Source organism: Aliiroseovarius conchicola (assembly GCF_041403445.1).
Lineage (GTDB): Bacteria > Pseudomonadota > Alphaproteobacteria > Rhodobacterales > Rhodobacteraceae > Aliiroseovarius > Aliiroseovarius conchicola.
The window spans coordinates 1-56,198 of record NZ_JBGEHL010000013.1 but is presented as its reverse complement, the minus strand read 5'-3'; the positions used below and the strand labels follow the sequence as shown (position 1 = coordinate 56,198).

Sequence of the window (56,198 nt, the reverse complement as noted above, 5' to 3'; positions counted from 1 at the left end):
CCATCATCTAATCAATGCGGAGGTCTTCGCCGCAATGCCAAGCCACGCGATCTTTGTGAACATAGCGCGTGGCGAGATTGTAGATGAAGCCGCGCTGATCAGAGCGTTGGACAACGGCCAGATCGCGGGGGCTGGATTGGATGTTTACGAGTTTGAACCCAAAGTGCCCGACGCTCTGGTCGCGCGTGAGAACGTGACATTGCTACCGCATCTTGGCACCGCGACGCTTGAGGTGCGCACAGCGATGGGGATGCTTGCAGTCGAGAATCTTGAAGCATTTGCAGCAGGTGAGACGCTCGTATCACCAGTCTGATCAGCGGTGGGTTAACGGTCTGCCGGGGTGTCGCCAACCGCCTCGCGCCAATGGCGGCGGCACAGCGACACATAGGTCTCATTCCCGCCGATCTGCACTTGATCGCCGGCAGTCAGCACATTTCCACTGTCGTCTTGGCGGACAACCATCGTGGCTTTCTTTCCGCAATGACAAATCGTGCGCACTTCCCGCATCTCGTCAGCCAGTGCCAAAAGCTCTGCCGATCCAGGGAAGAGTTTGCCTTGGAAATCCACGCGCAGCCCATAACACATAATCGGAACGCCCAGATCATCGACTGCGCGTGCAAGTTGCCACACCTGCTCTGGTTCAAGAAATTGGGCCTCATCTATAAACACACACGCACATGGGGCGGCGTCTAACCGGGCCTTAATCTTCGCAAAAAGATCTTCGCCCGCCTCAAACGTATCCGCTCGCTCACCAATGCCAATCCGACTGCCGATCCGGGCGTCTCCGGCGCGGTTGTCCAGTTTTGCAGTGATCAAGTAGCTCTGCATTCCCCGCTCGCCATAGTTATGGCTGGCTTGCAATAGCAAAGTCGACTTGCCCGCGTTCATCGTCGAATACTGAAAATAGAGCTTGGCCATACCTTCGATTACGCGGCAGACGCGACGGGTTCAAGAGGGGGTTAAAGCGAAATGAGTAGCGCGTCTGCGAAAAGGGGATCAGGAAGTGTAAAAATTACCGAGGTCTGCGGGTACGGGACCCTTGGGGATGGAACGGACCTCAAACTCGTCACTCAAACTTCCTGATCTTTGTTCGGACCACCTGTCCGAACTCCCACCGCAACACACGCGATGGGCCCTTTCCGCGCGCTGGCGCGAACTGCACCAGACACTCGTCAAACTCACCAACTCACCACACGTTAAATAAGCCATTCCCTTAGGCGCTGAATAATGGGAAAAGGAAGTTAGATTTCCCCGCAATGGCAGGCGGGCGTTAAGAGGTACCTGAATGGAAAAAACTGGCAGCTACTTGAAGAAACACACCGAAGCACTGGTCAAGGATGTCGGGCTTGAAGCCGCATGCGAGCTGACAGGCAAGTCAAAGGCAACTTTGGGACGGTATTATTCAGACAGTGAAGAACATTCGGATCGGTTCATGCCCGTCGACGCCGTCGCCGCTTTGGAAAAAGCTGCTCGCTACCCGCATGTTACCAGCGCCCTTGCCGAACTGCGCGGCATCACAATGTCTTATGATACCGAGCGCAAGAATGCGCCCGACGGCGGCATAAACAGCGATGTGATCGCTTTGTCGCAACGGTTTGCGATGCTAATGGCCGAGTACCAGCAATCTATCGAAGACGGTATCATCACCATCAACGAAGCCAAGCGGCTGCTGCGCGAGACATTGGCGCTTCAACACGTCTTGATCGATATGAAATTGCATTTGGAAGACGAAAGCACCAACTGAAGCGTTCCACCGCATTTGGAATCTCAAAACGGTCGATCGACCTGCATTAACCAAAGAGTATCGCAATCCAAGCAATACCGCCGGCTATGGCAGTTAACGCGACAAACGCGCTGCCTGTGTCTTTAGCCTGTTTCGCCAGCGGTTGAGTCTCCTTTGTCACAAGATCAACAGTGCGTTCGATTGCCGTATTTATGAGCTCTGACGCCACCACCAAAACGCTAAGTGCCAGCATAAGCGCGCGTTCGCCTCGGCTCAGGTCGAGTATGAGGGCAAGCGCACAAGACAACAGACAAACGATTGTCCACTGTCGCAGTGACTTCTCGGTTTTCCATGCTGTGCACCAACCTTCCCAAGACCAGCGACATGTATTCCACAACCGTTCAAGCTCGGCCCTTATCACGCGTCACCTCCGATCTTTGCATTTTCGAAGTAATGGGCAACACAATCCTGCACGCGCCGAAACCGATCCCCGCCCAGCTTGGTACCACCAAACCAGCGCGTGACGACCACGATATGACCGTTGACACCCTCGCGTTCTAACATACGCAGAATAACAAACCCTGCACCTGCCTCTCCGTCATCGCCTTTGACGGGGCCAATGTCGGGCAAGATTGCCGCCCAAGTGTTGTGCGAGGCTTTGGCGAATTTCTTGTCACGACCCAGTTTTTTCAAGAATGCCTTAACATCATCGCGCGTGGCGACCGATGCACCAGACACCGCGTATTTTGATCCTCGGTCGGTCAGGAAACCGGAAAATTGCTGCATCTCGCCCCCACTCATCCGAATTAGATTACCCTGATCGTCTGTATTGTCATAGGAGCCTCTGGCCATTCAGAGCTATTTGCGTACACTCAGGGCATGTTTACCATTGAGCACGAATTTGATGCCACCGTCGTCACCCTTGTGGATGAGGGGCATGAGCATCTGAACGAGGATGTTACCATCAACGCATTCGAAGATTGCGTCACGTTGGAACAATGGGATCCGCGCACCGATCTGGTGCACAGGATAACACTGTCGTTGGAACAACTCCGCGATCTAACCGCAGCCCTAAACCTGCCTGAAGGGATCTATCGATCCACTACTGCGACGGACGGGACAACGTCCGACTGACGGCATCTTTCCACGCCGCATAGCGACGGTTACGTGTGTCTTCAGCCATCTCGGCTTCAAACCGTCGATCAAGCGCCCAGCGCGTCGCGAACCCATCCTGATCGGGGTAAATTCCAGCCCGCATGCCTGCAAGCCAAGCGGCCCCCAAGGCCGTGGTTTCCAATACTGTTGGTCGATCCACTGCAGCGCCAGTGATGTCTGCCAGAAACTGCATGGTCCAGTCCGAGGCCGCCATACCTCCGTCAACCCGCAACACCGTATCAGCCTTGACGCCCATGTCATCTTGCATGGCGTCCAACAGATCGCAGGTCTGATAACCCACACTTTCCAGAGCGGCGCGGGCAAATTCCTTCGGTCCCGATCCACGCGTCAGACCGTACACAGCACCCCGGCACCCTGCATCCCAGTAGGGCGCGCCAAGGCCCGTAAATGCTGGAACAAGAATAACCTCTTGTTGGTCATCTGCAGCCTTTGCCATTTCTCCGGTTTGGGCCGCGTCGTCAATGATCCCCAACCCATCGCGCAACCATTGAACCGCAGCCCCTGCAATGAAAATCGATCCTTCCAACGCATAGGTGGGCTTTCCATCCAATTGATAGGCAATGGTTGTCAGCATCCGGTTGCTTGATGTGATGGGTGTGTCGCCCGTGTTCAAAAGGGCAAAACATCCTGTGCCATAGGTCGACTTCATCATTCCTGGCTGAAAACACGCCTGCCCCACCGTTGCGGCTTGCTGGTCGCCAGCAACACCAAGAATGGGCAGCTCGCGCCCCAACAGGTCCGTGGTGCCAAAATCAGCGGCACAATCCAAAACCTCTGGCAACATCCCCATCGGAATATTCAACAACGCACAAATATCAGCATCCCACGTTCCAGCCTTGATGTCGTAAAGCATCGTACGTGCTGCGTTGGTAGCGTCGGTTACATGGCGCTTACCACCGGTCAGTCGCCAGATCAGGAACGTGTCCACTGTACCGAACACAAGCTCTCCTGCCTCCGCGCGCGCATGTGCACCGTCTACATTTTCCAAGATCCAAGCCAGCTTTGTGGCCGAGAAATAAGGATCCAACAAAAGCCCCGTGCGCTCTGTCACTAAGATCTCATGTCCCGCAGCCTTCAAATCCGCGCTAGTTTCGGCCGTCCGCCGATCCTGCCAAACAATCGCATTGTGAATGGGCTTACCAGTGGTGCGATCCCAGACCAACGTCGTCTCACGTTGATTGGTGATCCCGATGGCCGCAATGTCAGCGCCCTCCGCAACCTCTTGGCACGTTTCAAGAACCGTTTGCCAAATCTCTTCTGGATCATGCTCAACCCAACCCGATGCCGGAAAATGTTGAGTGAATTCTTGCTGCGCCGAGCGCGTTGGCCTCATGTCTTGATCAAACAAAATGGCCCGTGACGAGGTTGTTCCCTGATCAATAGCAAGTATGTGGGTCATGGTGTCTCCGGTCATCTTCAGAACAATAGGTTGGCCTGAAGATATCGCTAACACTCCTCCACAAATCTGTCACGCCTCATCAACTGAAACGTCCAAAATCACCACAGCGCTAAAGTCTACGAAACTGCAATGCCGACTTGGATACATGATTGACGCGAAAGAAATGTGCCTCCGGCGGGGATACTTGAAACAAGAAAAAAGAGAGGGGGGCGCCCTCTCTTTTCAAAGCAACTGCTTTTTCCTTGTGCGGTCATCGGCGTCCCCGCCTGTACCGCTCCCTCAATCTAGGCTTGATTGGTTAACAATAGGTTGCCTTTTTCTTGTTCCAAGTATCCCGGGGTGAGCCCGGCACGGGCGAGGGGCAGCGCCCCTCCTAAGCGCAAATCAGTAGCTATACTCCGCGTAGATCCGTTTAAGGTCTCCGCCCCACTCGTCTTCGTATTTCGCCAAAAGCTCGCAGGCTGGCGAGCGGCCCTCTTCCACGCTTTCTTGCAACGCGTTCAGGAAATGGGTTTCATCGGGGACAAGACCCGCATTCCCCGCCCGCGCCCGGGATTTCAGACCGGATTCGGCGATACCCACAGCTTCTCGCGCAAGGTCGAGCAGCTTCACACCACCGGCCTCTCCTTGCAATCCATCAACCGAGGCGGCCACACGAAGGCCCTCGCGGGTTTCTGCATCCAGCGATTTAGCAAGGTCCCATGCCGCATCAAGACTGGACTGATCATACATCAGCCCCACCCAGAAAGCAGGCAGAGCGCAAAGTCGGCGCCATGGTCCACCATCGGCACCACGCATTTCCATATATTGCTTGATCCGCGCTTCGGGGAAGATCGTAGTCAGGTGGTCGGCCCAATCGCTCAGCGTCGGCGTTTCGCCCGGGAGTGCGGGTAGCTTACCTTGCATAAAGTCGCGGAAAGACTGGCCCAGCGCGTCGATATATTCGCCATCGCGATAGACGAAGTACATCGGCACATCGAGCGCGTATTGCACATAGCGCTCGAACCCCATGCCATCTTCAAAAACGAAGGGCAGCATGCCGGTGCGCGAGGCATCGAGATCGCGCCAGATGCGCGAGCGCCAAGACTTGTGGCCGTTCGGTTTCCCCTCAAAAAACGGCGAGTTGGCGAAAAGCGCGGTGGCCACGGGCTGCAGTGCAAGCGCCACACGGAACTTCTGCACCATGTCGGCTTCGCTTGCGAAATCGAGGTTCACCTGCACGGTGCAGGTCCGATACATCATCTGTTTGCCGTGGGTCCCGACCTTATCCATATAGTCGGTCATCAGCTTGTAGCGCCCCTTGGGCATCACTGGCATTTGCTCGTGCGTCCATTCGGGTGCTGCCCCCAGCCCAATGAACCGCGCACCAATTCCATCGGCGATGTCCTGAACCTCGCGCAGGTGTTCGTTCACCTCGTCACATGTTTGGTGGATGTTGTCCAAGGGGGCGCCGGAAAGCTCAAACTGCCCGCCCGGTTCCAGGCTGATGTTGGCTCCATCTCGCTCCAAACCAATTAGATTGCCGGACTCTCGGACTTCCGCCCAGCCGTGGCGGTCGCGCAGCCCCTCTAACATAGCAAGGATCGAGCGCGGTCCGTCATAGGGCAGCGGCTTCAGTGTATCTTTGCAATATCCGAATTTCTCGTGCTCGGTGCCAATTTTCCACGTCTCGCGCGGCTTGCAACCGTCTTCCAAAAACTGGGCCAATTGGTCGGGATGGGTGATCGGTCCGCCGCCGGACTGAGGGATAGACATGGGCGTCTCCTGGACTGTTCGCGCCTAACTGGGGTTCCAGTGGTGGGCCAATGGGGCCGGACTGTCAATGCAGCTTTACGATGCTCCGTTGCCAGATCACGATCACGTCATCGGGGGGCTGGTTGGTCGCGCGGATGGCAGCGTCAATGTCAGCCCCTGAGAGCGCGGTCAGCGCGTCAAAGAGGGCTTCAGCCCCTTCCGCATGCGCGGGTATGAATAGGATGTTGTTGCCGGTACGAAATCGCCAAACCGAAAACCCCGCGCGATCTTTGGTGATATCGATCCTCTGCACTTCGTCCAGCGACGCAAACCCACCGCCGATCGGGGCCAGATATGTCACCTGGCGCTCATCGACCTGCACGACGCCAACGCCCCCGTGCCCGGCTTGGATGCGCGCATGTCTGAGACCCGACCAAAGCACTGCACCGCCAAGCGCAGCGACCGCGATACCAATCCATTTGATCAGACCGAGCGAACCAACGGCCCACCAAAGGCCGAGGACCACGATCAGACCGCCGACCAGCGCCTCGCGATATCGGCGCAGCGTTTCACCAGCCTCGAGTCGAATGAAGTTCATGCCCCTGTCCCAATCCTGTGCTGGGTTTCCAAAATTGACAATTTATAGGTGCCGATGCGTTCAAACCCAATTGCCTCATAGGCCCGACATGCTGGTCGGCCAGAAGCGAACAGGATCGCAGAGTTCACACCTCTCGATCGCGCTTCTTGAAGGTGCAAGGCAACGGCACGCCGGGCATGTCCGCGTGCGCGCAATGCGGGTGGTGTATATACGCCCCCAATTTGGACAAGATCCGGCAGCGAAGCATTGAACGCCGTCTTGGCAACCGGTAGGCCATCTAGCTCTAAAATGTGGTGCGCGTCCGAACCGATATGGGCTTGTGCAGTAATGCGGGCACGTGCGCGCAGCTCGTCCGTGAGGGCAAGGCCAAGTGCGGTCGTGTCATAGTCAATCACCCAATCGGTCAGTATGTCCAGATCATCAGGGGTCGCGGGCCTAAGCACTTCGTCACCGCGGGGTGTGATTAAATCATTGAGCGAGAGGCGGTACAGTGGCTCGTCCCGGTCCAATGAGTAACGCGCTGATTGCACACCCATTGCGCGTTTGGCGGCCTCAACCTGCTCTGTTGCGCCTGTCATACCAATCAGATTTCGCCCGGTAGTTTCCGATGTGAAGATATCCCAGAGGCGTGGGGCAGCAGCCGGGGCTTGGCTCATTACAAAACCACCATTGGATATGCCGAATACAGCCGCGATCCGGGTTCCTTCGTCGGCCAGCCAATAGGTCGTTGCACGAGGATCGTCAGCACCAGACAGCCCAAATTGTCGCAGATTCGACCGCAAGAACATGCTCGTCTCAGCATGTGCAGCCAGAAACGCCTCCATCGGCGCTTCATCGCCAGTTTCGGCACGCCGGATCACACCCAATCCCCCAACACCTGCTGCCACATGGTCATGGCCGCCACTGCGGCGGTATCTGCGCGCAGGATACGTGGGCCGAGGCTAACAGGATGCGCATTCTCCATCCTTTGCAACCGCGCCCGTTCGCGATCAGAAAAGCCGCCCTCGGGACCAATAAATATTGCCCAGCGGTGGCCGCTGGCTGTAGACAATGTCTCTGCGGCGCCCACAAGGCTTTCATCGCAAAACATGATCTGGCGGTCGTCTGGCCACGCGTCCAGTAGCTTGTCCATCCTCATCAAATCCACGACCTCAGGCACGTAGGTTCCGCCGCATTGTTCGGCGGCCTCAACGGCGTGGGCTTGTAGCCGGTCGCGACGGATGCGTTCCGAGTTGGTGAACTCGGTTTGCATGGGTTGGATCAGCGCCGCGCCCATTTCGGCGGCTTTCTCGACTATGAAATCAGTGCGCGCCTTCTTGATCGGCGCAAAGCACAACCACAGATCCGGCGGCATGTGCAGGGGTTTTGATTGCGCCTCGCATTCCAACACGCCTTTACGTTTGCCGGCTTCAATCACCCGGGATTGAAACTCGCCTTCTCGCCCATTGAACAGGGCGACAAGATCGCCCTCTCCCATCCGCATGACTCCGAAAAGATAATGCGCCTGATCGCGATCCAGCGAAACGGTTTGCCCCTTGGACAAAGGGTGATCTACATAGAGCCGAACTTTTGCCTGTTTCATGAGGGAAATCTATGACCCAGAACGCCGATACGCCAGAGCCAAAAACAGAGCGGGCTGATGGGCAGGTCGCAGATGCCTATGTTGACAACTGGGTGGACCTGTACGCCCCCCGTTGGTCACGGCCCTATCTTAGACTTAGCCGCGCGGATCGTCCCATTGGGACATGGCTTTTGCTGTTGCCCTGTTGGTGGGGGTTGCTTTTGGCCTCGGCCAGCACCGGCAGTTTCGGGTGGGGCGATGCATGGATCATGCTGGGCTGCGCGCTCGGGGCGTTTTTGATGCGCGGTGCCGGATGCACATGGAATGACATCACCGATCGCGACTTCGATGCACAGGTCGAACGGACCCGCAGCCGCCCGATCCCATCCGGGCAGGTCACGCCGATGCAGGCAGCCGTCTGGATGGGACTGCAAGCCCTGGTCGCGCTGGTAATCCTGCTGACGTTCAATGCGCCGACCATCCTTTTGGGCATCCTGTCTTTGGCGCCCGTCGCTATCTATCCCTTCGCCAAGCGTTTCACGTGGTGGCCGCAGGTCTTTCTGGGGCTTGCGTTCAACTGGGGCGCACTCGTGGGATGGACCGCGCATACTGGGTCGCTGGGCTGGCCAGCGGTGACGCTTTATGTCGCAGGCATCGCGTGGACGCTGTTTTACGACACCATTTATGCCCATCAGGACACAGAAGATGACGCGCTGATTGGCATCAAATCAACCGCGCGTTTGTTCGGTGACAACAGCCGCAAATGGCTCTTGGGATTTCAAGTGGCAACCGTAGTTTTGCTATCCCTAGCGGTCATACAGGCACTGATTCCCACAGGGAACGCACTGGTTTTGACCGTGGGCCTTGGGGGCATCTGGTTTTTTGGCTGGCATTTGATGTGGCAACTAAGACAGCTGAAAACAGACGATCCCGAAGCGTGCATGCGCCTGTTCAGATCGAACCGCGGCGCTGGACTGATTCCCGTGCTGTTTCTTGCCATCGCCTTACTGCTGTGATTGCACCGGGGCGCACCACCCCTTATGAAGCTTAAGATTATCAAGATAACGGACGCTTTATCGCATGCGCCTTTCGCAAGTTTTTCTGGTTCCCATATCGTTCTTTGTGGCAGCGGTTATTGCTCTTATTGCAGCAAACCTTGCAGTGACGGGTATCGAGACGACGTCGCGCGATTCGGTCGAGACCGAGTTGTTTTTGCAAGGTCATGAATGGGCCAGCGCTGAAGCGGACGGGCTGCAAGTTGTCCTGTCAGGGACCGCCCCCAGTGAAACCGCGCGCTTTCGGGCGCTGGCTGCTGCCGGCAACGTGGTCGATTCGGCGCGTGTCATCGACAATGTGACTATTCAAGCCGCCAAGGCCGTCACCCCGCCCCGTTTCTCGATCGAAATTTTGCGCAATGACGCCGGTATCTCGATGATCGGTTTGATACCGGCCGACACGGACCGCGAAAGCCTGAACGAGGACGTAAAGAGTATTGCCCGCGGCGACAACGTGACCGATCTTCTTGAAACCGCCGATTATCCGGTGCCCGCCAATTGGGACGAGGCGCTGGCCTTTGTTGTCTATGCGCTGGAAACCTTGCCGCGATCCAAGATCTCGATGGATGCCGGCAAGGTGTCAATCACTGCGCTGGCCGATAGCGAAGAACAGAAGGCTGATTGGGCTCGCGACTTGAAACGCGCCGCCCCAAGATCGGCGCTGCTGGCCATCGACATCTCGGCCCCCCGTCCAGTTATCACACCCTTTACCCTGCGTTTCCTTATTGATGAGGGCGGCGCGCGCTTCGACGCCTGCTCTGCCCACACGACCGTTGGCCGTGCGCGCATAATTTCAGCTGCAACCGAAGCCGGGCTGGAGGGCATCACCAACTGCACCATCGGCCTTGGTGTACCCTCGCCAGACTGGCCGGACGCTGTTGAAAAGGGTATCCGCGCCGTTCGCGAACTTGGCGGTGGGTCAATCACCTTTTCGGATGCCGATGTGACATTGGTTGCACCGGACACAACGCCTCAGACCACATTTGACCGCATTGTCGGAGAGCTGGAAGGCGACTTGCCCGACCTTTACTCCCTTCACTCGGTCCTACCTGAAGCCGTCAAGATCGACGGCAGCGGCGAAGGCGGAGGTCCACCCGAGTTTGTTGCGACGCGCAGCCCCGAAGGGCTTGTCCAACTGCGTGGCCGCCTGAATGACGAGGTCTTGCGCGATGCGTCTGAAAGCTATGCACGGGCGCGTTTCGGATCGTCCAATGTTTACCCGGCCACCCGGCTGGATCAAGACTTGCCACCAGATTGGCCAACCCGCGTGCTTGCCGCGCTCGAGGCGCTCTCGTTTGTATCCAGCGGGGCCGTCGTGGTTCAACCCGACGTAGTCGATATTCGCGGTCTGACGGGCGACCCAGACGCCAGTGCACAAGTCTCGCGCGTGTTGAGCGAAAAACTGGGCGCATCTGAGAACTTTCAGGTCAATGTGACATATCAAGAAGAACTTGACCCGCGCCACAATCTGCCAAGCCCCGAGCAGTGCGCAGCGGACATCAACGCCATATTGGCCAAAGCAAAGATTACCTTTGCACCCGGCTCTGCGAATATCGAGGCTACCGCGCGCGACACAATCGACGCCATCGCCGAGATCATGAGAGAATGCTCGGACGTCAGAATGGAGATCGCAGGTTATACCGACAGCCAAGGGCGTGAAGAGATGAACCTTGCCCTGTCGCAAAACCGCGCGCAGGCCGTTCTGAACGCGCTTCTGACCCGACGCATCCTGACCACAAATCTAACGGCTCAGGGCTATGGTGAGGCTGATCCGATTGCCGATAACGGCAACGACGCCGGACGCGAAGCCAACCGCCGGATTGAGTTCCGCCTGCTGGACGCCCCGACAACAGATGTCGAAACAGAAACGGAAGCCGACACGGCAGTCGATGGTGGTGGCGGTGATGCTACCGATGCGTCGTCTGGCGGGGCTGAGACAGCGGCGGCAGCCTCAGAAGACCAAGCCGGCGCCGTGCCCACCAACGACGAGACGGCGGCCGTAGATGGTTCAGAAACCGAAGATCTTCCCTTCAGCGGCGTCGATGTCTTCACTCCGAAACCCGACGACGCCCGGCCGCAGCCGCGCCCAGAACGCTAGACCCAACCAAGGACCAAGCCGATGAACAGAACCGAGTTTATCATCGTCACCGCCATCATCCTGTTCGTGGCCTTCGCCCTCGGATGGTTTGCCCATTGGCTGATACACCGTTTCGTTCAGGTCTCTGGCGATGAAATGGGCGAATTGGACAAGATGGCCCAAGCGCTTCACGAAGCAGAAGAAACCCGCGATCAAGCGATGACATATCTGCGCGAACGCGAAGCAGAAATGTCCAACCAGCTGCAGCAAACCGAGGCCGAGTTAAGCGCCGCGATGGATGGTCTGCGCGACGCCCGGCAAGAAGCAGGCGAGCTGCGCGCCTATATCGAGCGGGTCACACAGGGTACCTAACCACCCCGCATCAGCACCTAGATGTCTTTCATCAAGCGCAAGGCATCATAGATCGCCGCATGGGTATTGCGTGCCGATACCGCATCCCCAATTCGGAACAATTGAAAGCGTCCATCCGGGTTGGTGCAAATCTTCTGGGTCTGCCCGGCGATCAGTGCATCCGTATCCACTTCGCCCCGATTGGTGGAATGCTCTTTCAGCTCGAAATACAGATCGTCCATCGGCAACGTTCCATAGTTCAGCACGACCTGATCATAGGTCTGAGTTCGGCTTAGGTCTGAGTAGTCGGTACCAATCTTGACCTTCAACCGATTCCCGTCACGCTCGATCCCCAGCAACCGCTCGGTCACCGTAAATCTCACATCTTTCGGCTGAAGGCTGCGCATATACGGCACCAGATTCATCGCCATGATATCGGGCGCAAAAACGCGGTCCGGTGTCATGACCTCGACATTCGCCCCCGCCTCGGCTACAAACTCGGCCGCTTGCAATGCAGGATGGTCGCCGCTTTCATCATAGATCAACACGTCGCCCACACATTTCACATCGCCCGCGATCACATCCCAAGCGCTGACTGCCAGATCCTGCTCCCCTCGCGTATCAAACAACTCCATATTGGGCATACCGCCTGTTGCGATGATCACCACGTCTGGGCTCAGCGCCATGACATCCGAGGTTTCCGCCCATGTGTTGAAGTGGAAGGTGACGTCACGCGCGGCACATTGCGCCATGCGCCAGTCGATAATGCCGATCATCTCTCGACGTCTTGGGGTCCGTGCCGTCAGGCGCACCTGTCCTCCGGGATCGGGTTGAGCTTCGAACACTGTCACATCGTGGCCTCGTTCTGCCGCGACGCGCGCAGCTTCCAGGCCCGCAGGTCCGGCGCCGACGATGACGACCTTTCTTTTCGTATCAGCGGGTTCAGCCACATGCGGCATGGTCAGCTCGCGTCCCGTGGCCGCATTGTGTATGCAAAGCGCATCACCCGCCTGATAGATACGGTCCAGACAATAGGTCGCGCCGACGCAGGGACGGATGTCATCTTCTCGTCCTTCAATGATTTTCTTCACAACATGTGGGTCAGCCATATGGGCCCTGGTCATGCCCACCATATCCAATTGACCCGAGGAAATTGCGTGGCGCGCAGTGGCGACATCAGGAATACGGGCGGCGTGAAAAGTCGGCATTCCAACTTCTGCGCGCACGCGCCCAGCGAAGTCCAAATGTGGAGAAGATGGTGCACCTTGAATCGGGATCATGTCCGTCATCGCCGGGTCCGTATGAATGCGCCCACGGTTGATATTCAGATACTGCACCTGTCCGCTATCGCGCAGCATCTTGGCAATTTCCATACCCATTTCCGGGTCAATGCCGCCGTCCTCAACCTCGTCCGGTGCAAAGCGCACACCCAGGATAAATTCATCTCCGACACGCTCTCGTACGGCATCAATAACATCCATCGTCAGCTTCATCCGCCCGGTTAGATCACCGCCATAGGATCCATCGAGATGATTGGTCAGAGGCGAGATAAACTGATCCAGCAAATGCCCATGGGTCATAATCTCGACCCCATCCATACCGCCCGCTTTCATCCGCTCTGCCGCGTCGGCAAAATCGGAAATGATCCGGGAAATATCCCAATCCTCTGCCAATTTCGGAAAGGCACGGTGGGCAGGCTCACGATGCGGCGTGGAGCAGACCGGCGGCAGCCAGTCGCCTTTGTTCCACCCGGTGCGGCGCCCCAAATGGGTCAACTGGATCATGCAAGCCGCACCATGTTCATGCACCGCGTCGGTGAGGTTCTTGATCCACGGCACGACCTCGTCCTTATAGGCGAGGATGTTGTTGAAGACAGGCGGACTGTTCTTTGACACAGCCGCAGACCCCGCGGTCATCGCCATTGCCACACCAGCCTTGGCGCGCTCGGCGTGATACGCCGCATATCGTTCTTTTGGCATCCCATCTTCAGGATAGGCCGGCTCATGGCTCGTGGTCATAATCCGGTTTCTCAGTGTCAGATGACCCAGCTGGTAGGGTTGCAAAAGGGGATCGTTCGACATCGTCTTCTCCGTCAGTACCACATGTCTTCCATCGAGGCCTTTTTGCCCGCTACAAACTCTCTCAAAGCCAAGTCCTTCGCGGGGTCGATCGCGGGCGCCTGATAGGCCGCCAGTTGGTCTTTCCAGCGCCGATTTGCACGGGTGGCCATATCAACCTCACCCTGCTCGTCCCACGTTTCCCACGGCTGGTTGTCGTCAAGCGCGCTGTCGTAATAGGCCGTTTTGTAATGGCGCAGTGTGTGCTGGGTCGAAAACAGATGCTCCCCCGGCCCTTGTTCGGCCAACGCGTCGAAACCTAACGTGTCTTCGTTCACTGTGACCCCGTCCATATAGGAATGCAGCGCCCCACACAGATCGAGATCAAGCATGAATTTCTCGTAAGACATGGACAAAAGCCCATCAAGAAAGCCCGCGGAATGCAGCAGGTAATTCGCCCCGCACTGAACCGCAGACATCATCGACATCATGCTTTGCTGCATCGCCTGCGCGTCCGGCAATTTCGAGGTCGAGAAGTTACCGGCACATCGCAGCGGCATGTTCAAACGTCGTGCGAGCTGTCCAAAGACCAAACTGCCCAGCGCAGGCTCGGCGGTTCCAAATGTTGGCGACCCCGAACGAAGCGACATTGAACTGATAAAGCTCGCCAGAACAGCAGGGGAACCCGGACGTTCCAACTGCGTGATTGCGCAGGATACCATGCTTTCGGCAAGGCATTGCGCGGCGGACCCGGCAAGGGTCAGGGGGGATACTGCGCCACCCAGCAGGAATGGAAGGTGGATGGACCCCTGCCCCGCCTTCGCATACTCGCGAATACCTTGCGATGTTACGCCGTCAATCACCAGGGGGCTGGTCGTGTTGAAATTTCCCATAATCACGCAGTTCTGATCGACAAAATCAGCGCCAAACAGGATGCGGCACATCTCGACGCTGTCGGCCGCCCGCTCGGGTGCGGTCACTGACCCCAAAAAGGCACGATCCGAATAGCGCATATGCGCATAGACCATATCAAGATGGCGTTTGTTCACCGCGACGTCGGTGGGTTCACACACCGTCCCGCCAGAATGGTGCAACCAAGGGCTCATTTGCCCCAGCTTCACGAAATTCTCGAAATCCTCAATCGTGCCATAGCGCCGACCTTTGTCCAGATCCATCACGAAGGGGCTGCCATAGGACGGCGCGAACACCACGTTGTCGCCACCGATTACCACATTATTGGCAGGGTTGCGGGCATGTTGCGTGAACTGGGCGGGCGCGGTCTGCAGGATCTCGCGGATCATGCCGTTCTTGAATTTCAACGTCCAGCGGGTGGGATCCTTTTGGGTGACCTCGGCCCCCGCCGCGCGAAACATCTCGACCGTGTCGGGGTCATCGCGAAACTCAATCCCAATCTCGGCCATGATCCGGTCGGCGGTGGCTTCGATTTGCGCTAGAGCCGCATCGCCGAGAATATCATAGGTGGGGATATTCCGTTTGATATAGGGACGTTCAAGATGCGGATTTTGCCCCGGCGCACCATCGCGCACCTCGCGCTTACCCCGACTACGGCGTTTTCTGGCTACTGTCTCGCTCATCGCATCCTCCCAGTTACGAGTCACTACTGACATAGCTGTCATCATATTTGACACTTGTGTCAAGAAGCATAGAATGACCCCATGAATGAATTGCTTCCCTTGCGCCCACGCGCGTCCGAGAAAATGTGGCTGGATGCAGCTTTAAATCTGCTAATCGACGCAGGTGTCGACGCCGTGAAAGTCATGCCGCTTGCTAAGACACTGGGCCTGACGCGCACCGGTTTCTATCATCACTTTCGAGACCGCGAAGCGCTATTGGACGCCATGATCGCCAGATGGGAGGCAAAAAACACCGGAAATTTGGTTGCACGGTGCGAGGCATATGCTGAAACCATCTGCGAGGCGATGTTTAACCTTCAGGATTGCTGGATCGACCGATCCCTTTTCGATGCCCCGTTGGACAATGCGGTGCGGCATTGGGCGCGCAATGATACAGCGTTGAAACACCGTCTGGATGAGGCCGATGCACGTCGAAAATCCGCGATTTCAGGGATGTTTCTGCGCCATGGATATTCCGAAGCGGACGCAGAGGTCCGCACGATGGCGATCCTCTATACACAGGTTGGCTATATCTCGATGGAAATCGAAGAGGACCCGGTGGGCCGAATAGACCGTGTTCCCGCTTATGTTGAACTGTTCACTGGACAGACGCCAACATTGGCTGAGATTGAGCGATTTCGGTCAAGAAATGGATATTGAATCCAATCTGGACTAGCGCCCTATCCCAACCCGTGCTCAACTGATTCCGTTGCGAACAGAACGAAATGCTGAAAGGGGTCGGATGAAGACGCCAAATATCCTATTCATCATGTATGATCAGCTCAGGTTTGATTACCTCAGCTGTGCCGGCCACCCGACCTTGGAGACGCCAAATTTCGACCGCGTTGCCGCGCGCGGCGTGCGATTTGATCGCGCCTACTGCCAGTCGCCTGTATGTGGGGCCAGCCGCATGAGCACTTATACGGGCCGCTACGTTTCCTCGCACGGCGCGTCTTTCAACAACTTCCCCCTGAAAGTCGGTGAGATCACAATGGGGGACCATTTGCGCAAGGCCGGTATGGATTGCTGGCTGATCGGCAAGACCCACATGAAGGCCGACGCAGAAGGCATGGCGCGACTGGGACTGTCACCCGACAGCACTATCGGCGCACGGATCGAGGAATGCGGCTTTGATGTCTGGCTCAGGGATGACGGATTGTGGGCCGAAGGACCGGACGGGTTTTATGATCAGAAACGCTCGCCCTATAACGAATATCTGAAAGCGCAGGGTTATTCTGCAGACAACCCATGGCACGACAACGCAAATGCTGGCGTCTCGGACGACGGTGATGTCGCGTCTGGTTTCCTGATGATGCATGCCGACAAACCCGCCAACATTCGCGAGGAAGACAGCGAAACGCCATGGCTAACCGGTCGCACCATCGACTTTATCGAAGCCCAAAAGGACCAAGCTCCGTGGTGCGCGCATGTCAGCTTTATCAAACCGCACTGGCCCTACATCGTGCCCGCGCCCTACCACAATATGTACGGTCACAATCACATCAAGCCCGTGGTTCGGTCCGAAGATGAACGCCGCGATCCCCACCCGGTTTACGGCGCTTATATGGAGGGTGGCATCGGCACCGCCTTTTCCCGCGACGAAGTACGAGAGACTGTGATCCCCGCCTATATGGGTTTGATCAAGCAATGTGACGACCAGCTGGGAAGGCTTCTGGACTACCTCGATGAAAGCGGTCAGACGGACAACACAGTGATCGTGCTGACATCGGATCATGGCGATTACATGGGAGATCACTGGATGGGTGAAAAGGACCTGTTTCACGACCCATCAGTGCGCGTACCGTTGATCGTCTCTGACCCACGCCCGTCTGCAAACGCGACCCGAGGGTCCGTCTGTGACAAACTGGTTGAACAAATTGACCTTGCCGCAACTTTTGTCGAGATGGCCGGCGGTGACATACCTCGCCACATCCTCGAAGGCCGGTCTCTGTTGCCCCTTTTAGAAGGGCGCGATGCCGAATGGCGCGACTTTGCCATCAGCGAGTACGACTACTCAACCTCAGGTGCCGCAAAGAAACTTGGGCTTGATCCGAAAGATTGCCGACTGTTCATGGTCGCGACAGATCGCTGGAAGATGATGCACGCTGAGGGCGGGTTCCGCCCCATGCTGTTTGACCTGCACAACGACCCTGACGAGTTGGAAGACCTTGGTGGGTCCGGGGATCATGCCGACATCATCACCGATCTCTATGGCAAGCTCTTTGAATGGGCGCGACGGCAGTCACAACGCACGACGATCTCCGACGCGCAAATCGAAGCGCGTCGCAAGGGCGGGTCAGGTCGCGTCGGCGTTCTGCTGGGTCTGTTCGGCGACGAAGACATCCCAGAGGAATTCCTGACCGCCTATTCTGGCAAATCAACCCCCGTGGACCCGAGCTGATATGCGCTTCTTTTCGACCAAGAACCGTCCAGTTCATCTGGGACCATATCCGCTGGAACGACTGAACAGGCTTTCAGGTCAAGCCGACCTGTCCGGCCTGCCAACACCAAGCACAGTATCATTCGACCGTTCGCACACGCCTGAAAGCATCGTAAACGCGATGGCACCTTATCAGGCCGCTTTGGATGCGATCCGCGACGGCGACGTGAACCCGACACGTTCCACCATTCCAGATGACCTTACAGAACGCAGCCAGCATCTAAAGGCGTTCGGCTATTTCTCGGACGCGTCGATGGTTGGCATTGGGGGTTTGACACCCCAAGACCTGTTGGCTGAACCGACACAGAATGGAGGGATAGAGGCTCTGGTGGCGTCTCTGGCCACCCGCGAGGTGCGTACCTTGGCCGCCGGGATCGACACGTTAATGGCCGAGCTGCGCGAAGGCCTTACAGCCGCGCCCCGTTCCCTCAACACCCACCGTCACGCCATAGTGTTCCTTTATGAACATCACCGCGATCCACGCCCCGATGAGCCGGGAGTAGACTGGATATTGGACGCACAGGACCAGCGCGCCTGCTTGCTCGGGGCTGAAACAGCCGTCGTCATCGCGAATTATCTTAGGTTGCTAGGTTTTGATGCGAAAGCACACACGGGGACCGCAAGTGACGTTGATCTGAATCGTCTGGCGGTGGCTGCGGGCCTTGCAACATCGGAGGGCGGAACCCTCGTGGCCCCGTGGATCGGGAGCCGTTTTGGACTGGCGGCCGTGACAACCGACATGGAGTTGCGGGCGGACCTACCGCTTGCGCCGATGTCTCAGCAACCTTGGCATAAAACTCATGGTCCCGCGTGGTGGCTGGGCACCCAAACCGTAAAATCTGCCCTGAACCGCGACCCATATGCCAAGCGCGATTATGCGATGGGGGCGCATCCGTTTGAGCGGCTCAAGCGGGTGGACACGCCTACTACGTATATCGATGAACCCAATGTGGCGCGCGTTCCCAAACGCGCCGATATGTTCGCCCGCGCGCAGTTCGGCGACATGGGTAAGCATTTGCAGGAACATTCCTCGGGCGGGGCGTATGTACGCAAAGCCGCCCCAAGCTATGCCCAGCGCCGAGCGCTCGGATTGTTGACCCCCTTGCAGGACGGCCCGGTTACACCCGTTTCAAACTTGCCAACTGACGCCGAGCGAAACGCCAAAGCGATCAAAGCCGCGAGCTATTTCCTTGGCATTGACGCTGTCGGCACCAGCCGTTGCCCTGAATGGACGTGGTACAGCCACGACGCCACAGGCGCAGAGATCACGCCACCACACGAGCAAGCCGTTTCGATGATCGTCGATCAGGGGTTTGAAACAATGGAGGGCGCTTCGGGCGACGACTGGATCGCCGTCAGTCAATCCATGCGCGCCTATCTGCGGTTCTCCCTTTTGGGCGGTGTGATGGCGCAGCAAATCCGCAATCTCGGTTACTCCGCCAAAGCCCATACCGTGATGGACGGCGCAGTGCTTCAACCGCCGCTGTTGCTGCTTGCCGGATTGGGCGAAGTCAGCCGTATTGGCGAGGTTATCCTGAACCCCTATCTCGGCCCCCGGCTGAAATCGGGCGTGGTGACCACCGATATGCCAATCTCCCATGACAAGCCGATCGATTTCGGGCTGCAACGGTTCTGCGAGTCTTGCAACAAATGTGCCCGTGAATGCCCATCGGGTGCGATCACGGCAGGTCCCAAGCTGATGTTCAACGGCTATGAAATCTGGAAATCCGACAGCCAGAAATGCACCACATACAGGGTGACACAACCCGGTGGGGCCATGTGTGGCCGCTGCATGAAAACCTGCCCTTGGAATCTTGAAGGGCTGTTCGCCCAATCTCCGTTCCGATGGGCCGCGTCAAATGTGCCCGGAGCGGCGCCGGTTCTGGCAAAGATGGATGACGCGGTCGGCAATGGAAGCCTAAACGACACCAAGAAATGGTGGTGGGACCTGAAATTGGGCGAGGACGGTGGGTATCATCCGACCGACGAGCCGACCAATCGCCGCGCCCTGAGCCCTGAACTGGATCTGAAATACGAAGATCAGACGCTCGCGGTCTATCCTGCCCCTCTAGCCCCGCCGCCCTACCCCTACCCGTTTCCGATGGATCGCGAAGCCGGGATCGCCGCCTACCAAGCCATGATCCCGGCTGCCGAGTATCGCGCGCGGCAGGCAGACGGCGACTTTTCCATGGTCCACCGTTATCAAGAGCCGACAGACGCCCCGGTTTTGCAGCTGCAAATCTCGAATGTCGACCAGATGGCCGACAGGGTTACGAAATATGAACTTACTTCGCTTGACGATGCACCGTTGCCCGAATGGACCGCAGGCGCACATCTGGATGTCCTCGTTTCCCCTGATTTCCTACGCCAGTATTCGCTGTCCGGCGATCCAGGCAATCGGATGAGTTATCAAATCGGTGTCTTGCGCGAAGAAAATGGGCGCGGGGGATCGGCGCTTTTGCACCGTATATTCACCGAGGGTCGTAAAGTCTTTGTGGCCAAGCCGATCAATCACTTTGAACTGGATGAGTCAGCCTCGAAAACCTTCCTGATGGGCGGCGGGATTGGCGTGACACCGATGATCGCGTTCGCACACAGGCTTCATTCCATCGGTGCGGATTTCGCGCTTCACTACTCGGCCAGCCGTCGGCAAGATGCCGGCTTTTTGAATGATCTGGCCAAGATGCCGTGGGCCGACCGGGTTCATCTGCATTTCTCGGATGAAGGGACACGGGCGGATTTTGATACGATCTTGTCACAAGCACCGGACGGTACTCATGTCTATTGTTGCGGGGCAGACCGCTACATGACAGCCGTCATGGATGCCGCTGAACGGCAAAACATCCCCGAGGAAGCCCGCCATTTGGAGTATTTCAACCCGCCAGAACAGCCGGAATACGAGAACCACCCCTTTACCATCTCGCTCAGAGACGGGCGTCAGATCGCGGTCCCTGCCGATCAAACCGCCGCAGACGCGCTGAACGCGGCGGGGATCCATGTGGATGTGAAATGTTCGGACGGGATTTGCGGGGTGTGCAAATGCGGCGTGACCGCTGGCAAGGTTGAACACCGCGATTTTGTCCTGTCAAATGCCCAGCGCGAAACAACGATGATCTTGTGTCAAAGCCGCGCCGCAGACCCAGATGGAGAGATTGAAATCGACCTGTAACCGCACCGTTTTTGCGTGTCGATCCCGATCAGTTATAGTGAACGCGTTACACCCTTAATGCTATCAGGTTTGGGTCTATGCAGGACGGATCAAAGAACATTCATGTTGGCGGCGCGTCCCTGTACGTCGTGTCGCAAGGTGCGGGCCAGCCAGTGATCTTCTTGCATGCGGGTGTCGCGGACAGCCGGATGTGGAAGGGTGAACTCGAACACCTGTCCGGCGCGTTTCACACCGTCGCCTACGACCGGCGCGAATTTGGGCGCACCGAGAGCCCGGACGAGGTGTTCAGTCATGTAGATGATCTGCGCTTAGTTCTGGACCACATCGGTGCTAAGCAGGCTGGTCTGGTTGGCTGCTCGCAAGGCGGGCGGATCGCAATAGATTTTGCGTTAACCTATCCTGATCGAGTGACATCACTGGTGCTCGTCGCCCCCGCCTTGTCCGGCGACAATGCGCCTGATCAATTCGAGCCGGGCATTCAAAGCGCGATTGACACGTTGGACCAAGCGGAAGAGGACGATGACATTGATGCCATCAACGATGCGGAGGCACATCTTTGGCTGGACGGGCCAACCAGCCCGGCCGGTCGGGTTGCTGGTGCGGCGCGCGAACTATTCCTCGATATGAACAAGCAGGCGTTGCTGCACCCTGATCTAGAGCGCGAACAGGAGCCACCGAGCGCCGTTGAGCGATTGTCCGACATCGCGGCACCGACCCTTGTAATCTACGGCGATCTGGACTTCCCGCATGTACAGAACCGCTGCGAAGAGATCGCCCAAGCCATTCCAAATGCCCTCATCGAACGCTTCACTGGCTGCGCGCATCTGGTGAACTTGGAGCAACCGAAACTGTTTCGCAGCGTTGTGGGTGGGTTTTTGGCGCGGGGCTGAGCGCAGTCACCGCCTTCTCACACCACTGGACGACATGACGATTTACACTTGGGGAACGCATACAGGCGCGGGCTATTTCTGCCCGACCTGCGGCATCCTACCATTTCGTCGTCCCAGCGCACCCACGAAGCAAGAGATACGGAATGGCATGGCCGCATTTGAAGGATGGGCGATAAACACGCGGTGTCTTGAAGGCTTTGATCCCAGCTTGGCGTCTGTAAAGATGGTCCACGGCAGCAGGATTTAAAGCGCCATATCTCATCACCTGATGCGCGAGGTGTTAGCCCTGTGCTCCGACTTCTTTCGGCAACGTGATCAGAAACGCGGTACCCTCTTCGTCCGTTCGCTCAAGCTCAAGTTTGCCACCGTGCCCCCGGACAAGCTCTGCGGCGATCGCCATGCCAAGTCCCGAACCGCCTTTGCGATTGGTGCCGGCAAATGGCTGAAACAGGTGTTCTTGCGCCATACGAGGCAAGCCGGGACCGGTATCAATCACGCGGATTTCCCAATCTGTTGCGTTTTCCACGGCTTGGACGGCCACTTCTCCGGGTTGCCCCGCGGCGACAATCGCCTGACGTGCGTTACGCACCAAGTTGGACAGCACGCGATAAAGCTGTTCAGGATCGGCCCGCAGCGTCATTCCCATAGGGATGTCTTCGGCGAATGAGATGTCGTGATCGCCGGATGCGACCCGTTCACTTTCAAAGACATCGCCCGCCAGGTCGGCCAAAGTGATCCAGCCAAGGGTTGGTGCGGGTTCCTCGGCCTTGCCGAATGTCAGTGTATTTTCACACAGGCTGACCGCCCGACTGATTGAATTCACAAGTTTCGGCCCAACGCGTTTAACCAAAGGGTCTTCACTGCTTTCCATCCGGTCGGCGAACAATTGTGCAGTGGTTAGGACATTGCGCAAATCATGGCTGATCCGCGCCACGGCACCGCCCAACTGCGCCAGCCGCTCTTTTTGTTTCAACGCACCGGTCAGATCAGTTTGCAGGCTTTTCAATGCAAGCTCGGCCTCGCGCAGTTCGGTCACGTTCATACCGGGCTGAATGATCCGCCGCGCATCTTCGGGATTGGCTGCATAGTCCTTCATATTCCCAACCACGCGCTTGATAGGACGCACCATCAAAGAGCGCACGGCCAGAAACAGCAAGCCTGCCGTGATGACCGAAATAACCGCCGACAACAGCGCCACGTTCTTTCCGTACTCGAACATCGCAGCCCGCAGTTTTCCGGTCATCATCGTGATCTCGATCACCAATCCAGCCTCACGCACAGGGTCCCCGATCACGCGGATCACCTCGGGTTCCGGTGTAAACAATCGCATCATGGCATCGCGGATCAGGCTAAAAGCGCCCGCATCGCGCAGGTCGTAGGTTTTTTCCACCGTTTGCGGCATTGGAGAGGACAACATCAGCTCGCGTACTTCGTCGCGGCTTAGGACGACATTATAGACCTCAGCGTTCTGCAAAAGCTCGGCCTCGAGTTCCGGCGCGATCATATCGTCGGCCAGAAGCACCAGAGATGCGATCTGAGCACGCTCCAGACGCCCCAACAGGTAATCTTCGCGAAAACGCGCGACTGACGGCACGAAGATCAATACCTCGGCCAGCATGACGAACAGCGTCGTCAGGATCAGCAAACGGCCTGAAAGGGTGTTAAACACGTTGCGCGCCTTCTTACATTCACCTCACGGAAGAACTTTCTGTACAAAGCCTACGATCCGCTTAACCCAAGGATTATCAAACAGTCGCGGCGAGAAATAGGCCCCAGCTGCACGTTTGCTGATTTCCCCCATCGTCGGGTATGGCGCGACCATGGCTGCGATTTGACCCATCTTCAAGCGGTTCGCCAACGCCAGTGCCCAAAGGTTGATCATTTCGCCCGCATTGGGACCAACGATCGAGACGCCCACAGGGCGACCTTTCACAATCATCACCTTAATCAGACCGTTGGTTTGCTGGGTGGCGATGGCGCGGTCGTTGCCCGCAAAGTCAAACCGCGCGACTTCCATCTTATCGCCATGCGCCTCATACGCTTGTGCTTCGGTCAACCCGATTTGTGCCATTTCAGGCGAAGTATATGTGGCCCATGGGATGTGGTCCGTACGTTGTTTTGAGGGCAGGCCGAACAACATCGAACGGATGATCACGCCAGCGTGGTAGCCGGCAACATGGGTAAACTGTAACCCACCCGCGACGTCTCCGATCGCATAGACTTTTTTGTTGGTCGTACGCAGGCTGTCATCCACCTGAATGCCCGCGCGGGTGGGTTCGATGCCAGCAGCCTTAAGGTTCAGCTTGTCGGTGTTCGGCTTGCGTCCTACGGCCATCAGCAGGTGCGTGCCTTTGAAAATGCGTCCGTCCTTGGCCTCGACCTCAATCGCCCCAGCTTTGCCACGGATTTCGGCCGCCAGCGCGTCCTCTTCAATAGCGATGCCTTCGTCGCGCAGAGCGTCCAACACTTGTGCTGCCATCTCAGGATCATCCCGGCCCAGCGCCTTCATGCCTTCAATCACAGTGACTTCACAACCAAGACGGCGGTGCGCTTGCGCCATTTCCATCCCGATTGGGCCACCGCCGACAACCAACAGGTGCTCGGGCTGCTCTTTCAGATCAAAGATCGTCTCGTTTGTTTCATATGGCACGTTTTCGATCCCCGGAATCGGTGGGACGAAAGGCGAAGACCCGGTCGAGATCACAAACCGGCGTGCTTCGATCACATAATCGCCTGCCTGCACCTCTTTATCCGAGATGAACTGGCCGTATTCAGTGATGACGCGCACGCCCAGCCCTTCGAACCGTTCGACGGAATCGTGGGGTTCGATGGTGGCGATGGTCGCGCGCACATGGTCATGTGCCTCGTCCCATCCCATGCCGGACTTGCCCGCATGTAGCAGAGCCTTGGATGGCACGCAGCCATAGTTCAGGCAGTCGCCACCCATTTTATGACCTTCCAGCAGGACCACCGACGCGCCCATCTGGACGGCCCCAGCCGCAACCGACAGCCCGCCAGAGCCGCCACCGATCACGCAGACATCAACCTTGATACGTTCAGCCATGTCAGGCGTCCTTCTTGAAAAATTTCAGGGCCATGGGCAAGGCGGCCAACGCGGCCAGACCCAGCATGGGGAACAAGATGTGAGGCTCAAAAATGATCCCCAGATTTGGTGTCTCTCCGCGGGCAAAGACCTCGCCCAGACCCGCACCAACCGAAGTATAAACCAACGCCCCCGGAATAATCCCAAGGAAGGTCGAGATCACGAACCGGTGCAACGGAACGCCAACCAATGCGGGGATCAGATTGGCCACAAAGAAAGGGACGGCGGGCACAAGGCGGATCAGAAACAGCACGGACCATTGGTTTTCGTCGATCCCGTCCTTGATGGATTTCACGGCCCCGTCGCTGCCCTCCATCTTGGCGGCCAAACGCTCACCCAACCCCCAGCTTGCAGCAAGGAAGATCAATGTGGCCCCAATCGTCGCCCCCGTGACGTTGAACAGAACGCCCGGAAAGGTCGAGAACAAGAACCCCCCGGTTAGCGTTGCAATCGTCGCGCCGGGCAGCGAGAAACCAACGATGACGACATATGCGGCGACAAAGGCAAGCACCGTGATCAGGTAATTGGCATCGCGAAACGCCAAAAGCGCTTCGCGGTTTTGCGCTAGTGTCTCAAAGCTGAGATAATCTCGCAAAGTGAACGCTCCGATGACCGCGACGCTTAATATCGCGATCAAAGGCAAGCGGCGCAATATTGGGTTTGCGGCCTTCGCGGGGGTATCGAGATCGGGTTCGGTCATCATCATGGTTCTTTCCAGCGTTTTCATATAGGCGGAGCAAGCCGCTTGTTGTTGGCTGCAAGATGAGGCCAAAAGTGCCGCTTGCCCACCCACCTCACGCTTGCTTGAACAGGGGTGAAGAAATCGTTGCTGCCTGTAACAAAAGGCGCGAAAATAATTCATCTGGCATTTGACTTGCCCTGGAATGCCGCCTATAGACCGGGCTTCGAATAACACACGCGCCGAATCCACCGGGATTGGACGCACATGACGGAGACGGGCGATGAAACGCACCTACCAACCTTCGAACCTGGTTCGCAAACGCCGCCACGGCTTTCGTGCGCGCATGGCCACTAAAGCTGGCCGCAAGATTCTGAACGCGCGCCGTGCGCACGGTCGGAAGTCGCTGAGCGCGTAAGACGCGGGGTCGCAGTCATGTCTGCGCCCAAAGCTGACACATCGAAAACCGCCGGGACCGAAGGGTCTGCGGCGGTTTCCGTTTGCGTGGGTGATCCAAAGGTTACGACCTTGACCGAGCGGAAGGACTTTCTTGCCGCCGCCCGTGCCCGCCGCGCACCTGCACCCGCGTTTTTATTACAAGCCCGCAAGCGAAAAGACGATGAGAAAGCCTCGGCCGTACAAATCCGCGTTGGATACACCTGCTCGAAAAAGGTTGGGAATGCCGTCGCCCGCAATCGGGCAAAACGCCGTCTGCGCGCCATCGCGCACGAGGTGCTGCCCGGTCTCGGCAAACCCGGTTGGGACTACGTGCTGATCGGTCGCGCTGAAAAAACCGCGAGTCGTGACTATGTAGATCTGAAGGCGGACCTAGTCCGCGCCATTCAACAGATCCACACGCCACGCAAGAAGTCATGAGCCCCTTAGCCTTCATCCTTTCCCTGCCGATCCGTGCCTACCGCCTGATCTTCAGCCCATGGGTCGGGTTCAACTGTCGCTATCAACCAACTTGCAGTGCCTATGCGTTAGAGGCATTGCAAGAACACGGCGCTATCAAGGGTGGATGGCTCGCAGCAAAGCGCATTGCTCGATGCAATCCTTGGGGGTCTTGTGGATACGACCCCGTGCCCGGTACAGATCATGATTGTAGCAAGCAAGATTGATACAATCGTGACTTGATCGCCACACCTCCCGATTTCTCCGACGCAGTTCTTGAGATATCCCCCGCCCGCGCTACAAAAGCGCCATCCGCAACGCACACGAACAGAAGGAGGCGTTACATGACTATGACCTACGCACTTCATCTTGCCTGCCGCGTTACCGGACCATGGGGCACCAAAGCCTCGTGATCTTTGCATCACGCGCCTAACGGCCCCGACGAAGCGCCCATAGCGGGCATTCCTGACATCTCTGGTAGATACGCGCCCTGACACCGTCACTGTGTCTTCAAGCGTGTTCTCGTCAGAGAGTCTCATAAACTAAACCCAATCAAAGAGGGCCGGCCCCGTGCCGGTATCCAACCCATGATGGACTCTAATTTTCATTCCGAGCCACTACGGCTCACCGACCTGATCGACGACCTGGTCACCCGCCACGGCGCATGGCGCGTCGTAAGGGTTTTGGCCGCGAACCTGCTGCTGCGGGCACATAGGCGACCCGATGCCGCCCAACTGACCGACCATCTGCGTCGCGATGTCGGGCTGCCGCCTAGCCACCCTCCACCAGCTTTTCGCGAGCCGCGACTGTGATCAGGGGCCCCGCAGCAAAAGCTGTGGGGCACCTTCAAAAACCTCTTGACCTCAAGTCGACTTGAGGTCCGACAGTGAACACAATTCGCGAACGGAGACACCGATATGACCTACACACTAGCACTTCCACCTCGCAGCCGTCGTCCCAACCGATTGCAAGCCACACTTCTGGGTTTGGTTGAACGGCATGGCCGCTGGCGTGTTGTACGTGCGGCTTTGTTTGCACGACCGTCCAGCAAACTACGTCCCGAGGATGTCAGTCCTGCGTTACAGAGGGACTTGAGCCTGCCAGCGGCACCTCAGGAATTGCCGTCACAAAGACAGCACTTTCTGTAATGCGAAGGCAAGGGCATGCAGTACGTCATGCCCTTGCCCCCCTTGCCCGGCTAGGCAATTTCCCCTATGCCGCGCCCATGCTTGACGACCTAGATGACATCCACCCGCTGTTTCACGGCGCGCCCTCAACCACCGAGTTCAAGAAGCTGCGCAAGCGCATTATGCGCAATGTGCGCGAGGCTTTGGACCAATACGGGATGGTCGAACGCGGGACGAAATGGCTTGTCTGCCTATCAGGCGGCAAGGACAGTTACACCATGCTTGCCGCGCTTCATGAACTACAATGGCGCGGCGTCCTGCCGGTGGAGCTGCTTGCCTGCAATCTCGATCAAGGCCAGCCCGGCTTTCCCGCCACGGTCCTGCCCGAGTTTCTTGAAAAGATGCAAGTGCCTCATCGGATCGAGTATGAGGACACCTATTCGATCGTGATGGATAAAATCCCGCAGGGCCGGACCTTTTGCTCGCTCTGTTCGCGCCTGCGCCGCGGCAATCTCTATCGGATCGCCCGCGAAGAGGGGTGTTCGGCTGTTGTTCTAGGCCATCACCGCGATGATATTCTCGAGACATTCTTTATGAATCTGTTCCATGGCGGACGCCTTGCCACCATGCCGCCCAAACTGGTGAACGAGGAAGGTGACCTGTTCGTATATCGTCCCCTCGCCCATGTGGCCGAGGAGGATTGCGAAAAGTTCGCAACCCAGATGAACTATCCGATTATTCCCTGTGACCTTTGCGGATCACAAGACGGGCTGCAACGCCAGCAGGTCAAGAAGATCATCGACGGGTGGGAGGCAAACTTTCCCGGTCGGCGGAAAATCATGTTTCGGGCCCTGATGAACACGCGCCCAAGCCATCTTCTGGATCCCGAACTCTTTGACTTCAAAGACCTTGTCCGCAGCACGAAGGAAAATCGTGAAAATTCGCTGTAATTTGGCGATCTGCATTAACGTCTGATTGACTAAGTGTTCCTAATTTGTCCTTGACCGGCCTGCCCGCAATATCGCGGCGGCTGGGCCACGACAGCTGCGGCAAAGGGAAACACGATGGCAGATTTACCGGGCTCTCGGCATTGGAAACAACGTCTACGCAGCTCTTTGACAGCGCCACATCTTGCAGCTTTTCTGCCGGCCACCATGATTTTGGCATATTGGGCAGGTGGCGAACATCTGATGATCCTTGTCGCTATAGTATTCCCAGGCCTACTTGCAATTGGCGGCATCCTGACACGCACCGCGCCCCAAACGCTTGGATCAAGGGACGATACGACGGGCCTGCCGCTTCGGCAAAAGTTGCTCCAACAACTGGATGTCGGGTTTGCCAATGCGGTAGAGTTCGAGAAGTCCTGCATTGTGCTTGAAATTGACGACTTTCAGAAACTTCGTTCCCAAATGGGGGATGACGACAGCCGCCAGATCCTTTCCAAGGTTGCTGATCGGATTCGATCCGCCTTACGAGAATGCGATCTTGTGTGCGCGATTGGCGACGGGCGATTTGGTATCTCTATCGACAAACGGCAACGCGCCGATCTTGAAGCCACCCTGCAACTGGCCTCTCGTTTGCAATCGACCATTAGCGAACCGATTTCAATCAATCAGACTCGCGTTCTACTGTCCTCCTGTATCGGCTTCGCGATGCCCGGTCGGGCACCTGAGGCCACGGGCGAGGCGCTGTTATCCGCCGCCGAAAGCGCGCTGGCCGTCGCCTTGTTGGCTGGTCCCGGATCCATTCGTGCCTTTTCCAACGGCATGGCGACGCGGGTTGGGCGCGTTGAACACAATCGGGAAGACTTGGCAAACGCGCTGGATTCCGGACAGATTCGACCTTGGTTCCAACCACAGGTCTGCATGAAAACTGGGCAGCTGAGTGGTTGTGAAGCCTTGGCGCGTTGGCAACACCCTACTATCGGCCTGATCGCTCCTGGTGCCTTCTTACCCGCCATTACCAAGGCGGGCCTGTTAGAGCGTTTGGGTGAAGTCATGCTGTATGGAACGCTCTCGGCCGTACAAGACTGGGAACGTCAGGGGTTGGATTTACCCTCAGCTGCGATCAACATTTCGGCGGAGGAACTGAATAACCCCAACCTGACAGAAAAAATCCGGTGGGAGCTGGATCGATTTGGTACGCCCCCTGAGCGTCTGATGATCGAAATCCTCGAAAACGTTTTCGCCCAAACCGAGGACGACGTAGCACGTCATAACATCAACGAGTTGACAAAGCTTGGCTGCAAAATCGACCTTGATGATTTTGGCACCGGCAACGCCTCTATTGCCAGCATCAAGCGCTTCAGCGTCAACCGTATCAAAATTGACAGATCCTTCATAACGCATGTCGATACCGATCAAGATCAGCAAAATATGATCTCGGCCATCCTTACAATTGCAAACCAGTTGAATGTGGAAACACTGGCCGAGGGCGTTGAAACCCACGGAGAGTACGAAAAGCTTGCCAAGCTGGGATGTGATCATGCCCAAGGATATTCCATCGCCAAACCGATGTCTGCTGAGGGCTTTCTTAACTGGGCGCGTTTATACGATCCAAAAACCCGCAAAAACCAGAGCATGCCTAGGCTGGCATAAGCCCGACAGCCTCACGTTTAAAGGTACTGAGCCTAAAACTGCTTGACCTTTCGTGCCCTGCCCTGTTGAACCACTTTGACCGAAATCTATGAGTGGTGGGCCCCGATGGACGACCAGAATAAGAATCTGATCCTTGCAACAGTGCTGAGTTTTCTCGTCATCACTGGCTGGTTGATCATGTTTCCACCGGCAGAACCTGTCCAAAGCACCGAGCAAAGCGTCGCTGAACAAGCCGCGGAGCAAGCGACGATCGCACCGAAGCTTGATGGCGAGGTGACCACAGCTGTCACGGCCGCAGATGTCGCTGTCTCGGCTGAGAATGTGGGCCGCGTCGACATCGACACGCCAGAACTGTTGGGCTCAATCTCGTTGCTGGGCGGGCGTCTGGATGATCTCAAGCTCAAGGACTATCACGTCACCGTCTCGAAAGAGAGCGACATCGTTACCCTGATGCGCCCGACCGGCGAGCCAGAGGCCTACTATGCGCTTTATGGCTGGACGCCCGGCGGACAGACCGCGCTGGAAGATGTCCCGGGCCCAACAACCGTTTGGTCGCTTGAACAAGGCACAGTACTAACACCGGATACGCCAGTTACTCTACGCTGGGACAGTGCCAGCGGGTTGATCTTCCGCCGTACAATCTCTGTTGACAAGAACTTCATGTTTTCAATTGACCAGTCCGTTGAAAACACGAGCGAAAAATCATTCCGGATGGCGCCCTATGGCGTTTTGGCTCGCCACGGTGAGCCATCCGAACTCAAAGGGTTCTTCATTCTGCACGAAGGCATTATTCGCCAACTTGATGAAGAGCTGGAAGAAATCGACTATTCCGACGTTGTTGATCTAAGCTACGACGACAGAGAAGGTGCGCGGGCTGATGTAGCGCAGGTCAACGGCAATGGGTGGATTGGTTTCACCGATCACTATTGGATGACCACCTTGATCCCCGAACCCGGCGAAGCTTTCACGTCTGTGGTTCGGTATGCGGACAAAGCCGACATATATCAGACGCAGATTCGCATGCGCGCAGAGGATGTTGCTCCAGGCGCTAAACTCAGCGTGAAAACTCGGTTGTTTGCAGGCGCCAAGGAATGGGAAACCATCCGCGCCTATCAGAACGAAGATCATATCTACAAATTCGTCGATTCCATCGACTGGGGTTGGTTCTTCTTCCTCACGAAACCAATTTTTGCCGTCCTGCACTGGCTGAACGGCGTGATCGGCAACATGGGTTGGGCGATCATCGCTCTGACGCTGGTGATCAAGGCCATCCTGCTACCGCTGGCATACAAATCCTACGTCTCGATGGCAAAGATGAAAGAACTTCAGCCTGAGATGGAGAAGTTAAAGGAGCGGATCGGGGACGACCGCGCAAGAATGCAGAAAGAGATGATGGAGCTTTATAAACGCGAGAAGGTCAATCCGGCCTCTGGCTGTTTGCCCATCCTGCTGCAAATCCCGATCTTCTTCTCGCTCTACAAGGTGATCTTCGTCACTCTGGAGTTGCGACACGCGCCCTGGATTGGTTGGATCAAGGACCTCTCAGCACCTGACCCCAGTTCCATCTTGAACCTGTTTGGCCTGCTCCCTTACGCCACACCGGGCCCCGACAGCCTGCTCGCGATCGTCTCACTTGGCATCCTGCCAATCGTGCTTGGTATCTCGATGTGGTTGCAGCAAAAACTTAACCCCGCGCCCACTGATGCAACACAGGCGATGATCTTTGCATGGATGCCTTGGGTATTCATGTTCATGCTGGGACAATTCGCATCTGGTTTGGTTCTGTACTGGATTGCGAACAACACGATTACTTTCGTGCAACAGTACTCGATCATGCGCAAACACGGGCATAAACCCGATGTCCTCGGCAATGTCCTAAAAAGCTTCAAGCGCAAGCCGAAAGACGCAGGCTGATGGCGCATGTCGCTGAAATCTGGCGACATCCGATTAAGTCGCATGGCCGAGAGGCGTTGGCACAGGTAACTGTAAGCGCTGGTCGCTGTCTGCCTTTTGATCGCCACTGGGCCGTAGCACACGAAGCCGCAAAACTGGGCGACGGCACCAACTGGGTGCCGTGCAACAATTTCTCACGCGGGGCAAAGGCCCCGGGGCTTATGGCGATTTCGGCCAGCGTTGACGAGGCAGCCAACACGATAACACTGACACACCCAGCGCAGCCCGCAATCACCATCAACCCAGACGATCAGAACGACCAACAGGCGTTTCTCAGTTGGGTCAAACCCTTGTCTCCAACAGACCGAGCGCAACCCAACCAGATTGTCAGCGTCGGGCGTGGGATGACAGACACAACGTTTGAAAGCATTTCCTTCATCAATCTCGCGTCGCACCGCGCAGTAGAAGAGAAATTGGGACGTCAGATCTCGGCCAATCGGTGGCGCGGGAACTTCTTGGTTGAAGGTTTCGCCCCGTGGGAAGAGCGGAACTGGATTGGCAAGTGCTTGCGGATCGGCGAAGCCGAATTTGAAGTGCGCGAGCACGTGACCCGCTGCATGGCGACAACCGCAAGCACGCGGACTGGTCAGCGTGATGCGGACACTCTCGGTACGCTGAACACCCATTGGGGGCATCAGGATTGTGGCGTTTACGCCGTAGTCACCCAACCAGGCATCGTCAGACGTGACGACACGATTGAGGTGATCGCATGAGCTCGCTCCCATTTCCTTTGGCCGACGCGCCCGACACAGACGAACGCGAAGCTGGTCGTCTGCTGTTCGCCGGAAATACGGACTTTCTGAAAGGCGTGGTGGCGATGGATGGCCTGCCTACTCCTGACCGGATTGAGGTGTGTTTCGCCGGACGATCAAACGTAGGAAAGTCAAGCCTTATCAACGCATTGACAGGACGGAAGGGCCTTGCCCGCGCATCGAACACACCAGGACGAACACAAGAGATTAACTTCTTCACAACCACCAATGGACCATATTTGGTCGATCTGCCCGGCTATGGTTATGCAAACGCGCCAGTGAAGGTGGTCGAGAAATGGCAACGGCTGTTGAAAGCCTATCTGTCCGGTCGCCAAAATCTGCGACGCGCCTTCGTTCTGATCGACGCGCGCCACGGTGTGAAATCCGTGGACGACGAAATCATGACGCTGTTGGATAAGTCAGCTGTGACCTTCCAAGTGGTCATGACGAAAGCCGACAAGGTAAAGGAAAAGGATCGAGCGAAAGTGCTGGATCAGGTACGCAAGGCGTTGTCGAAACACCCCGCTGCCTACCCCGAAATGATCCTGACATCGTCTGAAAAAGGCGACGGAATAGAGATACTTCGTGCGATCATCGCCGAATTAGATTAGCCCCCGCTTTTCACGGGGAGTAATCTTGAGATCAAACGTGTTGCGCGCCGTTCACTTCAATCTCGGCCCCCGAAATGTACGAGCTTTCGTCTGAGCAAAGGAAGTAGATCGCATCAGCGACCTCTTCGGGTTGACCCAACCGCTGCATCGGCAATTTTCGGACGATTTTCTCGGTGCCCGGTGACAGGATAGCGGTTTCGACCTCTCCCGGCGCAATTGCGTTCACACGCACCCCAAGGGGCCCGAAATCGTGAGCCATTTCTCGGGTCAGTGCGGCGAGCGCCGCTTTTGATGTCGCATAGGCTGCACCCGCAAACGGATGGACCCGCGCTCCGGCGATGGAAGTCACGTTGACGACGGCACCCTTCGACGCCGCAAGCTCGTCCTTCAATCCCCGTGCCAGCACCACAGAGGCAAAGAAATTAACGTGAAAGACCTTACCCCAGTCCATCAAATCTGTGGTGAGTGTATTCAGCCGCTCGCCCCCCGGGCCTTTCGGAGAAATCCCTGCATTGTTGACCAAGGCGTCCAATCGACCCTCTAGTTTCTCTTGAATAAGCCCAACTGCATTGATCGTGTCGGCAGGGTCTGAAAGGTCCAGCACAACATGGTTTTCCGACCCGCCACCCCACGGGCATTCGTCAGGAAAGGGTTGCCGAGAGCAGGTGATCACGCGCCAGCCTTCGCGGCTGAACTTGCGCACTGTTGCATGCCCGATCCCGCGGCTTGCACCGGTCAGAAGAAGCGTCTTGCGGTCGTCACTCATTGGTCACCTCCGGTTGGCTGCACCCTATCAGTCAAAACGCGGGCTGCAATGCCTCTTGGCAGAAGGTTGCCAACGCACTAACACGGGATGGTACGAGGAACAAAGAATGAAGACGCAAAAGATGAACCGCGATTGGATCGCCACCGCCCGCACCCTGTCCCAAGCCCTGCCCTATTTGCAACGCTATACTGGCGCAACAGTTGTCATTAAATTTGGCGGCAATGCCATGGGCGACGACGAGGCAATGGCAAGCTTTGCCCGCGATATCGTCTTGATGCGTCAAGTCGGCGTCAAGCCGGTGGTGGTTCATGGCGGTGGTCCGATGATCAACGCGATGCTGGATCGGCTGCAGATCGAAAGTTCGTTCGTAAAGGGCAAACGGGTCACCGATGCCGCCACTGTCGAAGTGGTCGAGATGGTGTTGTCAGGCCGCGTCAACAAGCGCATCGTACATGCCATCAACGCCGAAGGCGGCAAGGCTGTTGGTTTGTCTGGCAAAGATGCTGGGCTTGTGACCTGCGAACAAACCGACCCGGACCTAGGGTTTGTCGGCACGCCGGTCGAGGTTGACGTAGACGTGTTGCACGATCTGGCTGCGACGGAAACGATCCCGGTCATCGCCCCTTTGGGTGCAGGCCGCAACGGAGAGACCTACAATATCAACGGCGACACAATGGCCGGGGCGATTGCTGCCGGGCTCAAGGCCGATCGCCTGCTGCTGCTCACGGACGTCGAGGGCGTCAAGAATGACGAGGGCGAGGTGTTGACCGAACTGTCGCCTGCACAGATACGCGACTTGACAGAGGCCGGCGTCATTGCCGGCGGCATGATCCCCAAGACCGAAACTGCATTGGCCGCTATCGACGGCGGCGTCCGCGCGGTGGTCATCATGGATGGTCGCGCGCCCAATGCTTGTCTTCTAGAGCTTTACACCGATCATGGTGCGGGTTCCCTTATCCGCGCTTAACGACGTGGGCTGTCGCGGTCTTGTGACTTGCACGCCCGCTCGCAGGTCATAATGTCAGCTCATGGAAAATGAACTACTGATCCGTCTTGGCACCTTTGTCGGGCTTTTTGCCGTCTTGGCTATTGTCGAGGCCGTCATGCCGCGACGCAAACGCGCGCAACCCCGCCAAACCCGCTGGACAACCAACCTGTCCATTATCGCTATTGATACGCTGACGCTGCGACTGATGAATATTTTGGTGCCGCTACTGGCGGTCGGTGCAGCGCTTGATGCAGCTTCGTTAGGTTGGGGGCTGTTCAATATGGTGGCCCTTCCCGTATGGATCGAGGTTCTAGCCACCATCGTCATTCTGGATCTCGCGATCTGGGTTCAGCATTTGATCTTCCATAAGGTTCCCATTTTGTGGCGTTTGCACCGGGTGCATCACGCAGACAGGGATTTCGACGTAACAACTGCACTGCGGTTCCATCCCATCGAGATCGCGGCGTCGATGATCATAAAGATTGGCGCCGTCTATCTGTTGGGTGCACCTGCGTTGGGCGTGATCCTGTTCGAAGTCATTCTGAACGGATCAGCCATGTTCAACCACGCGAATATTCGTCTGCCTCTTGGGTTGGATCGCGTGTTACGCCAAATCGTCGTAACGCCGGATATGCACCGGGTACATCATTCTGTCCATCACGACGAAACGGACAGCAATTATGGCTTCTGCCTTTCGATCTGGGATCGTATATTTGGGACCTACACAGATCAGCCCCGCGATGGGCATGACGACATGACGATTGGGCTGGAATGGCAAAACGACGATCCTTCAAAACTGGGTTGGAGCCTGATGCTTCCGTTTCAACGGAAATGACCTACGAACCCGCCGCTGAAGAGATGCACCTTGAAGTGCTGGGGATGCTGCACGAGCGTGGCGACACGATTGTATTGTTGGGGCCGCATGAGCCTGGCTTCTGGCCTGCGTTCACCAAAAGCCCAGAGTATCGCGATGGCTCGCCTGATCCATTGGATCGTTGGTCCAAGCGCGTAATCACTGAGCTTTCTTGTCGTTGGGGAGGAGAGGCAATCTTCCCCTCGGATGGTCCGCCTTATCCTCCATTTCTTGCTTGGGCGCGGGCATCTGGTCATGCGTGGGACAGCCCAGTGGGCATGTTGGTTCATTCGAACGCTGGTTTGTTGGTCAGTTACCGAGGGGCCATTCGCATCCCCAAAGAACTCCCCCTGCCCAGTTCAGCGCCCAATCCCTGCGCAGATTGTAACGCCCCCTGCCTTCGTGCCTGCCCAGTATCGGCCCTTGGCCCTGAAGGCTATGACGTAGCAGCCTGCAAGGGCCATCTAAACGATACAGACAGTGCAGATTGTATGGGCTCGGGATGCGCGGCTCGCCGCTCTTGCCCCGTCAGTCAATCCTATGGCAGGCTGGCTGCTCAATCTGCATTTCATATGAAGGCGTTCAACCCGACATGACACTAACCCTCATTCTGACGCGCCATGCAAAATCGGCCTGGGGCAGCCCTGAACTGGAAGATCACGCACGACCGTTAAGCAAACGTGGGCGTGCATCCGCCAAGGCGATCGGCCGATGGTTGACCAGCAACGGCTATGAGCCAGGATCGGTCTTTTGTTCAGATGCTGTAAGGACGCGTGAAACCTGGGCGCTTATTGCCGACAAATTCGTCGGAGCACCCAACGCTCAATACACCCGCGCGTTATATTTGGCGGAACCAGAAGAAATGCTGAATGTGATCCGCAAATCAACAGCCCCGACCAGTATGATTGTCGCCCACAACCCCGGCTCGGCATATATGGCACGTCGGTTGGCACGCGAACTGCACCCACATCGCAAATTTCTGCACTATCCCTCGGGCGCGACCACTGTGATCGAGTTTGATGTAGAAAAATGGGAGGCGTTGGATTGGGGTATCGGTCGCGTCGTGGACTTCGTGGTGCCACGTGAGTTGATTTGAGCCCACAAAGCGGCGCCACAATAAACTGGATGTAAGCATCTGAAAGCTGGGGGTCAGCTAGCCACCTCTAGTCCTGCTCGCCATTTCGACGCTTGATACAGCCGAGCCTCTGATTGCGCCCACGCGCAAGTGAAACACATTTCAATAATTGCGCGCTACGATGTCTGCATGGACAATCTTAGGACCCGCATTGGCAAGCAAATCGCGCGCTATCTAGAAGCGCCAAGGCCGAACTATGTCCCCTTCGCTGTCACGTCGAAGGACTTGTTGTGCAGTACTCTTCAGCCTGGAGACATCCTGCTTGTTGAGGGCAACACGCGGGTGTCCACCGCAATCAAATACTTGACCCAGTCGACGTGGTCACATTCGGCATTCTACGTAGGCGACCACCACCCTGATGGCGAGTTGATTGAGGCCCATCTGGAAAACGGCGTCATCCGTGTCCCGCTTTCAAAGTATGATGACTTCAATACCCGTATTTGCCGGCCCGTCGGATTGTCGGATGAAGAAACCGGGCAGGTTGTCGATTGCGTGAAAGAAAGCCTTGGGCGGATATATGACCTGAAAAACATCTGGGATCTGGCGCGATATCTCTTACCACAGCCACCTGTTCCAGAGCGGTTTCGCAGGCGTATGCTGGCCCTTGGATCCGGCGATCCAACCCGTGCGATCTGCTCAACCCTGATTGCAGAGGCCTATCAAAAAATCGGCTACCCTATATTGCCCAGCACCAAAGTCGGCCCGCGCGCAGAAGAGGTTTTGCATATTCGTCACCATTCTTTGTTCGCCCCGCGAGACTTCGATTTGTCCCCTTACTTTCGCGTTGTAAAACCGACGATCGTCCACGGCTTTGATCACAGGACGTTGAACTGGCACAATCCAGAGGATGTTGGTGAACCTGATTGAGTGATCGTGCTGCTTTAGATGTTACAATCCGGCAAACTCTTCATAACCTTGACAGATCTGTGCCGGAAACCTGCGGTGCGTCGCTGTTTTAGGGGTGACACCTGAAGCAAAAAGAAAGCCCCGACAAGCGGCGGAGCTTTCTCGTTTCGTTCAATGTAACCCGGATCAGAGGATCTGGCTCAGGAACAGTTTAGTACGCTCGTTCTGCGGATTGTTGAAGAACTCGTTAGGTTCGTTCTGCTCCACAATCTGACCGGCATCCATGAAGATCACACGGTTGGCGACCTCTTTCGCGAATCCCATTTCGTGGGTCACGCAGAGCATGGTCATGCCTTCTTCGGCAAGCTCCACCATGGTCTCCAGCACTTCCTTGATCATCTCTGGATCAAGCGCCGACGTGGGTTCATCGAAAAGCATGATACGCGGCATCATGCACAGCGAGCGGGCAATCGCCACACGCTGCTGCTGACCACCCGACAACATGCCCGGGTACTTGTGGGCCTGTTCTGGGATTTTCACTTTTTCAAGGAAATGCATCGCCGTTTCTTCCGCCTCTTTACGCGGCGTTTTACGCACCCAGATGGGCGCCAGCGTGCAGTTTTCCAGAATGGTCAGGTGTGGGAAGAGGTTGAAGTGTTGAAACACCATCCCCACTTCCGACCGCACTTTATCGACGTTTTTCAGGTCCGAGGTAAGCTCGGTCCCGTCAACGATGATCTGACCTTCCTGGTGTTCTTCCAGACGGTTGATGCATCGGATCAGTGTCGATTTCCCGGACCCCGAAGGCCCCGCGATGACGATCCGCTCGCCCTGATAAACGGTCAGGTCGATATCGCGCAGTACGTGGAATGCACCGTACCATTTGTTCATGCCTCGAATTTCGATGGCAAGTTCATCCGAAACCGCCATCTTTGAGCGATCGGCGTGTTGGTCGAGAGTAATAGAAGACATAGGTCTCTCCTTTAACGGTGGTCCGTGCGAAGTCGACGTTCGAGATACATCGAATAACGCGACATCGAGAAACAGAATATGAAGAACATTAGGGCGATGAAGCCATAAAGCTCCCACACAATACCGTTCCAGTTTTGGTCGCCACGGATACCATTTGTTAGTCCCAGCGGGTCGAGCAAGCCGATGATCGACACCAGAACCGTGTCTTTGAACACGCCGATGAATGTCGAAACGATCCCAGGGATCGATATCTTCAGAGCTTGCGGCATAATGATCAGACGTTGTGCTTTCCAATAGTCCAGCCCAAGTGCGTCGGCAGCCTCGTATTGGCCGGTTGGAAGCGCAGCAAGACCACCCCGGATCACCTCGGCCATATAAGCCGCGGCAAACAACGTCACCATGATCAACACCCGAAGGATGATATCAAAGTTAGTGCCGGGTGGCATGAAGATGTTCAGAAGCGTCGAGGCGACGAACAGAAGCGTGATCAACGGTACACCACGAATGAACTCGATAAAGCCCACACACAATGCCCTGACGATCAACAAATCTGATTGACGACCCAAAGCGAGAACAACGCCAATCGGCAACGAACACGCAATGGCAACAACGCCAATAGTCACCGACAACATAAAGCCACCGAAGTTGCGGCTGTCCACCGGATCCAAACCGATCGGAATGATGCTGTGTAAAAGATTTGCAAACCCGCTGGTCAGCGCCAGCCACCACACGACGGAGGCCACAACTGCAATGATCAAGCCAACGAGGCTTCCCACTATTGGTGTCAGGAAGCGATACGCCAAGTACCCGACAACAAAACCCAACGCAGCACTAATCGGAAGCCAGATCGATCCACCCCAAAGCAGCCACGGGGCCAGGAAGGGATAGATCGCTGTAAAGATCAGCGGATTGGGCAAACGCTTAGCGCCCTGTGCGATCTCGGCGGCCCGATCTTCTTTCGAAGTCGAAAACGCTTTGAAGCCCACAAAAGCAGAAGCGGCCAAAAGAAGCAGGCCCAGAATGACGCCAAATGCCCCACCAAGATACAGTCCGGTCAAACCCAATACTGCAAGAAGCAGTACCCAATTCATCCGGCGCGAGATCATGTTGAACAAGATCGGAATCAACGCAACGAACAGCAATGCAAAGGCAACCACTGGGCGCCAGCGTTGGTCCATTGTGCCTTCTGCTGATCCATTCGGGTAGAAGCCGAACAGAAGCTGTTGCCAGCGTTCATTGATGACGCCCCAACAGGCGCCACTGTGGCCGTGACCGGTACCCAGAATCTCGCGGCATTCATTTAGTGATCCGCTGTTCCAAGTTGGTGAAAGGATCCACGGCACCAAGAATGCCAAGACATACCACAGCAGAATTAACGCCAGAACAGTAAGGATCGAGTTACCGATCCCGTTGAACAGGTTGGCACGTGCCCAGCCGACAATGCCGACCGAGGTTGCGGGTGGGGCTCGTTCCGGAAGAATCTCGGAACGAACGTAAGCCATTTCAGGCATATCTGTAGGTTCAGACATATCAGCGCTCCCTCAGCTTCACAGATTCGTTGTACCAGTTCATCACACCTGAAATTGTCAGGGAGATGGTCAGGTAAACAAGCATCAACAGCAGAACCGTCTCAAGCTCGCGACCGGTCTGGTTCATCGTGATACCACCCAAAGTACCCGTAATATCCATATAACCCACGGCAATAGCCAAAGAGCTGTTCTTGGTTAGGTTCAGGTAGTTCGAAATGAGCGGCGGTATGATCACCCGCAATGCTTGCGGTAGGATAACCAAGCTCATCGTGCGATTTGGGCGAAGACCCAAGGCTCCGGCGGCTTCAGATTGGCCTTTCGAGACGGCAAGGATACCGGCACGCACAATCTCGGCGATAAAGGCCCCGGTATAGAGCGAAAGCGCCAACCACAAGGCAATAAGAGAGTTACGCAGATGCGTTCCGCCCTTGAAGTTAAAGCCCTTCAATTCAGGATACCCCAGGTGGAAGCCCAGGATCCAAAGCACCAAAAGGAATGGCACAACAATAACGCCAAGGCGCCAGTGCCACGTCCGTGGACGGTCACCCGTTGCCTCTTGTATCGCGTCAGCACGGCGCTTGAACAACACAGAGATCAAAACTCCGCCAATCAACACCGCCATTAACGCAAGAAGGTCAAGGCTGATATCGAAGCGAATTGGTGAAGCGCCAAACATGTGAACATCACCGAGGCTACGAGAAAACAAAGCTTCGGGAATATAGATACCGCGGTTCGTTACTGCGACGCTATCCCACCAGGACATCGACGCTTCGCCAGTCTTGAATGCTCGGGGCTTTGGCAGCGTTTCGATCAGGATAGCCATCGTGAACACGATCCAAAGCAAGACCGGTACGTTGCGGAACCCTTCGACATAAACGGCTGACAATCGTGAGACGATCCAGTTGGGCGACAGGCGCAGAACGCCAACGATTACGCCGATGACAGTCGCTGTTACACAGCCCAGCACGGCCACCAGTAGCGTATTCAGAAGCCCTACCAGAGAGGCGCGCAGGTGTGTGTCCCGAGAATTGTAGTCCAGCAAGCGTTGGTTAATATCATACCCGGCAGGCTCAGCCATGAAGCCAAAGCTGGGTTCTTTCCCAAGGTCTGCCAGGTTTTGTGCGGTGTTTGAAAGAAGCCAGCCGATCAGCATCAAGAAGCCGATCAAAGCGATAATCTGGATGGTCATCGAGCGGTAGCGACTATCATACAAAAGCATGGATAGCCGGAACTGGCCCTGAGGAGGGTCGGTAAGTGTTGTCATAGAAGACGTCCCCGTTGCCCTTGGCTTTGTTTGTTGAAAGCGCGGCTTGTGCCGCGGTGCCAAGGTGCGTTCAGATAGATACGAAAAGGGCGTGGCAGAACCACGCCCTTTCCTTTGAAGTTCTTAGCGGAAGGGAGGCGAGTAGATCAGGCCGCCATCTTTCCACTGAGCATTCAGACCGCGCGACAGAGCGATCGGTGTGTCTTCGCCGATGTTTTTGGCAAACAGTTCACCGTAGTTGCCGCCCGCCATGATGGCGCGCTTAGCCCAGTCACCGTCAAGGCCGAGCATTTCGCCCAGGTTGCCTTCGGTGCCGAGGATACGGTTTACTTCCGGGTTGTCGCCAGCAGATGCCGACAGCTCACCGATATTTGCCGATGTGATACCAAGCTCTTCAGCCGAGATCAGCGAGTTCAGCGTCCAGCGTACAATGTCGCCCCATTCGTTGTCACCGTGACGGACCAGCGGGCCCAGCGGCTCTTTCGAGATGATTTCGGGCAGAACAACGTGTGCCGACGGATCTTCGAAGGTGGCGCGTGTTGCAGCCAGACCCGAAGCGTCTGTGGTGTAGGTGTCGCAAGCACCGGCAAGGTACTGTTGCTGACCTTCAGCGTTGGTTTCGATCGGAACCGGCTCGTAGCTGATGTTGTTAGCGCGGAAGAAGTCCGCGAGGTTCAGCTCGGTTGTGGTACCGGTCTGGATACAGACGGTCGCACCGTCCAGATCTTTCGCCGAAGTCACGCCCATTTCTTTCGGGACAAGGAAGCCTTGACCGTCATAATAGTTCACACCGGTGAATTCGAACTTAAGGTCGGCGTCGCGCGACAGTGTCCATGTGGTGTTACGTGCCAGCATGTCGACCTCGCCCGAAGCAAGGGCGGTGAAACGGGTTTTACCCGTGGTCGGCACAAATTCAACAGCGTTGGCGTCGCCAAGTACAGCTGCGGCTACAGCGCGGCACAAGCCAACGTCGAAACCTTCCCAGTTGCCGTTTGCGTCGGGTGCGGCGAAGCCGACAAGCCCGGTGGTCACACCACAGTTCAGCTTGCCGCGCGCCTTGACGTCGTCAAGGGTTGAAGCAGCTGCGGCGCTAGCAGCCAAGCCAGCGACGGTCAGTGCGCCAAGAAAAACGGTTTTTTTCATGTTTACCTCTTCCTGATAGTTGCCCGCAGTTTCGGGCTATTTCGCGATCATTGTGACCGCAGACATGTCTGCGAGGGGATAGACCCCCTTCAACATGGGAAAGAGTTTGAAAGAATTGATCAACTATCGTCAAGAGCTACATCGCGAATAGCGATACTTAACCTAGGGGAAAGCAAGAATATTAGCCAATCTAAGGTATTGGTTGCGTTATGTTTCGTTGCGACTTGCTTGCAAGAACCACGCCGCGTTCACAATATCGAGACGTTTTTTCTGAGCAAGTTCCGAGGCTTCCTCGTCTTCACCCCACTGCTCGATCTGCCACTCTTCGTCAAGACGCGACAGGGACCATGCTTCGTCTATAGACAGCCTGTTTGCGGTAACGGATAACGCCAACACCAGTGAACCGCTTATGGCAACCAAATCGTGGAAGGCTGCGATCTCGAAATGGTTGAGCGAATACACCTGTTCCGAGAGCCGGGCGACCGCTTCGCTGTCTTGCGGTTGGTGCATGATTCCCGCAACCGGGACGAGCCGTGCGCCGTAAGTATCCGCCGCCCACTCCAACAGAGGGTCCCAATGTTCAGCCTGTCGTGCGATGAGCGCATCCGGGTGGGTGGCGCGATAACATAAAAGGTCGCTGTCACCATATGCAGCCAGCATCTCGGCAACTTCAGAGAACTGGTGGGCAACCTTATCCAGCGCTGAATTGGCCATCCGCGTCACTGGCATAGTGGCCGGATCAACCTCGTCGACCTGGGCATCCCACTCGGCCGCTATGGCCTGGGCCAGCGCCGCAGTTGGGACCTTCAACAGTGTCTTCGCCGGCGTTTTGATCGAACGCCCATCAAGTTGGACTGTGTGACCTCCGTCAACCTGTATGGCCTTGGCCTCGGTCCAGAACCGTTTTGGTGCCCAATTGCTCATGCACGCCCCCACAATTCGTCCAGCGCAGCTGAGAGATCAGCATAGCTGTCGATCAAGATATCAGCCCGAGCAGCTTCAAGGCGCGCGCGCGGATGATAACCCCACGTCACGCCGATCGTGCGATACCCGGCCGCCCGCCCCATGTCCAAATCGAACGATGTGTCACCAATCATCACTGCGTTCGTTGCCTCTACGCCGGTTTCAGCCAGGGCGGCATGCAGCATTGATGGGTTTGGCTTGGACGGATGATTATCCGCAGTCTGACTTGTCACGAAAAAATGGCCAAGATCATGCGCATCATATGCGTGATCCAACCCACGGCGCGCTTTGCCCGTTGCAACGCCCAAGAGCACCTCGTCCTTGCCATACAGGTGGTTCAACGCATCACGCGCACCCGGATACATCGGAGCCGCTGCCTCGCCCCCCTTTTCGGCGCGCAACTTGATGAACATATCTTTGTATTGCTGGGTCGCCTCGGCGACCTCGGACTGGGTGAGGCTCGGCACCAGAACTTCAATGGCATCGTGAAGCGACAACCCAACAATCGAAAGCACCTCTTCACGCGTTGGAAGAGTTACACCCATCTCGCCAAAAGCGCGATTCATGGCTTCGACGATGAAGTCCTGACTGTCGATCAGAGTGCCGTCCATATCAAAGACGGCCAATTTCAACGTGGTCATGAGAGCGCCTCGAACGGGTCATCCGCGGCAAGATCTTCGGTCCAGTCGAATGTCTTGAATGTATCGGCCATATGCTCGGGCAATTCGGCGGTCACAGTGACAGGCTTACCTGTTACCGGATGCTGAAACGTCATCGAGCGGGCGTGCAGGTGCAATTTGCGTGAGATGTCTCCACCAATCATCGCCCCCCAGCCGTCGCCCATGTTATCCTGACTGGAGCCGCCATATTTCCCGTCACCAATGATCGGATGCCCGATCTCGGCCATATGGGCGCGCAGTTGGTGGGTGCGACCGGTGATCGGCTCCATCGCCACCCATGCCGCGCGCGAAGCGACGCGGTAAAGCGTGGCATAGAGCGTATGCGCCCGTTTTGCGCCAGGGGTCTGGTTCATTTCACGCGGATGCACGCAAATCATTTTCTCGCCTGCGCCTTTTCCGCCGCCACCGGCTTTCACCAGCCCAAAACGAATCTCACCCAGATAGGGTACTGGTACCCCGGCCACGACAGCCCAATAAATCTTACGGGTTTCCTTGTGGCGCATCGCGGCAGTTAGGGCCGAAGCGGCCGCCTGCGTGCGTGCCAAAAGCAACACGCCGGATGTGTCTTTATCAAGCCGGTGCACAAGACGGGGTTTTTCATCTCGGTCGAACTTAAGCGCCTCGGCCAGCCCATCGACATGACGGGTCTGCTTCGATCCGCCCTGTGTGGGCAAGCCCGGCGGCTTGTTTAGCGCAATGATGTGGTCGTCGCGGTAGATAACACAGGACTGAATCAGCTTTGCATCAGCGTCTGACACCCGCGATTTCGTCGGCGTGGGGCGTGAACCCGCGTCGGTGACAGGCAAGGGCGGCACCCGCACCTCGTCCCCGGGCCCAACGCGCGTCGAGGTTTTGACCTTAGCGCCGTTCACACGAAACTCGCCCTTACGGCAGCCTCGTTCGATCCGACCTTGGCCCGCATGCGGGAACATTCGTTTGACCCAACGGTCCAAGCGCTGCTCGGCTTCGTCCGGCCCAATCGTGATCAACTGAACCCCACTCATGCCAGCACCATGCGGGCAATGTGGATGCCGGCGAACAAAGCCAACAACGACAGCAGAACCGAACCAATGATGTAGAAGCTGGCCGACGACCAATCCCCGCGTTCGATCAGCGTGACCGCATCCAGCGAGAAGGCTGAGAAGGTGGTGAACCCGCCGAGCACACCGGTCATCAGGAACGGTGCAAGATGCAAGCCGCCTTTGCGTGCCAACACCACCGTCAACGCGCCCATCAGAAGCGAACCAACGATGTTTACAACCATTGTACCTGCAGGAAATCCGTGTCCCAACATTCGGATGACTCCGGTGTTGGTCAGATAGCGGGCGGACGCGCCAATGGCTCCGCCAAGCGCAACTTGTAGAAGGGGTGTCATCATGCCGCCTGACTGAGGCCCCGCGCCCCGCTTGTCAAGCGTCCGGGTGGTCTTTGCGCACCTCTTTCCAGCCTGTGATCATGGGACCCACCAGATCTTCGCGCTTCCAAAACCGGTAATACAAGATGGCTGCGATGTGCAGGCCCACGAGGACAAGAAGCAGTTTTGACAGCAGCCGATGCGTGCTGGCCGCCCATCGTGCTGTGTCAAACTCGACCCAACCAGCCAAAGGTCCAACATTCACGAAATCATCCGGGTCTGCGATTAGTCCGGTCACGACCTGCGCAATCAAGACAACCAGCATCGCAAACACCGACAATGCCCCCACAGGGTTATGACCCGGCCAGTTGCTGGGCACTCGTTTGGCCATACCGCTGACATAACCAAGCGTCTTTTTAGGACCATAGATGAACGACCGAAAACGGACGGGTTTGGGGCCCCGAAATCCCCAATATACCCGGATCACCAAAAGCGCCGCGACCGCGTATCCGATGTAGAAGTGATAGGTCATAATGGAAGGCCCGAACCGCCCAAGCGACCAACCGGTGACCACAGCAAGAACCAGTGACCAATGAAACAGACGCGTGACAATATCCCAGATCAGACGGCGTTCGGTTGGCTGTTCCATGGTGGCTCCTTTTATTGCGGCGTCAGGTATCGCGCTTGGTACGCAAGCGCGAGAAATAGTCGACGCGCTTCTTAAGCTCGCGCTCAAACCCGCGCTCTACTGGGACATAATAGACGCCCCTCTTCATTCCGTCCGGGAAATAATTCTGCCCTGAAAACCCGTCAGGCGCGTCGTGGTCATAGGCGTACCCCGCACCATAGCCCTGATCCTCCATCAATTGTGTGGGGGCGTTCAGGATGTGCTTGGGAGGAGGTTCCGACCCAGTTTTCTTCGCAGCTTTCATTGCGGCCTTGTAGGCCACATATGCCGCGTTCGATTTCGGCGCGAGCGAAAGGTAGGATACAGCCTGCGCCAGTGCCAGTTCACCTTCAGGGCTGCCCAGTCGTTCATAGGTTTCCCACGCATCCAAACACACGCGGTGGGCTTGGGGGTCGGCAAGGCCGATATCCTCGACCGCCATGCGGGTGATGCGCCGCGCCAGATATCGCGGGTCTTCACCGCCCGTCAGCATCCGCGCAAGCCAGTACAGGGCCGCATCTGGGTCCGAACCCCGTACCGATTTATGCAAAGCCGAAATTAGGTTGTAATGCTCGTCGCCAGATTTGTCATAAACCGCGGCGCGCTTCATCAAGCGCGAGGACAATCCTTCGACATCCAGCTTTCCGTCGACTTTCCAGGCAAAAACCTGCTCTGCCAAATTCAGAAGGGCACGCCCATCTCCGTCAGCCATCTCCAGCAACGCCTCGCGCGCCTCGCCTATCAGGGGCAAAGGGCGGCCCAGCTCTTGCTCGGCACGTTGAGCCAAGCGTTCCAAATCGGCGAGCGATAGTCGGGTCAAGACCAACACCTGCGACCGCGACAAGACCGCCGCGTTTAGTTCAAACGAAGGATTTTCGGTGGTGGCACCCACCAATAGGATGGTGCCATCTTCCATATGCGGCAGAAAACCGTCCTGCTGGGCTTTGTTGAAGCGATGGATTTCATCCACAAACAACAACGTCCCCTGCCCGTTTGTCCGCCTAAGCCGCGCCGCTTCGAACACTTTGCGCAGCTCTGGCACGCCTGTGAAAATCGCACTGATCTGCACAAAATGCAGATCGGTTTCTTTCGCCAATAGGCGGGCGATGGTGGTTTTGCCAACGCCCGGCGGACCCCAAAAAATCAATGATCCCAAGCTGCCGGCTGCCAGCATGGTCCCAAGGGGCGCGTCCGGGCCAAGGACCTGCTCTTGCCCAATGACCTCGACCAGTGATTGGGGGCGCAAGCGGTCTGCAAGCGGGCGCTGGACGTCGTTGCCGGCGGACAGTGAGTCTGAGGGGGTGTCGAACAGATCGGCCATAAAGCAAATCTAAGGCGCGCGCGCGGTAGTGGAAAGCTGAAATAGCACAGCACTAGAGTCAGAGCAGTTTATATTCCTGTGCGCGTTGAATCGCTTCTGCGGTTGTTCGTACAAAAAGCCGCTCGCGGGCGCTGCGCAAACGAGCCTTCAATGCACTTTCTGAAATTCCCAAAATCGAGGCGGCCTCTGCGTGTCGACTGCCTTTGGCGATCAATCTTAACGCCATGCGTTGGGCAGTTGTCAGATGTTCCGGAGGCGTGGATTTATCATGGAGTTCCCGCACCAGGGTGTGAATTTCGTCGATATCATCATCGCTGAACTCGCGGTCTTCGCGGGCAAAACCGCCGATGGAACGTGATGATGTCGGGCCATGAGAGACACAAATCCCATATCTCAACCCGTATCCCGCGGCTTGCATCATGATGCCATGTGGGTCGGGCAAGTTAATCTCGCTCCAGCGAATGGTGCCTTCGTTGCCAAAGCCCCAGAACACCATCGGATCCGCGAGCATGTAGCCGCGTTCGGTATAAATCTGGCTCCACCGCGGGTCATAAGTCTGGATCATGACATGGGCCGACGCATGACGAATATGCAGCCCCAGCGCATAACCTTTCGGCGCCAGATCCGTGAGCCTGGCCAGTCCCTGATCAAGACCGTAGTCGTTTGTCATCCTAAGCGTCCCTATGTCCCCGGCGCGTATCCTTTTAGGCATACGCGCCGAAGTCAAACAACCATGACTTGTTTTTTGCGTTTTCGGCATGGGTTTGCGCATTTTTTCAGGCTGACGTTGCGCCAAAGAAAAACCCCGCACAATTGTACGGGGTTTAATTCATCCTGTAGTGGATGATTTATTCTTCGACGTCTGCCGCAGCTTCTTCAGCTTCCAGACGGGCGCGGTCAGCAGCACCCTTGGCATCAACGTCGCGGTCGACGAACTCGATGATCGCCATCGGCGCCATGTCACCATAGCGGAAGCCAGCTTTCAGAACGCGCACATAGCCGCCCTGACGTTCAGCAAAACGTGGGCCCAGAACATCAAAAAGCTTGGCGACATGTTGGTCCTGCTTCAGACGCGATGCGGCTTGGCGGCGCGCGTGGATGTCACCACGTTTCGCCAGCGTGATCATCTTTTCGATAATCGGGCGCAGTTCTTTAGCTTTCGGCAGGGTCGTTTTGATCTGTTCATGTTCGATCAGCGAACCAGCCATGTTAGCGAACATCGCTTTACGATGTTCGTGTGTGCGATTCAGGCGGCGGTAACCACGAGCGTGACGCATTTTCTTAATCCTTCTTTGGTGCTCTTGTATGAGCGGTGCTTTGTCTGTGAACCGATGCGTGTCGGTCCCTCTCCTTGGGGCAGGATCGCCCAGATGGTCCCCGCCAGGTGCGGGCATGTTGGGGGCCAGATACCCGGCCCCCTAAGAAGATCAGAACTGATCTTCGAATTTCTTAGCAAGCTCTTCGATGTTTTCTGGCGGCCATTCTTCGACATCCATACCGAGGTGCAGACCCATGCCCGAAAGCACTTCTTTGATCTCGTTCAGCGACTTGCGGCCGAAGTTCGGAGTGCGGAGCATCTCGGCTTCGGTTTTCTGGATCAGATCGCCAATGTAAACGATGTTGTCGTTCTTCAGGCAATTTGCCGAACGGACAGACAGTTCCAGCTCGTCCACTTTCTTGAGAAGAAGTGGGTTGAACTCGAGACCATCGTCTTCGTCCTGACGGCCAGCAGCTTCTGGCTCGTCGAAGTTCACGAAGATCGACAACTGGTCCTGAATGATGCGCGCAGCAAAGGCCACGGCGTCATCCGGAGTGACGGAACCATCGGTTTCCAGCTTCAGTGTCAGCTTGTCATAGTCCAGAACCTGACCTTCGCGGGTCGGCTGAACGTCATAGCTGACTTTCTTGACGGGCGAGTAAATCGCGTCAACCGGGATCAGGCCAATCGGCGCGTCTTCCGGCTTGTTCTTGTCAGAAGCGACATAGCCTTTGCCAGTGTTGACGGTCAGCTCCATGAACAGGTCCGCGCCGTCATCCAGGTGACAGATCACGTGCTCTTTGTTCAGGATCTCGATACCAGCAGTTTCCGAGATGTCGCCAGCGGTCACTACCATGGGGCCTTTGGCCGAGATCGACAGGCGCTTGGGGCCTTCGACTTCCATGTTGATGGCAACACCTTTGAGGTTCAGAACGATGTCGGTGACATCTTCACGCACACCGGCCACGCTGCTGAACTCGTGCAATACGTTGTCGATTTGAACCGATGTGATAGCTGCACCTTGCAAGCTGCTCATCAGCACGCGGCGCAGGGCATTGCCCAGTGTCAGACCAAAGCCGCGTTCCAGCGGTTCAGCAACAACCGTCGCTTGACGTGCAGGGTCATTACCCGGCTTAACGTCCAGCTGTGTTGGCTTGATCAATTCTGCCCAGTTTTTATGGATCATGCGTCCCTCCATACTTGTCCTGTCCCCATGTCCAAAGGGCAGGACGCCCGAGGTTAAAATGACGGAAACCGGGCTGCGACAACCGCAGCCCGGCGAAAAATCTGCTTAGACGCGGCGGCGCTTTGGTGGGCGGCAGCCGTTGTGGGCGATCGGGGTCACGTCACGGATCGATGTGATGTTGAAACCGATAGCAGCCAGAGCGCGCAGAGCCGATTCACGACCCGAACCGGGGCCTTGAACTTCGACTTCCAGCGTTTTAACGCCATGATCCTGCGCCTTTTTGCCTGCATCTTCTGCAGCCATCTGAGCGGCGTAGGGTGTCGATTTACGCGAGCCTTTGAAACCCATTGTACCGGCGGAAGACCAAGCAATTGCATTGCCTTGTACGTCCGAGATCAGGATTTTTGTGTTGTTGAACGAAGAATTCACGTGAGCAACGCCAGAGGCGATGTTCTTACGCTCTTTACGCTTGATACGAGTCTTATCGCGAGCCATTGGTCAAACCCTCCCTTACTTCTTCTTACCAGCGATGGCCTTTGCGGGGCCTTTGCGGGTACGAGCGTTGGTGTGCGTACGCTGACCGCGTACAGGAAGGTTGCGACGGTGGCGAAGACCGCGGTAGGCCCCCAGATCCATCAGGCGCTTGATGTTCATCTGAACTTCACGGCGCAGGTCACCTTCAACGGTGTAAGTCGCGTCGATGTGCTCGCGGATTGCAAGAACCTCGGCGTCCGACAGTTCGTTCACACGACGGGTCGGGTCGATCTTCACGGATTCGCAAATGGCTTTGGCCGAAGTGTGACCAATACCAGTGATGTAAGTTAGGGCGATCGGGACCCGTTTATGGGTCGGGATGTTCACGCCAGCAATACGTGCCACGTAGTCTTTCCTTTCGTTGCGGTTCCGTAACCCCGGAACCTTTTTTCACAACGGAAGCCCGCCGGATTTTTCCTGCGGGCCGCGCTGAAATCTATGATCTGATGCATGTGGGGGGCGACCCCGTCTACATCGTGATTCCCATCAGGGATGGGGTGACTTAGATGGGATTGCCGCAGGCGTCAACCCGTCTTGAGCACTATGGTAGGATATCCGACATATGCGGCGCTGCAGGGTGTCGCCGAAAGCATCGCCTGACAGCCAATCAGGCGTTCAGAACACCCGCGATCTCGGCCTGTACTTCGTCGATGGTTCCAAGACCGTTGACCGATTGAAGATCGCCCTTGGCATAGTAGTAGCCGATTAGTGGCGACGTCTTCTTGTAGTATTCCATCAAGCGGATTTTCAGGCTTTCCGCGTTGTCATCTGCACGAACGGGCTGACCGGCCTTGCGAGCTTCTTCAGCCCGACCAACGATACGACCGACAAGAACGTCATCATCCACCTGCATCTCGATCACTGTGTCGAGCGATTGACCGTGCTTTTCGAGCAAAGAGCCCAACGCATCTGCTTGGCCGAGCGTCCGAGGAAAGCCGTCGAAGATGAAGCCGCCACCATTGTCGCCTTCGAGCTTCTCTTCGATCAGCCCGATAACGATTTCATCCGTAACAAGTTCGCCGGCAGCCATGATCGCCGCGACTTTCTTGCCCATCTCCGAGCCCGATGACTTTGCTTCGCGCAACATGTCACCAGTGGACAATTGGATCATGCCCCGTTCTTCCACCAATTTGGCGGCTTGCGTTCCTTTGCCGGCGCCCGGCGGTCCAAGCAGAATAATGTTCATCGACGCGCAGGTCCTTTCTTGGCTCGTTTCTTGCCGCGGAGCTGCGACTTCTCAATCAAACCCTCGTATTGGTGGGCTAGAAGATGAGATTGCACCTGCTGGATTGTATCCATTGTCACAGAAACGACGATCAAGACCGAAGTACCGCCAAAATAGAAGGGAATGGCGAATTGACTGCGCAGGACTTCCGGCAGCAGACACACCGCAGCCAAATAGGCCGACCCCAGCACAAGCAAGCGGGTCACGACGTAATCAAGATATTCAGCGGTCTTTTTACCCGGGCGGATGCCGGGAACGAAACCATTTTGGTTTTTCAGGTTATCTGCGACCTCGTCCGTCTTAAACGACACTTCCTTTGTGTAGAAGAAAGTGAAGAACACGATCATCGCAGTGAAGAACAGAAGATAAAGCGGTTGACCCGGGCCGAAATAGGCCAGCACAGTCGACATGATTGGTCCCGCTTGTCCCGACGAAAATGTCGAGATCGTTGTCGGCAACAGCAACAAAGCCGAGGCGAAGATTGCCGGGATGACGCCGGCCGGGTTCACTTTAACCGGTAGGTGGCTGGACCCACCGTCATAAACCTTCATACCCACCTGACGGCGGGGATATTGGATGTGGATCTTTCGCAGAGCGCGCTCCATGAACACGACGAAGCCAATCACTGCTACTACCATCACCAGCACACCGATAATGACAGCTGGGCTAATCGCACCCGACCGACCCGAAGCAAGGAACTGCGCAAGGGCAGCGGGGATCTCGGCCACGATGCCAACGAAGATAATCAGCGAGATACCGTTGCCGATGCCGCGCGCGGTGATTTGTTCACCCAGCCACATCAGGAACATTGTGCCGCCAACAAGAGTGATCACGCAGGCTGCGATAAAGAAGCCACCAGGGTTGGTCACCAAATCGCCCGCTTCGAGGCTTTTGGCCAGCGCAAAGGCCTGACCGGTGGCCAAAAGGACCGTGCCGTATCGGGTGTATTGGTTGATTTTTTTGCGGCCTTGCTCGCCTTCTTTCTTCAACTGTTTCAGCGGCTCCCACATGGAGCTGAGCAGTTGCACGATGATCGAGGCGGAGATGTAGGGCATGATACCAAGGGCAAAGACACCCATTCGGCTAAGCGCCCCACCCGTAAACATGCCCAGAACGCCGGCGATGCCGGACTGGGCCTGCTCCATAAACTCACGCAGCGCGCCTGCATCAATGCCGGGAACTGGAATATAGGTGCCCAGACGGTAGATAATCAAAAGCCCGATGGTGAAAAGGATCCGCTGACGAAGCTCGGTTGCCTTACCAAAGGCGCCCCAGCTCATGTTTGCGGCCATTTGTTCTGCTGCAGATGCCATAAGGCCCCCTTGATCAAGTAAAACGCCGCCGGACCGTTCCCGGCTCCGGCGGCGCTTGAAAACGTAGCAAGATATGTAAGGGGCAAGTCCGCCCCTCACAAGGTCTTATTCAGCTGCGGCCGGAGCTGCGACGGTCAACTTTCCGCCAGCTTTCTCAACAGCTTCAACAGCCGACTTCGACGCGCCAGTCACAGTAATGTTAGCTTTGGCGGTCAATTCGCCTTTTGCCAGCACGCGGACGCCGTCCAGCTTACGGCGCACCAGACCCGAAGCAACCAGTGTATCTTCGGTGATGTCTTTCGCGTCGAGCTTTTTCTCGTCGATGAATTTCTGGATCAGGCCAAGGTTGATCACAGCGAACTTTTTGCGGTTCGGCTTGCTGAAACCACGTTTTGGCAGACGTTGGTACAAAGGCATTTGGCCGCCTTCATAACCGTTGATCGCTACACCTGAGCGTGATTTTTGACCTTTGATACCACGGCCACCCATTTTACCGGTGCCCGAACCAGGGCCACGGCCAACGCGTTTGCGTGGTTTTGTTGCGCCTGGATTGTCGCGCAGTTCATTCAGTTTCATTTCGCTTCTCCTTGCCGGAACTGACCCATGAAGCGTGAGGGGCCAAACACGGCTTTTCTTGATATTGATTCTGGGTCTAAACAGACCACTGGGGGCGTATAGACGACCCATTTCGCCCACGCAAGCCTTTGTAGGCTCACTTGCGTGCCAGAAGGCCGATCGCGATACCTCCCAACACAAGTACCGAAGCGACGATCGCCCGCAGACCAAGTACCTCGCCCAAGAACGCGACCCCCGCGATCATAGCAATGACCGGGACCGAGAGCTGAACCAGTGCGCCTGTACTTGCACCTAGCCGCGGCAGAACACGATACCACAACGCGTAACCAAGACCTGAAGTTAATGCGCCAGAAGTGATCGCCAAAAGGATGCCGACTTGCGAGAAGACCTCGTTCAACGCGAACGGAAGGCTGATCAGCGCGACAAGAGGCACCGCATAAATGAAATTCCAGCCAGTCGCGACAAGTGGTTCGGTCGCGCGGCGGCCCATAAGAGAATAGATGCCCCAGCCGACAGCCGCGAGCGTCATCAGAAACAAGGCAGTGGAGTCAAATCGCACGTCGCCATTTGGCCAGACCAGATAGGTCAGACCTGCAAGAGACACCAACATCCCACCCCAGCGCAAAAGCGGAATCTGATCGCCCGCGCGCACAGCCCCCGCAAACATGGTCACCTGAACAACGGCAAAAAGGATCAGCGCGCCGATCCCAGCATCCAGGGCAACATACGCAAAGGAAAAGCCCGCAAGGTAGATCACCAACGCCGCCACTGCGATCCAATCCGGAGGCGTTCGCACCGGGATCCTGCGCTGTCCAACCCACATCAAACCCCACAACATCACCGCCCCCGCCACAACGCGGACAAAGGCAAACCCCGCGGGCCCTATGTGCTCGCCCGCAAGCCCGGCCCGATTGAGCAGCGAGTTTGCCGCGAAAGCCGTCATTGTCAGGAGGGTGAGAAGGAAGAGGCGCATTGAGTGATCCAAAGATATGTGCCGCTGCTCTAACAAACTTCCTTCGTTGCCGCACATCAATTAAATGTATTCGACCATGATCAAGGGAGCTTATACTTATCATAGGGTGTTAAGGCTATAAGACGCACCTATGAGCTCACCTCGATCGTTCCAAGTTGCGCTTATACTCTCTGTATAAGAAACATTACTTGTTATCTGGCGTGCGAAATATCCGCCACCAACCAGCATCATACCGCTTTTCCGTAAATAGTTTGCGCTAGAAATCGAGGTGAAGCTTTCACCTCGCTCATCGTGTAGTCTTACTCTCGCTGGCAAGCCCTGACTCCACAGCCAAACCATAGCCCTTTCAGGCGTGCCAAGGCTTGATAAGACCCTAAACAAACAGACATCAGCTACTTCGTCGCTACGTATTCGATACCAAGCTACCAGTCTAAGATCGGGGATTTGAGCTTTTCGTTCTGAATACTTTAGGCAATCCCTGACGTTGTTGTGCCGCATTGCAACCGCTATTATTCGGCTTCCTTTCACCGGGGCTTTACCACCAGAAAGAAACGGATCGGTATCTTCAGTTGCCAGATGATCGTAAGGGATAAACTCTCCCGATATTGTTGGTACATTCGGTGGATATAGTCGCAGGTATAAGTAGCAGACCATGACCGGTAGAAGCACGGTTAATACGAATACCTTTTTTGCAACTTGAGCACTCATTGCTTAGTCGCCCCGCAAACACATATAGCAGTTGCAATAGAGCAATCGCCCAAACAAGGTGGATTCCAAAATCTTAAACTAAAACGTTTCATCACAACTGGCTTCCTGTCCTCCCCACTTGATACGCGCTAGGGGTGATGGGAGTATCTTATCGGCTGTCCACATAATGTATATGTGAGGAATACCTTACGTTTATGGCTTTCTGAGCTATGCTCTTGCAGGAGGCCAGCCCCCACACATACAAACGCCGCCAGCGTTATGCTGACGGCGTTTTGTTGTATTTGATATCGTTTAGAGAGATTTAGCTTCTTACTAGGTTTGGCGGTGACCTACTCTCCCACGTCTTAAGACGCAGTACCATTGG

Annotated in this window: 59 protein-coding genes (1 of these 59 running past the window's edge); 25 read left to right on the top strand and 34 right to left on the bottom strand. The window is 56.4% G+C overall.

The genetic code is table 11. The features are described 5' to 3' along the window. Positions 1-313: the end of a 2-hydroxyacid dehydrogenase gene (locus tag V6N04_RS16375; protein ID WP_371171269.1), read on the top strand. Its footprint begins 638 nt before the window's first position; the window shows 313 of its 951 coding nt (coding positions 639-951); the start codon falls outside the window, past its left edge; it ends in the stop codon at positions 311-313. An 11-nt stretch (positions 314-324) separates the two neighbouring features. On the opposite strand, the gene V6N04_RS16370 is transcribed toward V6N04_RS16375, so the two are convergent. Beyond that, positions 325-918 carry a thymidine kinase gene (locus tag V6N04_RS16370; RefSeq protein WP_371171268.1) on the bottom strand — a complete coding sequence of 198 codons (594 nt, stop codon included), beginning with the start codon at positions 916-918 and terminating at the stop codon, positions 325-327. Between the two features lie 367 nt (positions 919-1,285). Here V6N04_RS16370 and V6N04_RS16365 point away from each other — a divergent pair, with 367 nt between their 5' ends. Continuing rightward, a complete protein-coding gene (locus V6N04_RS16365; RefSeq protein ID WP_371171267.1) occupies positions 1,286-1,744 on the top strand; it encodes a hypothetical protein in 459 nt (152 codons plus the stop codon). A 46-nt stretch (positions 1,745-1,790) separates the two neighbouring features. On the opposite strand, the gene V6N04_RS16360 is transcribed toward V6N04_RS16365, so the two are convergent. Both V6N04_RS16360 and V6N04_RS16355 read right to left on the bottom strand, forming a co-directional pair. Further along, positions 1,791-2,144, bottom strand: coding sequence for a diacylglycerol kinase (locus V6N04_RS16360; protein WP_371171266.1), 354 nt, complete (start codon positions 2,142-2,144; stop codon positions 1,791-1,793). Then, positions 2,141-2,509, bottom strand: a complete 369-nt coding sequence (locus V6N04_RS16355) for a YigZ family protein (protein ID WP_371171279.1) — start codon at positions 2,507-2,509, stop codon at positions 2,141-2,143. Before V6N04_RS16355 ends, V6N04_RS16360 begins: the two co-directional genes overlap by 4 nt. Positions 2,510-2,602: 93 nt before the next feature. Here V6N04_RS16355 and V6N04_RS16350 point away from each other — a divergent pair, with 93 nt between their 5' ends. Further along, positions 2,603-2,857: a hypothetical protein gene (locus tag V6N04_RS16350; RefSeq protein ID WP_371171265.1), complete on the top strand. Its 255-nt coding sequence runs from the start codon at positions 2,603-2,605 to the stop codon at positions 2,855-2,857. On the opposite strand, the gene glpK is transcribed toward V6N04_RS16350, so the two are convergent. The 5 genes from glpK to V6N04_RS16325 form a co-directional block, all read right to left on the bottom strand. Next, entirely contained in the window at positions 2,826-4,298 is a 1,473-nt protein-coding gene (gene glpK, locus V6N04_RS16345) for a glycerol kinase GlpK (protein ID WP_371171264.1), read from the bottom strand. The genes V6N04_RS16350 and glpK overlap by 32 nt on opposite strands. A gap of 384 nt (positions 4,299-4,682) precedes the next feature. Then, positions 4,683-6,053 (bottom strand): glutamate--cysteine ligase, encoded by a 1,371-nt coding sequence (locus V6N04_RS16340; protein WP_371171263.1) that lies wholly within the window; start codon positions 6,051-6,053, stop codon positions 4,683-4,685. A gap of 64 nt (positions 6,054-6,117) precedes the next feature. Beyond that, positions 6,118-6,630, bottom strand: a complete 513-nt coding sequence (locus V6N04_RS16335; RefSeq protein ID WP_371171262.1) for a hypothetical protein — start codon at positions 6,628-6,630, stop codon at positions 6,118-6,120. Then, positions 6,627-7,490 (bottom strand): GNAT family N-acetyltransferase, encoded by an 864-nt coding sequence (locus V6N04_RS16330; protein ID WP_371171261.1) that lies wholly within the window; start codon positions 7,488-7,490, stop codon positions 6,627-6,629. Before V6N04_RS16330 ends, V6N04_RS16335 begins: the two co-directional genes overlap by 4 nt. Next, positions 7,487-8,212, bottom strand: coding sequence for a 16S rRNA (uracil(1498)-N(3))-methyltransferase (locus V6N04_RS16325; protein ID WP_371171260.1), 726 nt, complete (start codon positions 8,210-8,212; stop codon positions 7,487-7,489). Before V6N04_RS16325 ends, V6N04_RS16330 begins: the two co-directional genes overlap by 4 nt. 11 nt (positions 8,213-8,223) lie before the next feature. On the opposite strand from V6N04_RS16325, the gene ubiA reads away from it, so the two are divergent. The 3 genes from ubiA to V6N04_RS16310 all read left to right on the top strand — a co-directional run bounded on the left by ubiA (position 8,224) and on the right by V6N04_RS16310 (position 11,695). Beyond that, on the top strand, positions 8,224-9,207 hold the full coding sequence (gene ubiA / locus V6N04_RS16320) for a 4-hydroxybenzoate octaprenyltransferase (RefSeq protein WP_371171259.1): 984 nt from the start codon (positions 8,224-8,226) through the stop codon (positions 9,205-9,207). 64 nt (positions 9,208-9,271) lie between these two features. Beyond that, positions 9,272-11,344, top strand: coding sequence for an OmpA family protein (locus V6N04_RS16315; RefSeq protein WP_371171258.1), 2,073 nt, complete (start codon positions 9,272-9,274; stop codon positions 11,342-11,344). Positions 11,345-11,365: 21 nt separating this feature from the next. Then, positions 11,366-11,695, top strand: a complete 330-nt coding sequence (locus V6N04_RS16310; protein WP_371171257.1) for a hypothetical protein — start codon at positions 11,366-11,368, stop codon at positions 11,693-11,695. Between the two features lie 17 nt (positions 11,696-11,712). Here the strand turns inward: V6N04_RS16310 and V6N04_RS16305 are convergent, their stop codons facing one another. After that, on the bottom strand, positions 11,713-13,755 hold the full coding sequence (locus V6N04_RS16305) for an FAD-dependent oxidoreductase (protein ID WP_371171256.1): 2,043 nt from the start codon (positions 13,753-13,755) through the stop codon (positions 11,713-11,715). An 11-nt stretch (positions 13,756-13,766) separates the two neighbouring features. Further along, entirely contained in the window at positions 13,767-15,326 is a 1,560-nt protein-coding gene (locus tag V6N04_RS16300) for a trimethylamine methyltransferase family protein (RefSeq protein ID WP_371171255.1), read from the bottom strand. Between the two features lie 81 nt (positions 15,327-15,407). Here V6N04_RS16300 and V6N04_RS16295 point away from each other — a divergent pair, with 81 nt between their 5' ends. From V6N04_RS16295 to V6N04_RS16280, 4 genes are all read left to right on the top strand, one after another. Continuing rightward, on the top strand, positions 15,408-16,025 hold the full coding sequence (locus tag V6N04_RS16295; RefSeq protein ID WP_371171254.1) for a TetR/AcrR family transcriptional regulator: 618 nt from the start codon (positions 15,408-15,410) through the stop codon (positions 16,023-16,025). An 82-nt stretch (positions 16,026-16,107) separates the two neighbouring features. Continuing rightward, a complete protein-coding gene (locus tag V6N04_RS16290) occupies positions 16,108-17,766 on the top strand; it encodes a sulfatase-like hydrolase/transferase (protein WP_371171253.1) in 1,659 nt (552 codons plus the stop codon). A gap of 1 nt (position 17,767) precedes the next feature. Then, positions 17,768-20,974 carry a reductive dehalogenase gene (locus V6N04_RS16285; RefSeq protein WP_371171252.1) on the top strand — a complete coding sequence of 1,069 codons (3,207 nt, stop codon included), beginning with the start codon at positions 17,768-17,770 and terminating at the stop codon, positions 20,972-20,974. Positions 20,975-21,051: 77 nt separating this feature from the next. Further along, a complete protein-coding gene (locus V6N04_RS16280) occupies positions 21,052-21,864 on the top strand; it encodes an alpha/beta fold hydrolase (RefSeq protein WP_371171251.1) in 813 nt (270 codons plus the stop codon). 280 nt (positions 21,865-22,144) lie between these two features. Here V6N04_RS16280 and V6N04_RS16275 read toward each other — a convergent pair whose 3' ends face one another. From V6N04_RS16275 to V6N04_RS16265, 3 genes are read right to left on the bottom strand one after another with little or no spacing between them, the layout of a single operon-like run. Next, a complete protein-coding gene (locus V6N04_RS16275) occupies positions 22,145-23,533 on the bottom strand; it encodes a sensor histidine kinase (protein ID WP_371171250.1) in 1,389 nt (462 codons plus the stop codon). A 24-nt stretch (positions 23,534-23,557) separates the two neighbouring features. Continuing rightward, positions 23,558-24,928: a dihydrolipoyl dehydrogenase family protein gene (locus V6N04_RS16270; RefSeq protein ID WP_371171249.1), complete on the bottom strand. Its 1,371-nt coding sequence runs from the start codon at positions 24,926-24,928 to the stop codon at positions 23,558-23,560. 1 nt (position 24,929) lies between these two features. Continuing rightward, entirely contained in the window at positions 24,930-25,670 is a 741-nt protein-coding gene (locus V6N04_RS16265; protein WP_371171278.1) for a TVP38/TMEM64 family protein, read from the bottom strand. Between the two features lie 259 nt (positions 25,671-25,929). Between V6N04_RS16265 and rpmH the strand changes: the two genes are divergently transcribed. The 10 genes from rpmH (at position 25,930) to yihA (ending at position 33,580) form a co-directional block, all read left to right on the top strand. Continuing rightward, complete coding sequence (rpmH, locus tag V6N04_RS16260) at positions 25,930-26,064, top strand: 50S ribosomal protein L34 (protein WP_223424089.1); 135 nt, start codon at positions 25,930-25,932, stop codon at positions 26,062-26,064. A gap of 17 nt (positions 26,065-26,081) precedes the next feature. Beyond that, positions 26,082-26,522 carry a ribonuclease P protein component gene (rnpA, locus tag V6N04_RS16255; protein ID WP_371171248.1) on the top strand — a complete coding sequence of 147 codons (441 nt, stop codon included), beginning with the start codon at positions 26,082-26,084 and terminating at the stop codon, positions 26,520-26,522. Further along, positions 26,519-26,767: a membrane protein insertion efficiency factor YidD gene (gene yidD, locus V6N04_RS16250; RefSeq protein WP_371171247.1), complete on the top strand. Its 249-nt coding sequence runs from the start codon at positions 26,519-26,521 to the stop codon at positions 26,765-26,767. The genes rnpA and yidD overlap by 4 nt, the downstream gene beginning before the upstream one ends. Before the next feature lie 360 nt (positions 26,768-27,127). Then, entirely contained in the window at positions 27,128-27,352 is a 225-nt protein-coding gene (locus V6N04_RS16245; RefSeq protein WP_371171246.1) for a hypothetical protein, read from the top strand. 105 nt (positions 27,353-27,457) lie between these two features. Continuing rightward, the gene (locus tag V6N04_RS16240; protein ID WP_371171245.1) at positions 27,458-27,688 is read left to right on the top strand and encodes a hypothetical protein; all 231 of its coding nucleotides are present in this window, start codon (positions 27,458-27,460) and stop codon (positions 27,686-27,688) included. Between the two features lie 77 nt (positions 27,689-27,765). After that, positions 27,766-28,617, top strand: coding sequence for a tRNA 2-thiocytidine(32) synthetase TtcA (gene ttcA, locus V6N04_RS16235; RefSeq protein ID WP_371171244.1), 852 nt, complete (start codon positions 27,766-27,768; stop codon positions 28,615-28,617). A gap of 114 nt (positions 28,618-28,731) precedes the next feature. Next, positions 28,732-30,264, top strand: a complete 1,533-nt coding sequence (locus V6N04_RS16230) for a putative bifunctional diguanylate cyclase/phosphodiesterase (protein ID WP_371171243.1) — start codon at positions 28,732-28,734, stop codon at positions 30,262-30,264. A 105-nt stretch (positions 30,265-30,369) separates the two neighbouring features. Further along, the gene (yidC, locus tag V6N04_RS16225; protein WP_371171242.1) at positions 30,370-32,178 is read left to right on the top strand and encodes a membrane protein insertase YidC; all 1,809 of its coding nucleotides are present in this window, start codon (positions 30,370-30,372) and stop codon (positions 32,176-32,178) included. After that, positions 32,175-32,930, top strand: coding sequence for an MOSC domain-containing protein (locus tag V6N04_RS16220; protein WP_371171277.1), 756 nt, complete (start codon positions 32,175-32,177; stop codon positions 32,928-32,930). The genes yidC and V6N04_RS16220 overlap by 4 nt, the downstream gene beginning before the upstream one ends. Then, positions 32,927-33,580 (top strand): ribosome biogenesis GTP-binding protein YihA/YsxC, encoded by a 654-nt coding sequence (gene yihA / locus V6N04_RS16215; protein ID WP_371171241.1) that lies wholly within the window; start codon positions 32,927-32,929, stop codon positions 33,578-33,580. Before V6N04_RS16220 ends, yihA begins: the two co-directional genes overlap by 4 nt. Positions 33,581-33,611: 31 nt before the next feature. On the opposite strand, the gene V6N04_RS16210 is transcribed toward yihA, so the two are convergent. Next, positions 33,612-34,346 carry an SDR family NAD(P)-dependent oxidoreductase gene (locus tag V6N04_RS16210; protein WP_371171240.1) on the bottom strand — a complete coding sequence of 245 codons (735 nt, stop codon included), beginning with the start codon at positions 34,344-34,346 and terminating at the stop codon, positions 33,612-33,614. 106 nt (positions 34,347-34,452) lie between these two features. On the opposite strand from V6N04_RS16210, the gene argB reads away from it, so the two are divergent. From argB to V6N04_RS16185, 5 genes are all read left to right on the top strand, one after another. Continuing rightward, positions 34,453-35,313, top strand: a complete 861-nt coding sequence (gene argB / locus V6N04_RS16205) for an acetylglutamate kinase (RefSeq protein ID WP_371171239.1) — start codon at positions 34,453-34,455, stop codon at positions 35,311-35,313. A gap of 61 nt (positions 35,314-35,374) precedes the next feature. Next, on the top strand, positions 35,375-36,169 hold the full coding sequence (locus V6N04_RS16200) for a sterol desaturase family protein (RefSeq protein ID WP_371171238.1): 795 nt from the start codon (positions 35,375-35,377) through the stop codon (positions 36,167-36,169). Next, the gene (locus V6N04_RS16195) at positions 36,166-36,783 is read left to right on the top strand and encodes a ferredoxin (RefSeq protein WP_371171237.1); all 618 of its coding nucleotides are present in this window, start codon (positions 36,166-36,168) and stop codon (positions 36,781-36,783) included. Before V6N04_RS16200 ends, V6N04_RS16195 begins: the two co-directional genes overlap by 4 nt. Then, positions 36,780-37,283, top strand: coding sequence for a SixA phosphatase family protein (locus V6N04_RS16190; protein ID WP_371171236.1), 504 nt, complete (start codon positions 36,780-36,782; stop codon positions 37,281-37,283). The genes V6N04_RS16195 and V6N04_RS16190 overlap by 4 nt, the downstream gene beginning before the upstream one ends. Positions 37,284-37,451: 168 nt before the next feature. Further along, on the top strand, positions 37,452-38,189 hold the full coding sequence (locus V6N04_RS16185; RefSeq protein ID WP_371171235.1) for a YiiX/YebB-like N1pC/P60 family cysteine hydrolase: 738 nt from the start codon (positions 37,452-37,454) through the stop codon (positions 38,187-38,189). Positions 38,190-38,354: 165 nt separating this feature from the next. Here V6N04_RS16185 and V6N04_RS16180 read toward each other — a convergent pair whose 3' ends face one another. The 20 genes from V6N04_RS16180 to V6N04_RS16085 form a co-directional block, all read right to left on the bottom strand. After that, on the bottom strand, positions 38,355-39,140 hold the full coding sequence (locus V6N04_RS16180; RefSeq protein WP_371171234.1) for an amino acid ABC transporter ATP-binding protein: 786 nt from the start codon (positions 39,138-39,140) through the stop codon (positions 38,355-38,357). A gap of 11 nt (positions 39,141-39,151) precedes the next feature. Next, positions 39,152-40,669 (bottom strand): amino acid ABC transporter permease, encoded by a 1,518-nt coding sequence (locus V6N04_RS16175; RefSeq protein ID WP_371171233.1) that lies wholly within the window; start codon positions 40,667-40,669, stop codon positions 39,152-39,154. Position 40,670: 1 nt separating this feature from the next. Further along, a complete protein-coding gene (locus V6N04_RS16170) occupies positions 40,671-41,933 on the bottom strand; it encodes an amino acid ABC transporter permease (RefSeq protein WP_371171232.1) in 1,263 nt (420 codons plus the stop codon). Between the two features lie 123 nt (positions 41,934-42,056). Further along, positions 42,057-43,076, bottom strand: coding sequence for an amino acid ABC transporter substrate-binding protein (locus tag V6N04_RS16165; RefSeq protein WP_371171231.1), 1,020 nt, complete (start codon positions 43,074-43,076; stop codon positions 42,057-42,059). Between the two features lie 207 nt (positions 43,077-43,283). Next, positions 43,284-44,000, bottom strand: coding sequence for an ATP12 family chaperone protein (locus V6N04_RS16160; RefSeq protein WP_371171230.1), 717 nt, complete (start codon positions 43,998-44,000; stop codon positions 43,284-43,286). Then, complete coding sequence (locus V6N04_RS16155) at positions 43,997-44,680, bottom strand: HAD-IA family hydrolase (protein WP_371171229.1); 684 nt, start codon at positions 44,678-44,680, stop codon at positions 43,997-43,999. The genes V6N04_RS16160 and V6N04_RS16155 overlap by 4 nt, the downstream gene beginning before the upstream one ends. Next, positions 44,677-45,723: an RluA family pseudouridine synthase gene (locus V6N04_RS16150; protein ID WP_371171228.1), complete on the bottom strand. Its 1,047-nt coding sequence runs from the start codon at positions 45,721-45,723 to the stop codon at positions 44,677-44,679. The genes V6N04_RS16155 and V6N04_RS16150 overlap by 4 nt, the downstream gene beginning before the upstream one ends. Next, on the bottom strand, positions 45,720-46,097 hold the full coding sequence (gene crcB / locus V6N04_RS16145; protein ID WP_371171227.1) for a fluoride efflux transporter CrcB: 378 nt from the start codon (positions 46,095-46,097) through the stop codon (positions 45,720-45,722). The genes V6N04_RS16150 and crcB overlap by 4 nt, the downstream gene beginning before the upstream one ends. A gap of 31 nt (positions 46,098-46,128) precedes the next feature. After that, positions 46,129-46,722, bottom strand: coding sequence for a cytochrome b/b6 domain-containing protein (locus V6N04_RS16140; protein WP_371171226.1), 594 nt, complete (start codon positions 46,720-46,722; stop codon positions 46,129-46,131). Between the two features lie 22 nt (positions 46,723-46,744). Next, complete coding sequence (locus V6N04_RS16135; protein WP_371171225.1) at positions 46,745-48,061, bottom strand: replication-associated recombination protein A; 1,317 nt, start codon at positions 48,059-48,061, stop codon at positions 46,745-46,747. 58 nt (positions 48,062-48,119) lie between these two features. Then, the gene (locus tag V6N04_RS16130; protein WP_371171224.1) at positions 48,120-48,731 is read right to left on the bottom strand and encodes an autoinducer binding domain-containing protein; all 612 of its coding nucleotides are present in this window, start codon (positions 48,729-48,731) and stop codon (positions 48,120-48,122) included. A 178-nt stretch (positions 48,732-48,909) separates the two neighbouring features. Beyond that, complete coding sequence (rplQ, locus tag V6N04_RS16125; protein ID WP_371171223.1) at positions 48,910-49,338, bottom strand: 50S ribosomal protein L17; 429 nt, start codon at positions 49,336-49,338, stop codon at positions 48,910-48,912. 150 nt (positions 49,339-49,488) lie between these two features. After that, positions 49,489-50,505: a DNA-directed RNA polymerase subunit alpha gene (locus tag V6N04_RS16120; RefSeq protein WP_371171222.1), complete on the bottom strand. Its 1,017-nt coding sequence runs from the start codon at positions 50,503-50,505 to the stop codon at positions 49,489-49,491. 105 nt (positions 50,506-50,610) lie between these two features. Then, positions 50,611-51,000, bottom strand: coding sequence for a 30S ribosomal protein S11 (gene rpsK / locus V6N04_RS16115; RefSeq protein WP_371171221.1), 390 nt, complete (start codon positions 50,998-51,000; stop codon positions 50,611-50,613). Between the two features lie 15 nt (positions 51,001-51,015). Then, positions 51,016-51,384: a 30S ribosomal protein S13 gene (gene rpsM, locus V6N04_RS16110; RefSeq protein WP_371171220.1), complete on the bottom strand. Its 369-nt coding sequence runs from the start codon at positions 51,382-51,384 to the stop codon at positions 51,016-51,018. Positions 51,385-51,646: 262 nt separating this feature from the next. Then, the gene (locus V6N04_RS16105) at positions 51,647-52,225 is read right to left on the bottom strand and encodes an adenylate kinase (RefSeq protein ID WP_371171219.1); all 579 of its coding nucleotides are present in this window, start codon (positions 52,223-52,225) and stop codon (positions 51,647-51,649) included. Further along, positions 52,222-53,577, bottom strand: coding sequence for a preprotein translocase subunit SecY (gene secY / locus V6N04_RS16100; RefSeq protein ID WP_371171218.1), 1,356 nt, complete (start codon positions 53,575-53,577; stop codon positions 52,222-52,224). The genes V6N04_RS16105 and secY overlap by 4 nt, the downstream gene beginning before the upstream one ends. Positions 53,578-53,682: 105 nt before the next feature. Then, positions 53,683-54,153, bottom strand: a complete 471-nt coding sequence (gene rplO / locus V6N04_RS16095; protein ID WP_371171217.1) for a 50S ribosomal protein L15 — start codon at positions 54,151-54,153, stop codon at positions 53,683-53,685. A gap of 136 nt (positions 54,154-54,289) precedes the next feature. After that, positions 54,290-55,126 carry a DMT family transporter gene (locus tag V6N04_RS16090; RefSeq protein ID WP_371171216.1) on the bottom strand — a complete coding sequence of 279 codons (837 nt, stop codon included), beginning with the start codon at positions 55,124-55,126 and terminating at the stop codon, positions 54,290-54,292. Positions 55,127-55,225: 99 nt separating this feature from the next. Next, on the bottom strand, positions 55,226-55,834 hold the full coding sequence (locus V6N04_RS16085) for a hypothetical protein (protein WP_371171215.1): 609 nt from the start codon (positions 55,832-55,834) through the stop codon (positions 55,226-55,228). Positions 55,835-56,198 lie beyond the last annotated feature (364 nt).

What these genes read in the sequence shown, in the direction of transcription:
- V6N04_RS16370 (WP_371171268.1), bottom strand. Translation starts at nt 918, where the DNA reads ATGGCCAAGCTCTATTTTCAGTATTCGACGATGAACGCGGGCAAGTCG.
- V6N04_RS16365 (WP_371171267.1), top strand. Translation starts at nt 1,286, where the DNA reads ATGGAAAAAACTGGCAGCTACTTGAAGAAACACACCGAAGCACTGGTC.
- V6N04_RS16355 (WP_371171279.1), bottom strand. Translation starts at nt 2,509, where the DNA reads ATGCAGCAATTTTCCGGTTTCCTGACCGACCGAGGATCAAAATACGCG.
- V6N04_RS16350 (WP_371171265.1), top strand. Translation starts at nt 2,603, where the DNA reads ATGTTTACCATTGAGCACGAATTTGATGCCACCGTCGTCACCCTTGTG.
- glpK (WP_371171264.1), bottom strand. Translation starts at nt 4,298, where the DNA reads ATGACCCACATACTTGCTATTGATCAGGGAACAACCTCGTCACGGGCC.
- V6N04_RS16340 (WP_371171263.1), bottom strand. Translation starts at nt 6,053, where the DNA reads ATGTCTATCCCTCAGTCCGGCGGCGGACCGATCACCCATCCCGACCAA.
- V6N04_RS16335 (WP_371171262.1), bottom strand. Translation starts at nt 6,630, where the DNA reads ATGAACTTCATTCGACTCGAGGCTGGTGAAACGCTGCGCCGATATCGC.
- V6N04_RS16325 (WP_371171260.1), bottom strand. Translation starts at nt 8,212, where the DNA reads ATGAAACAGGCAAAAGTTCGGCTCTATGTAGATCACCCTTTGTCCAAG.
- ubiA (WP_371171259.1), top strand. Translation starts at nt 8,224, where the DNA reads ATGACCCAGAACGCCGATACGCCAGAGCCAAAAACAGAGCGGGCTGAT.
- V6N04_RS16315 (WP_371171258.1), top strand. Translation starts at nt 9,272, where the DNA reads ATGCGCCTTTCGCAAGTTTTTCTGGTTCCCATATCGTTCTTTGTGGCA.
- V6N04_RS16310 (WP_371171257.1), top strand. Translation starts at nt 11,366, where the DNA reads ATGAACAGAACCGAGTTTATCATCGTCACCGCCATCATCCTGTTCGTG.
- V6N04_RS16305 (WP_371171256.1), bottom strand. Translation starts at nt 13,755, where the DNA reads ATGTCGAACGATCCCCTTTTGCAACCCTACCAGCTGGGTCATCTGACA.
- V6N04_RS16300 (WP_371171255.1), bottom strand. Translation starts at nt 15,326, where the DNA reads ATGAGCGAGACAGTAGCCAGAAAACGCCGTAGTCGGGGTAAGCGCGAG.
- V6N04_RS16295 (WP_371171254.1), top strand. Translation starts at nt 15,408, where the DNA reads ATGAATGAATTGCTTCCCTTGCGCCCACGCGCGTCCGAGAAAATGTGG.
- V6N04_RS16290 (WP_371171253.1), top strand. Translation starts at nt 16,108, where the DNA reads ATGAAGACGCCAAATATCCTATTCATCATGTATGATCAGCTCAGGTTT.
- V6N04_RS16285 (WP_371171252.1), top strand. Translation starts at nt 17,768, where the DNA reads ATGCGCTTCTTTTCGACCAAGAACCGTCCAGTTCATCTGGGACCATAT.
- V6N04_RS16280 (WP_371171251.1), top strand. Translation starts at nt 21,052, where the DNA reads ATGCAGGACGGATCAAAGAACATTCATGTTGGCGGCGCGTCCCTGTAC.
- V6N04_RS16270 (WP_371171249.1), bottom strand. Translation starts at nt 24,928, where the DNA reads ATGGCTGAACGTATCAAGGTTGATGTCTGCGTGATCGGTGGCGGCTCT.
- V6N04_RS16265 (WP_371171278.1), bottom strand. Translation starts at nt 25,670, where the DNA reads ATGATGACCGAACCCGATCTCGATACCCCCGCGAAGGCCGCAAACCCA.
- rpmH (WP_223424089.1), top strand. Translation starts at nt 25,930, where the DNA reads ATGAAACGCACCTACCAACCTTCGAACCTGGTTCGCAAACGCCGCCAC.
- rnpA (WP_371171248.1), top strand. Translation starts at nt 26,082, where the DNA reads ATGTCTGCGCCCAAAGCTGACACATCGAAAACCGCCGGGACCGAAGGG.
- yidD (WP_371171247.1), top strand. Translation starts at nt 26,519, where the DNA reads ATGAGCCCCTTAGCCTTCATCCTTTCCCTGCCGATCCGTGCCTACCGC.
- V6N04_RS16245 (WP_371171246.1), top strand. Translation starts at nt 27,128, where the DNA reads ATGATGGACTCTAATTTTCATTCCGAGCCACTACGGCTCACCGACCTG.
- V6N04_RS16240 (WP_371171245.1), top strand. Translation starts at nt 27,458, where the DNA reads ATGACCTACACACTAGCACTTCCACCTCGCAGCCGTCGTCCCAACCGA.
- ttcA (WP_371171244.1), top strand. Translation starts at nt 27,766, where the DNA reads ATGCTTGACGACCTAGATGACATCCACCCGCTGTTTCACGGCGCGCCC.
- V6N04_RS16230 (WP_371171243.1), top strand. Translation starts at nt 28,732, where the DNA reads ATGGCAGATTTACCGGGCTCTCGGCATTGGAAACAACGTCTACGCAGC.
- yidC (WP_371171242.1), top strand. Translation starts at nt 30,370, where the DNA reads ATGGACGACCAGAATAAGAATCTGATCCTTGCAACAGTGCTGAGTTTT.
- yihA (WP_371171241.1), top strand. Translation starts at nt 32,927, where the DNA reads ATGAGCTCGCTCCCATTTCCTTTGGCCGACGCGCCCGACACAGACGAA.
- V6N04_RS16210 (WP_371171240.1), bottom strand. Translation starts at nt 34,346, where the DNA reads ATGAGTGACGACCGCAAGACGCTTCTTCTGACCGGTGCAAGCCGCGGG.
- argB (WP_371171239.1), top strand. Translation starts at nt 34,453, where the DNA reads ATGAAGACGCAAAAGATGAACCGCGATTGGATCGCCACCGCCCGCACC.
- V6N04_RS16200 (WP_371171238.1), top strand. Translation starts at nt 35,375, where the DNA reads ATGGAAAATGAACTACTGATCCGTCTTGGCACCTTTGTCGGGCTTTTT.
- V6N04_RS16195 (WP_371171237.1), top strand. Translation starts at nt 36,166, where the DNA reads ATGACCTACGAACCCGCCGCTGAAGAGATGCACCTTGAAGTGCTGGGG.
- V6N04_RS16190 (WP_371171236.1), top strand. Translation starts at nt 36,780, where the DNA reads ATGACACTAACCCTCATTCTGACGCGCCATGCAAAATCGGCCTGGGGC.
- V6N04_RS16185 (WP_371171235.1), top strand. Translation starts at nt 37,452, where the DNA reads ATGGACAATCTTAGGACCCGCATTGGCAAGCAAATCGCGCGCTATCTA.
- V6N04_RS16180 (WP_371171234.1), bottom strand. Translation starts at nt 39,140, where the DNA reads ATGTCTTCTATTACTCTCGACCAACACGCCGATCGCTCAAAGATGGCG.
- V6N04_RS16175 (WP_371171233.1), bottom strand. Translation starts at nt 40,669, where the DNA reads ATGTCTGAACCTACAGATATGCCTGAAATGGCTTACGTTCGTTCCGAG.
- V6N04_RS16170 (WP_371171232.1), bottom strand. Translation starts at nt 41,933, where the DNA reads ATGACAACACTTACCGACCCTCCTCAGGGCCAGTTCCGGCTATCCATG.
- V6N04_RS16165 (WP_371171231.1), bottom strand. Translation starts at nt 43,076, where the DNA reads ATGAAAAAAACCGTTTTTCTTGGCGCACTGACCGTCGCTGGCTTGGCT.
- V6N04_RS16160 (WP_371171230.1), bottom strand. Translation starts at nt 44,000, where the DNA reads ATGAGCAATTGGGCACCAAAACGGTTCTGGACCGAGGCCAAGGCCATA.
- V6N04_RS16155 (WP_371171229.1), bottom strand. Translation starts at nt 44,680, where the DNA reads ATGACCACGTTGAAATTGGCCGTCTTTGATATGGACGGCACTCTGATC.
- V6N04_RS16150 (WP_371171228.1), bottom strand. Translation starts at nt 45,723, where the DNA reads ATGAGTGGGGTTCAGTTGATCACGATTGGGCCGGACGAAGCCGAGCAG.
- crcB (WP_371171227.1), bottom strand. Translation starts at nt 46,097, where the DNA reads ATGATGACACCCCTTCTACAAGTTGCGCTTGGCGGAGCCATTGGCGCG.
- V6N04_RS16140 (WP_371171226.1), bottom strand. Translation starts at nt 46,722, where the DNA reads ATGGAACAGCCAACCGAACGCCGTCTGATCTGGGATATTGTCACGCGT.
- V6N04_RS16135 (WP_371171225.1), bottom strand. Translation starts at nt 48,061, where the DNA reads ATGGCCGATCTGTTCGACACCCCCTCAGACTCACTGTCCGCCGGCAAC.
- V6N04_RS16130 (WP_371171224.1), bottom strand. Translation starts at nt 48,731, where the DNA reads ATGACAAACGACTACGGTCTTGATCAGGGACTGGCCAGGCTCACGGAT.
- rplQ (WP_371171223.1), bottom strand. Translation starts at nt 49,338, where the DNA reads ATGCGTCACGCTCGTGGTTACCGCCGCCTGAATCGCACACACGAACAT.
- V6N04_RS16120 (WP_371171222.1), bottom strand. Translation starts at nt 50,505, where the DNA reads ATGATCCATAAAAACTGGGCAGAATTGATCAAGCCAACACAGCTGGAC.
- rpsK (WP_371171221.1), bottom strand. Translation starts at nt 51,000, where the DNA reads ATGGCTCGCGATAAGACTCGTATCAAGCGTAAAGAGCGTAAGAACATC.
- V6N04_RS16105 (WP_371171219.1), bottom strand. Translation starts at nt 52,225, where the DNA reads ATGAACATTATTCTGCTTGGACCGCCGGGCGCCGGCAAAGGAACGCAA.
- secY (WP_371171218.1), bottom strand. Translation starts at nt 53,577, where the DNA reads ATGGCATCTGCAGCAGAACAAATGGCCGCAAACATGAGCTGGGGCGCC.
- rplO (WP_371171217.1), bottom strand. Translation starts at nt 54,153, where the DNA reads ATGAAACTGAATGAACTGCGCGACAATCCAGGCGCAACAAAACCACGC.
- V6N04_RS16090 (WP_371171216.1), bottom strand. Translation starts at nt 55,126, where the DNA reads ATGCGCCTCTTCCTTCTCACCCTCCTGACAATGACGGCTTTCGCGGCA.
- V6N04_RS16085 (WP_371171215.1), bottom strand. Translation starts at nt 55,834, where the DNA reads ATGAGTGCTCAAGTTGCAAAAAAGGTATTCGTATTAACCGTGCTTCTA.